At 55.3% G+C, this 56,009-nt stretch carries 56 protein-coding genes and 1 tRNA gene (1 of these 57 running past the window's edge); 32 read left to right on the plus strand and 25 right to left on the minus strand.

What is annotated here, in order from left to right; translation table 11 throughout:
* Positions 1-11: 11 nt before the first annotated feature.
* The 6 genes from gcvPB to scfB form a co-directional block, all read right to left on the minus strand.
* A complete protein-coding gene (gene gcvPB, locus ACLGL1_RS05840; RefSeq protein ID WP_411007807.1) occupies positions 12-1,463 on the minus strand; it encodes an aminomethyl-transferring glycine dehydrogenase subunit GcvPB in 1,452 nt (483 codons plus the stop codon).
* Positions 1,460-2,779: an aminomethyl-transferring glycine dehydrogenase subunit GcvPA gene (gene gcvPA, locus ACLGL1_RS05845; protein ID WP_411007808.1), complete on the minus strand. Its 1,320-nt coding sequence runs from the start codon at positions 2,777-2,779 to the stop codon at positions 1,460-1,462. Before gcvPA ends, gcvPB begins: the two co-directional genes overlap by 4 nt.
* A gap of 2 nt (positions 2,780-2,781) precedes the next feature.
* Positions 2,782-3,156: a glycine cleavage system protein GcvH gene (gene gcvH / locus ACLGL1_RS05850; protein ID WP_411007809.1), complete on the minus strand. Its 375-nt coding sequence runs from the start codon at positions 3,154-3,156 to the stop codon at positions 2,782-2,784.
* 23 nt (positions 3,157-3,179) lie between these two features.
* Complete coding sequence (gene gcvT / locus ACLGL1_RS05855) at positions 3,180-4,268, minus strand: glycine cleavage system aminomethyltransferase GcvT (RefSeq protein ID WP_411007810.1); 1,089 nt, start codon at positions 4,266-4,268, stop codon at positions 3,180-3,182.
* Between the two features lie 189 nt (positions 4,269-4,457).
* On the minus strand, positions 4,458-4,748 hold the full coding sequence (locus ACLGL1_RS05860) for a hypothetical protein (protein WP_411007811.1): 291 nt from the start codon (positions 4,746-4,748) through the stop codon (positions 4,458-4,460).
* 52 nt (positions 4,749-4,800) lie between these two features.
* Positions 4,801-6,207 carry a thioether cross-link-forming SCIFF peptide maturase gene (gene scfB, locus ACLGL1_RS05865; RefSeq protein ID WP_411007812.1) on the minus strand — a complete coding sequence of 469 codons (1,407 nt, stop codon included), beginning with the start codon at positions 6,205-6,207 and terminating at the stop codon, positions 4,801-4,803.
* Positions 6,208-6,477: 270 nt separating this feature from the next.
* Here scfB and ACLGL1_RS05870 point away from each other — a divergent pair, with 270 nt between their 5' ends.
* The 7 genes from ACLGL1_RS05870 to ACLGL1_RS05900 all read left to right on the plus strand — a co-directional run bounded on the left by ACLGL1_RS05870 (position 6,478) and on the right by ACLGL1_RS05900 (position 15,175).
* A complete protein-coding gene (locus tag ACLGL1_RS05870) occupies positions 6,478-7,956 on the plus strand; it encodes an SLC13 family permease (RefSeq protein WP_411007813.1) in 1,479 nt (492 codons plus the stop codon).
* Positions 7,957-8,071: 115 nt separating this feature from the next.
* Positions 8,072-9,493 (plus strand): aryl-sulfate sulfotransferase, encoded by a 1,422-nt coding sequence (locus ACLGL1_RS05875; protein ID WP_411007814.1) that lies wholly within the window; start codon positions 8,072-8,074, stop codon positions 9,491-9,493.
* A 192-nt stretch (positions 9,494-9,685) separates the two neighbouring features.
* Complete coding sequence (locus ACLGL1_RS05880) at positions 9,686-10,600, plus strand: LysR family transcriptional regulator (protein ID WP_411007815.1); 915 nt, start codon at positions 9,686-9,688, stop codon at positions 10,598-10,600.
* Positions 10,601-10,721: 121 nt separating this feature from the next.
* On the plus strand, positions 10,722-11,642 hold the full coding sequence (locus tag ACLGL1_RS05885; RefSeq protein WP_411007816.1) for a LysR family transcriptional regulator: 921 nt from the start codon (positions 10,722-10,724) through the stop codon (positions 11,640-11,642).
* A gap of 169 nt (positions 11,643-11,811) precedes the next feature.
* A complete protein-coding gene (locus tag ACLGL1_RS05890; RefSeq protein ID WP_411007817.1) occupies positions 11,812-13,230 on the plus strand; it encodes an SLC13 family permease in 1,419 nt (472 codons plus the stop codon).
* Between the two features lie 16 nt (positions 13,231-13,246).
* Positions 13,247-13,468 (plus strand): ferredoxin family protein, encoded by a 222-nt coding sequence (locus ACLGL1_RS05895; RefSeq protein WP_411007818.1) that lies wholly within the window; start codon positions 13,247-13,249, stop codon positions 13,466-13,468.
* A gap of 30 nt (positions 13,469-13,498) precedes the next feature.
* Positions 13,499-15,175, plus strand: coding sequence for an FAD-dependent oxidoreductase (locus ACLGL1_RS05900; protein WP_411007819.1), 1,677 nt, complete (start codon positions 13,499-13,501; stop codon positions 15,173-15,175).
* 113 nt (positions 15,176-15,288) lie between these two features.
* On the opposite strand, the gene ACLGL1_RS05905 is transcribed toward ACLGL1_RS05900, so the two are convergent.
* From ACLGL1_RS05905 to dnaX, 4 genes are all read right to left on the minus strand, one after another.
* Positions 15,289-15,372 (minus strand) — tRNA-Leu (locus tag ACLGL1_RS05905).
* Positions 15,373-15,454: 82 nt separating this feature from the next.
* Positions 15,455-16,054, minus strand: a complete 600-nt coding sequence (gene recR, locus ACLGL1_RS05910; protein WP_411007820.1) for a recombination mediator RecR — start codon at positions 16,052-16,054, stop codon at positions 15,455-15,457.
* Positions 16,054-16,365: a YbaB/EbfC family nucleoid-associated protein gene (locus ACLGL1_RS05915; RefSeq protein ID WP_408977669.1), complete on the minus strand. Its 312-nt coding sequence runs from the start codon at positions 16,363-16,365 to the stop codon at positions 16,054-16,056. The genes recR and ACLGL1_RS05915 overlap by 1 nt, the downstream gene beginning before the upstream one ends.
* Positions 16,366-16,393: 28 nt before the next feature.
* A complete protein-coding gene (dnaX, locus tag ACLGL1_RS05920) occupies positions 16,394-18,022 on the minus strand; it encodes a DNA polymerase III subunit gamma/tau (RefSeq protein WP_411007821.1) in 1,629 nt (542 codons plus the stop codon).
* Positions 18,023-18,442: 420 nt separating this feature from the next.
* Here dnaX and ACLGL1_RS05925 point away from each other — a divergent pair, with 420 nt between their 5' ends.
* The 5 genes from ACLGL1_RS05925 to serS all read left to right on the plus strand — a co-directional run bounded on the left by ACLGL1_RS05925 (position 18,443) and on the right by serS (position 25,268).
* Positions 18,443-19,690 (plus strand): pyridoxal phosphate-dependent aminotransferase, encoded by a 1,248-nt coding sequence (locus ACLGL1_RS05925; RefSeq protein WP_411007822.1) that lies wholly within the window; start codon positions 18,443-18,445, stop codon positions 19,688-19,690.
* Between the two features lie 33 nt (positions 19,691-19,723).
* Entirely contained in the window at positions 19,724-21,070 is a 1,347-nt protein-coding gene (brnQ, locus tag ACLGL1_RS05930) for a branched-chain amino acid transport system II carrier protein (RefSeq protein WP_411007823.1), read from the plus strand.
* A gap of 96 nt (positions 21,071-21,166) precedes the next feature.
* Positions 21,167-22,012: a prephenate dehydratase gene (locus ACLGL1_RS05935; RefSeq protein ID WP_411007824.1), complete on the plus strand. Its 846-nt coding sequence runs from the start codon at positions 21,167-21,169 to the stop codon at positions 22,010-22,012.
* A 413-nt stretch (positions 22,013-22,425) separates the two neighbouring features.
* On the plus strand, positions 22,426-23,970 hold the full coding sequence (locus tag ACLGL1_RS05940; protein WP_411007825.1) for an NAD(P)-dependent oxidoreductase: 1,545 nt from the start codon (positions 22,426-22,428) through the stop codon (positions 23,968-23,970).
* 29 nt (positions 23,971-23,999) lie between these two features.
* Entirely contained in the window at positions 24,000-25,268 is a 1,269-nt protein-coding gene (serS, locus tag ACLGL1_RS05945; protein ID WP_411007826.1) for a serine--tRNA ligase, read from the plus strand.
* A gap of 306 nt (positions 25,269-25,574) precedes the next feature.
* On the opposite strand, the gene ACLGL1_RS05950 is transcribed toward serS, so the two are convergent.
* Entirely contained in the window at positions 25,575-26,078 is a 504-nt protein-coding gene (locus ACLGL1_RS05950; RefSeq protein ID WP_411007827.1) for a DUF523 domain-containing protein, read from the minus strand.
* A complete protein-coding gene (locus ACLGL1_RS05955; protein WP_411007828.1) occupies positions 26,071-26,652 on the minus strand; it encodes a GDSL-type esterase/lipase family protein in 582 nt (193 codons plus the stop codon). The genes ACLGL1_RS05950 and ACLGL1_RS05955 overlap by 8 nt, the downstream gene beginning before the upstream one ends.
* Positions 26,653-26,902: 250 nt before the next feature.
* On the opposite strand from ACLGL1_RS05955, the gene ACLGL1_RS05960 reads away from it, so the two are divergent.
* The 3 genes from ACLGL1_RS05960 (at position 26,903) to ACLGL1_RS05970 (ending at position 28,816) form a co-directional block, all read left to right on the plus strand.
* The gene (locus tag ACLGL1_RS05960; RefSeq protein ID WP_411007829.1) at positions 26,903-27,781 is read left to right on the plus strand and encodes a patatin family protein; all 879 of its coding nucleotides are present in this window, start codon (positions 26,903-26,905) and stop codon (positions 27,779-27,781) included.
* The gene (locus ACLGL1_RS05965; protein WP_411007830.1) at positions 27,778-28,380 is read left to right on the plus strand and encodes a hypothetical protein; all 603 of its coding nucleotides are present in this window, start codon (positions 27,778-27,780) and stop codon (positions 28,378-28,380) included. Before ACLGL1_RS05960 ends, ACLGL1_RS05965 begins: the two co-directional genes overlap by 4 nt.
* Positions 28,381-28,462: 82 nt before the next feature.
* Positions 28,463-28,816 (plus strand): hypothetical protein, encoded by a 354-nt coding sequence (locus ACLGL1_RS05970; RefSeq protein WP_411007831.1) that lies wholly within the window; start codon positions 28,463-28,465, stop codon positions 28,814-28,816.
* 78 nt (positions 28,817-28,894) lie between these two features.
* Here ACLGL1_RS05970 and hcp read toward each other — a convergent pair whose 3' ends face one another.
* Positions 28,895-30,475, minus strand: a complete 1,581-nt coding sequence (gene hcp, locus ACLGL1_RS05975; protein ID WP_411007832.1) for a hydroxylamine reductase — start codon at positions 30,473-30,475, stop codon at positions 28,895-28,897.
* Between the two features lie 113 nt (positions 30,476-30,588).
* On the opposite strand from hcp, the gene ACLGL1_RS05980 reads away from it, so the two are divergent.
* The 3 genes from ACLGL1_RS05980 to ACLGL1_RS05990 are packed head-to-tail and all read left to right on the plus strand — an operon-like array spanning position 30,589 to position 32,318.
* Positions 30,589-31,290 carry a Crp/Fnr family transcriptional regulator gene (locus ACLGL1_RS05980; RefSeq protein ID WP_411007833.1) on the plus strand — a complete coding sequence of 234 codons (702 nt, stop codon included), beginning with the start codon at positions 30,589-30,591 and terminating at the stop codon, positions 31,288-31,290.
* On the plus strand, positions 31,290-31,874 hold the full coding sequence (locus ACLGL1_RS05985; protein ID WP_411007834.1) for a hypothetical protein: 585 nt from the start codon (positions 31,290-31,292) through the stop codon (positions 31,872-31,874). The genes ACLGL1_RS05980 and ACLGL1_RS05985 overlap by 1 nt, the downstream gene beginning before the upstream one ends.
* 12 nt (positions 31,875-31,886) lie before the next feature.
* Positions 31,887-32,318: a hypothetical protein gene (locus tag ACLGL1_RS05990; RefSeq protein WP_411007835.1), complete on the plus strand. Its 432-nt coding sequence runs from the start codon at positions 31,887-31,889 to the stop codon at positions 32,316-32,318.
* Between the two features lie 61 nt (positions 32,319-32,379).
* On the opposite strand, the gene ACLGL1_RS05995 is transcribed toward ACLGL1_RS05990, so the two are convergent.
* From ACLGL1_RS05995 to ACLGL1_RS06010, 4 genes are read right to left on the minus strand one after another with little or no spacing between them, the layout of a single operon-like run.
* Positions 32,380-32,982 carry a TIGR01440 family protein gene (locus ACLGL1_RS05995; RefSeq protein ID WP_411007836.1) on the minus strand — a complete coding sequence of 201 codons (603 nt, stop codon included), beginning with the start codon at positions 32,980-32,982 and terminating at the stop codon, positions 32,380-32,382.
* A complete protein-coding gene (gene rpiB / locus ACLGL1_RS06000) occupies positions 32,982-33,428 on the minus strand; it encodes a ribose 5-phosphate isomerase B (RefSeq protein WP_411007837.1) in 447 nt (148 codons plus the stop codon). The genes ACLGL1_RS05995 and rpiB overlap by 1 nt, the downstream gene beginning before the upstream one ends.
* Positions 33,425-33,874 carry a low molecular weight protein arginine phosphatase gene (locus ACLGL1_RS06005; RefSeq protein WP_411007838.1) on the minus strand — a complete coding sequence of 150 codons (450 nt, stop codon included), beginning with the start codon at positions 33,872-33,874 and terminating at the stop codon, positions 33,425-33,427. The genes rpiB and ACLGL1_RS06005 overlap by 4 nt, the downstream gene beginning before the upstream one ends.
* A complete protein-coding gene (locus ACLGL1_RS06010) occupies positions 33,871-34,878 on the minus strand; it encodes an L-threonylcarbamoyladenylate synthase (RefSeq protein ID WP_411007839.1) in 1,008 nt (335 codons plus the stop codon). Before ACLGL1_RS06010 ends, ACLGL1_RS06005 begins: the two co-directional genes overlap by 4 nt.
* Before the next feature lie 222 nt (positions 34,879-35,100).
* Between ACLGL1_RS06010 and ACLGL1_RS06015 the strand changes: the two genes are divergently transcribed.
* A complete protein-coding gene (locus tag ACLGL1_RS06015; RefSeq protein ID WP_411007840.1) occupies positions 35,101-35,652 on the plus strand; it encodes a DUF3793 family protein in 552 nt (183 codons plus the stop codon).
* 15 nt (positions 35,653-35,667) lie between these two features.
* Complete coding sequence (locus tag ACLGL1_RS06020; protein ID WP_411007841.1) at positions 35,668-36,102, plus strand: flavodoxin; 435 nt, start codon at positions 35,668-35,670, stop codon at positions 36,100-36,102.
* 126 nt (positions 36,103-36,228) lie between these two features.
* On the opposite strand, the gene ACLGL1_RS06025 is transcribed toward ACLGL1_RS06020, so the two are convergent.
* Positions 36,229-36,552 (minus strand): hypothetical protein, encoded by a 324-nt coding sequence (locus ACLGL1_RS06025; protein ID WP_411007842.1) that lies wholly within the window; start codon positions 36,550-36,552, stop codon positions 36,229-36,231.
* Positions 36,552-36,950 carry a hypothetical protein gene (locus ACLGL1_RS06030; RefSeq protein WP_411007843.1) on the minus strand — a complete coding sequence of 133 codons (399 nt, stop codon included), beginning with the start codon at positions 36,948-36,950 and terminating at the stop codon, positions 36,552-36,554. Before ACLGL1_RS06030 ends, ACLGL1_RS06025 begins: the two co-directional genes overlap by 1 nt.
* Positions 36,951-36,999: 49 nt before the next feature.
* Here ACLGL1_RS06030 and ACLGL1_RS06035 point away from each other — a divergent pair, with 49 nt between their 5' ends.
* The 4 genes from ACLGL1_RS06035 (at position 37,000) to ACLGL1_RS06050 (ending at position 40,019) form a co-directional block, all read left to right on the plus strand.
* Positions 37,000-37,371, plus strand: coding sequence for a GNAT family N-acetyltransferase (locus ACLGL1_RS06035; protein WP_411007872.1), 372 nt, complete (start codon positions 37,000-37,002; stop codon positions 37,369-37,371).
* Positions 37,372-37,487: 116 nt separating this feature from the next.
* Positions 37,488-38,141 carry a GTP pyrophosphokinase family protein gene (locus ACLGL1_RS06040; RefSeq protein WP_411007844.1) on the plus strand — a complete coding sequence of 218 codons (654 nt, stop codon included), beginning with the start codon at positions 37,488-37,490 and terminating at the stop codon, positions 38,139-38,141.
* A gap of 13 nt (positions 38,142-38,154) precedes the next feature.
* A complete protein-coding gene (locus ACLGL1_RS06045) occupies positions 38,155-38,790 on the plus strand; it encodes a response regulator transcription factor (protein WP_411007873.1) in 636 nt (211 codons plus the stop codon).
* Complete coding sequence (locus ACLGL1_RS06050) at positions 38,787-40,019, plus strand: sensor histidine kinase (RefSeq protein ID WP_411007845.1); 1,233 nt, start codon at positions 38,787-38,789, stop codon at positions 40,017-40,019. The genes ACLGL1_RS06045 and ACLGL1_RS06050 overlap by 4 nt, the downstream gene beginning before the upstream one ends.
* Before the next feature lie 64 nt (positions 40,020-40,083).
* Here the strand turns inward: ACLGL1_RS06050 and ACLGL1_RS06055 are convergent, their stop codons facing one another.
* Positions 40,084-40,791 (minus strand): hypothetical protein, encoded by a 708-nt coding sequence (locus ACLGL1_RS06055; RefSeq protein ID WP_411007846.1) that lies wholly within the window; start codon positions 40,789-40,791, stop codon positions 40,084-40,086.
* Positions 40,792-40,951: 160 nt separating this feature from the next.
* Here ACLGL1_RS06055 and ACLGL1_RS06060 point away from each other — a divergent pair, with 160 nt between their 5' ends.
* The gene (locus ACLGL1_RS06060; RefSeq protein ID WP_411007847.1) at positions 40,952-42,460 is read left to right on the plus strand and encodes a bactofilin family protein; all 1,509 of its coding nucleotides are present in this window, start codon (positions 40,952-40,954) and stop codon (positions 42,458-42,460) included.
* Positions 42,461-42,535: 75 nt separating this feature from the next.
* On the opposite strand, the gene ACLGL1_RS06065 is transcribed toward ACLGL1_RS06060, so the two are convergent.
* Genes ACLGL1_RS06065 through ACLGL1_RS06075 form a run of 3 tightly spaced genes read right to left on the minus strand, consistent with a single transcriptional unit; the run spans position 42,536 to position 46,516 of the window.
* Positions 42,536-43,972 carry a copper amine oxidase N-terminal domain-containing protein gene (locus ACLGL1_RS06065; RefSeq protein ID WP_411007848.1) on the minus strand — a complete coding sequence of 479 codons (1,437 nt, stop codon included), beginning with the start codon at positions 43,970-43,972 and terminating at the stop codon, positions 42,536-42,538.
* Positions 43,973-44,014: 42 nt separating this feature from the next.
* Complete coding sequence (locus tag ACLGL1_RS06070; protein WP_411007849.1) at positions 44,015-45,211, minus strand: NADP-dependent isocitrate dehydrogenase; 1,197 nt, start codon at positions 45,209-45,211, stop codon at positions 44,015-44,017.
* A gap of 39 nt (positions 45,212-45,250) precedes the next feature.
* Positions 45,251-46,516: a D-alanyl-D-alanine carboxypeptidase family protein gene (locus tag ACLGL1_RS06075; protein ID WP_411007850.1), complete on the minus strand. Its 1,266-nt coding sequence runs from the start codon at positions 46,514-46,516 to the stop codon at positions 45,251-45,253.
* A 126-nt stretch (positions 46,517-46,642) separates the two neighbouring features.
* On the opposite strand from ACLGL1_RS06075, the gene ACLGL1_RS06080 reads away from it, so the two are divergent.
* Both ACLGL1_RS06080 and ACLGL1_RS06085 read left to right on the plus strand, forming a co-directional pair.
* Positions 46,643-46,837, plus strand: a complete 195-nt coding sequence (locus ACLGL1_RS06080; protein WP_411007851.1) for a ferredoxin — start codon at positions 46,643-46,645, stop codon at positions 46,835-46,837.
* Between the two features lie 68 nt (positions 46,838-46,905).
* The gene (locus ACLGL1_RS06085; RefSeq protein WP_411007852.1) at positions 46,906-48,201 is read left to right on the plus strand and encodes a stalk domain-containing protein; all 1,296 of its coding nucleotides are present in this window, start codon (positions 46,906-46,908) and stop codon (positions 48,199-48,201) included.
* 105 nt (positions 48,202-48,306) lie between these two features.
* Here ACLGL1_RS06085 and ACLGL1_RS06090 read toward each other — a convergent pair whose 3' ends face one another.
* Entirely contained in the window at positions 48,307-49,179 is an 873-nt protein-coding gene (locus ACLGL1_RS06090) for a radical SAM protein (RefSeq protein WP_411007853.1), read from the minus strand.
* A gap of 93 nt (positions 49,180-49,272) precedes the next feature.
* Positions 49,273-50,157, minus strand: a complete 885-nt coding sequence (locus ACLGL1_RS06095) for a LysR family transcriptional regulator (RefSeq protein WP_411007854.1) — start codon at positions 50,155-50,157, stop codon at positions 49,273-49,275.
* A gap of 191 nt (positions 50,158-50,348) precedes the next feature.
* Here ACLGL1_RS06095 and ACLGL1_RS06100 point away from each other — a divergent pair, with 191 nt between their 5' ends.
* From ACLGL1_RS06100 to ACLGL1_RS06120, 5 genes are all read left to right on the plus strand, one after another.
* The gene (locus ACLGL1_RS06100) at positions 50,349-51,779 is read left to right on the plus strand and encodes an SLC13 family permease (protein WP_411007855.1); all 1,431 of its coding nucleotides are present in this window, start codon (positions 50,349-50,351) and stop codon (positions 51,777-51,779) included.
* 41 nt (positions 51,780-51,820) lie between these two features.
* Positions 51,821-52,261, plus strand: coding sequence for a hypothetical protein (locus tag ACLGL1_RS06105; protein WP_411007856.1), 441 nt, complete (start codon positions 51,821-51,823; stop codon positions 52,259-52,261).
* Complete coding sequence (locus ACLGL1_RS06110; protein ID WP_411007857.1) at positions 52,251-53,021, plus strand: ABC transporter ATP-binding protein; 771 nt, start codon at positions 52,251-52,253, stop codon at positions 53,019-53,021. Before ACLGL1_RS06105 ends, ACLGL1_RS06110 begins: the two co-directional genes overlap by 11 nt.
* A 41-nt stretch (positions 53,022-53,062) precedes the next feature.
* Entirely contained in the window at positions 53,063-54,001 is a 939-nt protein-coding gene (locus ACLGL1_RS06115) for a hypothetical protein (RefSeq protein ID WP_411007858.1), read from the plus strand.
* Between the two features lie 111 nt (positions 54,002-54,112).
* Positions 54,113-56,009, plus strand: the 5' portion of a protein-coding gene (locus ACLGL1_RS06120; RefSeq protein WP_411007859.1) for an alkaline phosphatase family protein. It continues 146 nt past the right edge of the window; only the first 1,897 of its 2,043 coding nucleotides appear in the window; it begins with the start codon at positions 54,113-54,115; its stop codon lies off the right edge, out of view.

Raw genomic sequence — 56,009 nt, forward strand, 5'->3', positions numbered from 1 at the left:
TTTATATGCCTTTATTCAGCGTCCGCCTGGGCATCAAAGTCATAGCGGACAATCGGTTTCCGGGCGGCGGCGACGTCATCTACCCGTTTGACAGGGGTATTGGTCGGCATGGCATGGAGGGCTTCCGGATTTTTATGGGCTTCATCAATGAGCTTGCGGAAGATTTCGGCCGCGGCGTCGATGGTGGCCTTACTTTCCGTTTCGGTCGGTTCAAACATCAGGGCTTCCGGAACGTTTAAGGGGAAGTAGATGGTTGGCGGGTGGATACCGGCTTCCAGCATCCCCTTGGCCAGGTCCAGGGCGCGGACGCCAGTGGCGGCCTTTAAGGGGGCCATGCCGGCGACGTATTCGTGCATGCAGACCCGGTCAAAGGCAGCCGGGTAGCTGTCTTTTAAGAGGACCCGGAGGTAGTTGGCGTTTAAGACGGCCTGTTCACTGGCGGCCTTAAGGCCGTTACCGCCCAGGGAGAGGACGTAGGCCAGGGCCCGTAGAACGACAGCTGTATGCCCGTGGAATTGTTTCACCCGACCGACGCTGTCCGGACGGTCATTATCCCAGTAGTAGGTCCCATTTTTTTCCGCCAGGACCGGGGCCGGCAGGTAGGCGGCCAGAAAGTCTTTACAGCCAACGGCCCCGCTGCCCGGGCCACCGCCACCGTGGGGGGTGGAGAAGGTCTTGTGCAGGTTTAAGTGGACACAGTCAAAGCCCATGTCCCCGGGACGGACGGTTCCCATGACGGCGTTTAAGTTGGCCCCGTCATAGTAGACCAGGCCGCCGGCTTGGTGGACGGCATCGGTAATCTCCAGGACATCTCTTTCGAAGAAGCCCAGGGTGGAGGGATTGGTCAGCATAAGGCCGGCAGTATCCGGACCCAGGACCTTTTTCAGGTCGTCCAGGTCGACGTCCCCATCGGCATTGGTGCCAACAGAAACGACTTCAAAGCCGGTCATTACGGCGCTGGCCGGGTTGGTGCCGTGGGCACTTTCCGGGACGATGATTTTTTTGCGGGCGGTGTCTCCGCGTTTTTCATGGTATTTTTTGATCAGTAAAAGACCGGTATATTCCCCTTGGGCGCCGGCAGCCGGCTGGAAGGTCATCCGGTCCATGCCGGTGACTTCACACAGGTAGTGTTCAGCCAGGGCCAGGGCGGCCAGGGTCCCCTGGGCATCGGTATCCGGTACCAGGGGGTGGAGGTTTGCAAAGCCCGGCAGGGCGACAACGGCCTCGTGGAGCTTGGGGTTATACTTCATGGTGCAGGAACCCAGGGGGTAAAAGCCTCTGTTGACCCCAAAGGCCTGGTCTTCCAGCTGGCTGTAGTGACGGGAAAGCTCCCCTTCAGCCAGTTCAGGCAGGTGGAGGGCCTCTTGACGGCCCGGGGTATCCATAGCGACTTCGGGTACATCGCAGGGGGCTAGGACCTCTTGGCCTGTGCCGGGAATGGAACGTTCAAAGATGAGCTTCATTGGGCCACCTCCTTCAAGCAGTCAAGCACCTGGTCCAGGGTCTCCTTAGAGACCTGTTCAGTGGCACACCAGAGCATCCGGTTATCACCCAGGGGCAGGCCGCTCAGGATGTGTTTTTCCCGCAGGGCGGCTTCGACCTGCCGGGCAGGCACCGGGGTGGTGGTGACGAATTCGTGGAAGAAGGCGCCATCATGGACCCGGTCGTAGCCGATTTTGGCCAGGCCGTCGGCCAGGTAATGGGCCTTGGCCCGGGACTGCATGGCGACTTCCCGGAGGCCTTGAGGGCCCATCATCCCCATGTAAATGGCTGAGGTCAGGGCGCACAGGGCCTGGTTGGAGCAAATATTGGAGCTGGCCTTATCCCGCCGGATGTGCTGTTCCCGGGCTTGGAGGGTCAGAACATAGGCCCGGTTGCCATCTTCATCGGTGGTTTGGCCGACAATCCGGCCGGGCAGGCGGCGCATGAGTTTTTTCGTGGTGGCCATAAAGCCTACAGAGGGACCGCCATAGTTCATGGGCAGGCCCAGGGGCTGGCCGTCACCGACGACGATATCTGCACCGAAGGCGACCGGGCTTTCATAGATGGCCAAGGCCAGGGGATTGGCCCCAAAGATTAGCTTGGCCCCGGCCTGGTGGACCAGGTCGGCGATTTCTTGCATATTTTCAATGAGCCCGTAGTAGTTGGGGCTTTCAATATAAAGGGCACAGACCTCAGGATCTTCCAGGGCTTCTTTTAAAGCCGCCAGGTCCAGCCGGCCGTCAGCTTCGGCCACCCGTTCAAAGGGGGCTTCTGCACCGCTGGCATAGGTATTCATAACTTCCTGGGTCATGGGGTTGGCGGTAGCGGCACAGAGGACCTTGGTCTTCTTCCGCTCCCGGCTCATGGCCATGGCTTCGCCGGCTGCCGTTGCCCCATCATAAACAGAGGCATTGGATACGTCCATGGTGGTCAGTTCGGTAATCATGGTTTGGAATTCAAAGATCCCCTGCAGGACCCCTTGGGAGATTTCCGCCTGGTAGGGGGTATAGCAGGTCACAAAGTTTTCCTTGGCAGCAATTTGGCTGACAGCTGCCGGAATGTAGTGGTTGTAGCTGCCGGCCCCCCGGAGGACCACATCATAGCTGTAGTTCTGCCGGGAGAAGGCGGCGAGTTTCTGGCGAACCGCTTGTTCAGCCATCCCGTCAGGCAGGTTCAAGCCCTCTTTCAGGCGCACCGCATCGGGGATGTCTGCATACAGGTCGGCCATGGTTTCCAGGCCAACTGTCCGGAGCATGGCCTGGCGGTCGGTCTCATTTACAGGAATGTAGCCACCCATGCTTATTCACCACCGGCTTCGATGAATGCGTTGTATTCAGCCTCCGTCAAGAGTTCTTCGCCGCCTTCAACTTCGGATACCTTGACCAGCCAGGCTTCGTGGCAGTCTTCATTGATTTTTTCCGGAGCATCGAGTAGTTCTTCATTGACTTCTGCAATGGTGCCAGATACCGGCAGGTATAAGTCGGAAACCGCCTTGACGCTTTCAACATCGGCGAAGACCTCCCCTTCGTCAAAGACATCTCCGACTTCAGGTAGGTTGACAAAGACAATATCCCCCAGTTCGCTTTGGGCATAGTCGGTAATCCCAATGGTTACGGTATCATCATCATTATATAAAACCCACTCGTGACTCTTTGCGTATTTCATATCTGCCATTTTTTCATTCTCCTTTTATCTGCTTATTTTCTTTTATAAAACGGTAGGGCAACCACTTCGGCGGCTACAGGTTTATCTCTCACAATAACGTCCAGCTGGGTGCCTTCCTTGGCCAGAGCCGGCGGGACATAGCCCATGGCATAAGCGGCCTTAAGGTAGGGCAGGCGGGTGCCGGAAGTCACTTGGCCGACTTCTTCCCCATCATGGGCAATGGCAGCCCCTTCGCGGGCAATCCCCCGACCGGTGATCTTGAGGCCCACCCGGACCGGGTGGTCTTCCGGCACAGCCAGGAGAGCTTCTTTCCCGACAAAGTCGTCCTTGTCCAGTTTGACGGCAAAGGACAGGCCAGCCGTAAGGGGATCAATCTTTTCATTCATTTCGTTCCCATAGAGGGGCAGGGCTGCTTCTAAGCGCAGGGTATCCCGGGCACCTAAGCCGCAAGGTAAGATCCCGTCCTCCTTGCCGGCTTCTAAGAGGGCATCCCAAACGGTGGCGATTTGATCGGCCGGACCGTAGATTTCAAAGCCATCTTCACCGGTATAGCCTGTTCTGGAAACAATGCAGGGGATTCCGGCCACTTGGACACCGTCAACAAAAGTATAGTACTTTTCAGGGAGGCTGTCAGCTACTTTTGCCAGGACCTTTTCCGCCAAGGGCCCCTGCAGGGCAACCTGACCCCATTCATCAGAAGCATCGGTCAGGGTGGCCCCTTCTTCCATGAGGGGCAGGAGGTGATCATAGATTTTAGCCCGGTTGGCCGCATTAACCACCAGCAGGTAGCGGTCTTCAGCCAGCCGGTAAACGAGCAGGTCATCTAAAATGCCACCGGATTCGTTCATAATCACCGTATACCGGCAGCGACCGTCCACCATGGAATCAAACTGGTTACTGCATAGGCGGTTCAGGTGGGCCAGGGCCTTAGGACCTTCAATAAAAATCTCCCCCATATGGCTGACATCAAAGAGACCGACAGCCTCACGGACGACCATATGCTCTGCCGTAATCCCGGCCGGGTATTGGACCGGCATTTCATAACCGGCAAAGGGTACCATCTTGGCCTCTAGGGCGATATGCTTCTCATAAAGCGGAGTGTGTAACAAATTATCTGTCATAGGACAGCCTCCTTTCAAGAAAAAGGGCGTTGGTTCAACTCATTATACAGGCAGATAGCCAGTCTTTCAACAGCTCATTGCAACAGTTTTCAGAATGTTGCGCCTGTCATCCATAAACTTTTCTTTTGCCTATTATATGTCACACAAAAAGCGCTCCTGCCGGCCAGGAGCGCTTGATATGAGCTTATTTTAGAACATAGAGGTCGGGGCGTCATCATCGTCTTCTGCAGATACGCAGGATTGGACGTGGTCAGGATAACCCCAGGTCCCTTCGACTTCTACAACGTTCTTCACTTCACAGTCTGCGGCGCCGGGTACCCGGAATTTCTTGATGTCCAGTTTCGGAATCGGGCTTTCGTCCGGTTTCGGTAACTGGGGCACGTATTCATAGGGGTAGCGGTAGCCACGGTAGTAGGTGTAGGTGGCGTCCGGACCGAAGGGGGAGATCCATTCCCAGACCACTTCTTTTTCCGGGGTCACTTCGAAGAGTCGACCGCCGGTCCTTTTTCTTATTAGAGATTCTTTGGCAGCTTTATTCTGCTGCCTCTTCCTCAGCTAAGAGCCGCTTGGCTTCCAGGTAGAGGGCGGATTCGATCCGTTTCCGCTGGAGGTCACAGCCGAAGCTGTAGGGGTTATGGAGCCCCCCGCCATAGCGGAGGTTATTGGCATGGCAGCCGCCGGAGCAGTTAAACCGGGCCCAGCAGGCCATGCAGATGGGTTTGGTGAGCACCGTGGCCGACTGGAAGTCGGCAGCGATTTCCGGATGAGTAATCCCCTCGCGGACGGTCCCCATCTTGTAGGTTTCATCGCCGACAAACTGGTGGCAGGGATAGAGGTCCCCTTCCGGACTGACGGCCAGGTAATCATGACCACTACCGCAGCCAACCAGGCGTTTGGGCAGGCAGGGGCCCCCGTCAAAGTCCACATTAAAGTGGTAAAAGTCATAGCCCTTGCCCGCTTCCCGGGCCTTGAGATAGTGGCGGGTCAGCTTGTCATAACTGGCCATCAGGGCCGGCTTATCCTCTTCCCTGAGGGCATAGGGGGCCTCAGCCGGGGCCACCACCGGCTCCATCGAAAGCCGGTCAAAGCCCAGGTCATCGGCCATATGGATGACATCATCGGCAAAATCGGTATTGAAGTGGGTGTAGGTCCCCCGCATATAGTACCACTGGTCCGGAGAAGCCTTTTCAATAAAGGCCTGGTAGCGAGGCACCACCCGGTCATAGGAAGGGCCGCCGCCGACAAAGGGACGCATGTGGTCATGAACGGCCTTCCGTCCATCCAGGGACAGGACCAGGTCAATATCATTGGCCTTGACCCAGTCGACAACGTCATCCGTCATGAGAACCCCATTGGTGGTCAGAGTTAGTTTAAGGACCTTACCGTGCTTCTTCGCCAGGTCCCGGCCATACTGAGCCGCCGCCTTGCAGACCTCGAAGTTCAAAAGGGGCTCGCCGCCAAAAAAGTCCACCTCTACATGGGTCCGGTGGCCGGAAGCCTCCATTAAAAAGTCCATGGCCGCCTTGGCCGTTTCCAGGCTCATCAGCCCCCGGGGGCCGCCATAGGCCCCGGTATCTGCAAAACAATACCGGCAGCGCAAGTTGCAGTCATGGGCCATATGCAGGCACATGGCCTTGACGATGGGCTCTGTATGGGGCTGGTAGTCCGAAAAATCCGCTGGAGTAAAAAGCAGGCCCTCATCAATCAGGTCCTGGATGCCCTCAGCAATCTCCCGGGCATCTACCCGGCCCAATTTCTCTTCCGCCAGGGCCAGCCCTTCATCCCAGCCATGGGCCTTCACCAAGTCTAAAAAAGCAAGGGTATCCTCATCGGCAATGTGGACCGACCCGCTGTTCACATCTAAAATAATCGACAAATCATCAAAAGTGAAATAATGCACCGTATTAAAGTCTAAGGCCTTCTCACTCTTTGTCGTCATATGACATTCCTCCATTCAAGGGCCAGTATAGCACACTCTAGACCGGAGGTGAAAGACCGCCGGCGCAAGTGGATTGCGTCAATGCCCAAACCACCTAGCCCTATAAACAATACTTATACCCCCTATTACAGAAGAGTATTATCCATCATTTGTTTTCATATATATAATAAGATATATAGCCGTATTTATTATCTTCTGAAAATGGGCCGCACACTTGGTCCAAAAGTTTTAAGGATTGCTACGGGTTCTTCGCTTAAAGAAGGAGGTCTTATGATGTCTGCTCAAGTCGATAAGAGCGCTGAAATGAAACGGTATATTCATTCAGTCATCGGTATTGCAATTATGATTGTTTTTCAGTTTATTGCGCCCATTGGGGCCATTACCCCCGTTGGTATGAAGGTGGTTGGCGCCTTTTTAGGCATGGTCTACCTATGGTCTATGGTTGACACCCTCTGGCCTTCGGTCTTAGGTCTATTGGTTATTGGTTTTTCCGGCTTTGCCGGCGAGGGCCCTCCGGGGATGATTGCCACCATGCTCAATGCCTTCGGGAATTTTACAGTTATCCTGACCCTCTTTGCCATGATCCTCTTTGGGGCCCTCTACCATGTGGGTTGTACCAATTATATTGCCCACTGGTTCCTCACCCGGAAGATTATTACCGGCCGGCCCTATGTCTTCATCGCTTCCTTTTATGCTGCTTGCTTTTTATTAGCAGCCCTCCTGTCTCCGATTATTTCCCTGCTGGTCTTATGGCCCATCGCTCTCTCTATTATGGAGGAGTTCCATGTCACCAAGAGTGATAAAATCTGGCCCTACTTCTTTGTCGGGATGTTCTTTGTGTCCACCATCGGCCAACCCCTCTTCCCCTTTAAGGGGGCCCAACTGATTGTCGTTGCTGCCTTTGAACAGATGAGCAACACAAGTGTGCCCTACCTCCCCTATATGCTTTTAAACCTGTGCATTTGTGTTCTTTTAATGGCCACCTATATCCTGTTCTTAAAATTCATCATCCGGCCCGATGTCAGCAAAATCAAGGATATTGACGCAGACCGCTATGCCACTGAAAACCAGCTGCCGCCTATCAACCTGCGGCAAAAGGCCTACCTGATTATGCTCCCCATTTACATTATTTTACTCCTGATGCCAAACTTCCTACCTGCTAACTTCCCCCTGGTATCCTCTCTAAAAATCTTGGGGCCCATGGGGCTGACCATGTTTATTGCTGTTTTATTCAGCATTCTGAGATATGAAGGGAAGCCTTTCCTGGAGTTTAAAGAAGTGGCCTACCGGCAGTTCAACTGGGGCATCTACTTTATGATTGCTGCCGCCGTTTACGGGGCCAATGCCCTGTCCGATGACGCCACCGGCGTCAAGGCCTTCCTCCTGGATACCCTCAACCCCCTCCTAGGCGGTCGGTCCGAATTCACCTTTATGATAATCATGTTCACCGTAGCCCTCATCATCACCAACTTTGCCAATAATGCCGCTATGGCGGTGGTCTTAATGCCGGTCATCATTGCCTTTAGTGAGCAGATGGGCATTAACCCCATGCCCGTAGCCATGGGCGTCGGTATGATGGTCTTCGTGGCCATGCTGACCCCTGCCGCCTCTCCCCACGCCGGAATGATGCACGGCTATAAGAGCATTTACAGCACCGGCGATATTATGCGGCTGGGCTTCCCCCTCTGTATTTTAGCCCTGGCCTACTACTGCCTGATTGGCTACCCCCTGGCTAAATTCCTCTTCTAACTAGGCACATAAGTCCCAGCTATGCCCCCAATTGATTAACGATATTACCCATCGCTATTCAACTCTAGTATACTGAATTTGACAGATCAATCGTGCTAAGCGAAAGGAGATTCACATGGGAACACCTACAGTCCACCCTACCGGTACTACTATTTATAATCCGGAAAAATGCTTTAACGGCTACACCATTTTCCCGGCCCGGGAACAGGGGGCCATGCTCATCGATATGAACGGCCGCGTGGTCAACTTCTGGAAAGACCTCCAGGGCTTTCCGAATAAGCTCCTCCCCGGCGGCGAAGTGGTCGGCAGCCGTGGCGAACGGAACAGCGAGTACGGCTGGCAGGACCAGATTGACCTGATCCAGGTTGACTGGGACGGCAATGTCGTCTGGGAATTTAACCAGCTGGAATACATCGAAGACCCGGGCTATGAGCCGCAATGGATGGCCCGCCAGCACCACGACTACCAGTTTGAAGGTAATACCGTCGGCTACTATGTCCCCGGCATGGAAGCCAAGACCCGTGGCGGCAACAAGCTCCTCCTCTGCCACCACACCGTTACCAACCCGGCCATTTCCGCCCTGCCCCTCTGCGATGACACCATCATCGAAATCAACGATGCCGGTGAAATCCTCTGGCGCTGGAACTGCAACGAGCACTTCCGGGAAATGGGCTTTTCTGAAGAAGCCAAAAACTGCATTGCCCGCAACCCGAACATGAATAAGTCCGGCGGTGACTGGATGCACACCAACTCCATGAGCGTCCTAGGCCCCAACCGCCACTATGACAATGGTGACGACCGCTTCCACCCGGACAACATCATCATCGATGGCCGGCAAACCAACATTATCTGCATTATTTCTAAAGAAACCGGTAAGATTGTCTGGAAATTAGGCCCAGACTACACCACCCCGGAAGCCCGCTTTATCGGCCAGATTGTCGGCCAGCACCACGCCCACATGATCCCTCAGGGCATGCCCGGCGAAGGCAACATCCTCATTTACGATAACGGTGGTATGGGCGGCTACGGCGCCCCGAACCCGGGTTCCAAAACCGGCCTGAACAACTCCCTCCGCGACTACAGCCGGGTCATTGAATTTGACCCCGTTACCATGAAAATGGTTTGGGAGTGCAAGCCCTCCGATATGGGCCATGCCATGCCCTATCATTCCGACCACTTCTACAGCATGTTCATTTCCTCGGCTCAACGCCTGCCCAACGGCAACACCCTCATCACTGAAGGGTCCGGCGGCCGCTTAATGGAAGTGACCCGGGACCACGAACTGGTCTGGGAATACATCTCCCCCTACTGGGGCAAGTACATGCCCATCAATATGATTTACCGGGCTTACCGCTACCCCTATGACTACGTTCCCCAAGTCGAAAAACCGGAAGAAGTCGCCATCGAACGGATTGACAACACCACCTTCCGGATGCCCGGCGCCGCCGGCAAAGACCCGGAACGGACCGTCTCTGTAGAAGGGACCATCGGCTTCGCTGCTGTTGACGGCTTCTGCCTGCAAACAGAAGAAGAGTAAGCTCATCCCGCATCCCAAGGGGCTCTACCCCCTTGGGATGCTTTTTTATTGGGCCTTATGATTTGCAACCTTTTGCCTTAAAAGGTATACTGTAGGCAACTAAAGGGGACCCCTGGGGCCTCCCACCATCAGGGCCGCCAATAGGGCTTACAACCGGGCCCTCTGCATTGCTTCCAGCAAGGAGAAAGAGACATGCGCATAGAACAGTTAGAGCAGATTATCACCATTAATCGCTGTGCATCCATATCCAAAGCCGCCAAAGAAATGCTCATTTCCCAGCCGGCCCTATCCACATCCCTCCGTCAGTTAGAAGAAGAGCTCGGCACCACCCTCTTTATCCGTGACCATAACGGCGTCTTTCCCACCGGCGACGGCACCTGCGTCATTGACCTGGCCAACCAGGTCATGGAACTGATTGATGACATCCGCTACTTCAGCTGCCGGGAGCACGACCTCCAGGGTACCGTCCGCCTGATCCGGACCCCGGCCTACAGCGTCTTGGACTACCACATCCTCTCCCAGTTGCGCCACCAGTACCCCAACCTCCAGGTGGAAATTATCGAACAACCCATTGACGATGTCATCTCCAGCATCTATGAGGGCACCGCCAACATCGGCCTCATCACCTGGGGCATCTCCTCCGAGCAGACCCAATCCCACCTAGCCAAGCTAGACCTCATCCACGAAGAACTGGGCCCCCGCAAGCTCATGGCCTTTGTCGACCGCAATAACGCCCTGGCCAACCAGGCCGCCGTCCACCTGGATGACCTCCAGGACGCCCAGTTCCTGTCCTACTCCTCCGGCTACTGGAGCCGGATCAGCAACGACCTCAACCTCAACAAAGACGCCATCATCGTCAAGGATAAGGAGGACCTCAAGCGGGGCATCTACAAGGGCCACGCCATCGCCCTCTTACCGGATATCTTCGCTGAAGAAGACATCTACTGCGAGCAAAAACTCATCCGCTGCGTCGCCGTCAACGACGAGCACGGCAGCTTCGAAGGCTACGACTGCGTCCTCTACCCCCGGAAACGGAACCTAACCCTGGCCGAAAAATACCTCCTCCGAGTCATCCGCCACCTGCTGGTCCGAGACGCCATAGAGTAAAAAATAAAGCTATACAATACCCCAAGCCTGGATTTAAAAATCCAACTTTTGGGGTTTGTTTATTAGCAGCTATTCCCTCTATAAAAGACTTTAGCTATAGTAGCTTATACAAGGAGAAGCCATGAAAATAGAACACCTAGCGTATTTTGTTCATTTATCTAAAACTGGCTCCTTTACCAAATCGAGTGAGCACTTCTATATGACACGGCAAAACTTCAGTAAAATCATACGCCAGCTACAATGCGAAGTAGGCGCAACCCTCTACATCGCTAATAGAAGCGGTGTAACTTTTACTGAAGAAGGAAAAATATTTTTAAATTTCGCTCGCCAAACGGTCCGCACCTATGATAAAACAATGGAAACAATCAAAAAACAATCCCTTAATAAGCAAATCACCGGAGAAGTACATGTCTATGCAGGAATTATTATTATGGCTATGTTTTCTTCTTCCGGTATTTTCGCCAAGTTTCTAGCGCGATATCCAAACATTTCGCTACATATGCATGAAGGAGACAGTTTATCAGCTTTACCTATGATACAGGACGACAAAAGAATTGTTGCTATTCTTCCCATTGCTGAAGATCCTAAGTTAAACTATCTTTATCATCCACTTTTAGATACCTTTAAAGTCATCCCTCTCTTTAAAGGTGAGTACGCCTGTTTAGTGAACAGACACCACCAATTTGCTCAACAAGAGCATATTTCAGTACAAAGCTTTTTAAAAACATCTCATGCCAATCTTTTTAAGAATTCCGTTTTAAGTGAAATGCTGAGTCAATACGGCTCATATCAGCCGCGTTATTCCTCAAACAACCTGGATATCTATACCAATTTAATTGCTAATGATAATATTGCCGGCATCGCTGCACTTGAATCAGAGAGTATCCTGGACTTCTATGCCCAAAAGAAACTTTATTTAGTCCCTTTCACTGAGCGATTGGCCTATACCACAAGCTTAGTTATACATAGCGCCCTTAAACCAACAGATCCAGCTTATCTGTTTTCACAGTTTATGTTTGATTCAGTCAAAAATAAAACGTAAATATACCCACACCATAACTAAGGCCCATTTTGTCAACCTTTTAGTTGACGAAATGGGCCTTAGTCCTCTAAAGACATACTATTAAAAATTAATTATATATTCTATTATTAAAACTAAGGGAAGGCGCCACCCCTACTTCTAAAAAACTATAAGAAAGGGTTTGCTGGTAATGAATACGAACTCTTCTCAAGCTCCGGAGGTTTGCCTACCAGAGCAAATCAACCCAAAGACTAAGTGGCTAATTATTATCGTTTCAATTCTATTTTATTTTGCTTTCACCCAATTGCTCACCTTTGACACACTCTCTTTAGAAGGACAAAAAGCTATCGCTTTAGCCATCATCGTTGTTTGTTTTCTTTTGTTCGAAGTACTACCTATGCCTGTTACAGCTATTATGGCTGTACTCATGGTCCCTGTGTTAGGAATTGCAGATCAAAAAGCTGCATTTTCTAATTTTACTATTGGGGCAATGTTCTTCGTTTTTGGCGTTTTTATCCTCGCTGTGGGCTTTTCTGAAACTGGTATTGGCTATCGCATCTCAACCTGGGTCAGCACGCATGCTGGTACCAATACCAAGCGTGTTATCCTCGTCTACATGCTTGTTGTCGGCGCTGTCTCTAGCTTGTTGGCCGACATTCCGACAGCAGTTATTTTTGGGGTTCTAGCTCATGAACTTTTACTTCTAAATAACTGTTCACCTTTATGCAGCAATTTTGGCCGCTCATTGATGATTGCTATTCCTGTAGCTGCAACTATTGGCGGTATTGGTACCCCAGCTGGCGGAGCCCTAAATATAATGACGATTTCTATTTTAGAAAACCTAACTGGAGTGCGCATTACGTTTTTACAATGGAGCGCTATTGGGTTGCCTTTCGCCTTTGTCTTGCTCGTTCTTGTTTGGGCATTACTCATTAGAATATTTCCACCAGAAATAGCTACAATAGTTCCCATTGAAAAAGAATCAACCCCACTTACTGCAAAAGAGCGAAAATTCTTAATCGTTTTTTTGGCAATGATCCTACTTTGGATTACTGAATCTGTGCACCATATTCCGCTTTGGACCGTTGCAGTCGGTGGCTCTGCCCTTTTATTTTTACCGGGGATTGACGTCCTCAGTTGGGGTAAAGTCCGAAATTCTGCAGAAATGAATCATGAAGTGCCAATATTAATTGGCGGAACCAATGTGGTTGCTGTTGTTTTGAGTCAAACAGAAGCCGCATCTTGGATTGCTAATGGTATATTTGGAAATTTTGGTAGTAGTCTTCTCCCCATTTTAATTTTAGTTGCTCTGCTCTCAGTGTATGGTCATTATCTCATTCCCTCGTCCACTGCACTTATTGCAGTACTTGTGCCAATTGTCGCAGCTTTTGCCATGACTGCCAACTACAGCCCAGTTATACTAGGTTTTTTAACTTGTCTTGGGGCTCATCTAACCATGCTTCTCCCTCAATCTGATCCGGTCAGTTTAGCTACATTTAATCATGGCTGGTGGGAAATGAAAGATATGATTAAAGTTGGTTGGATTTCTAGTATTGTATGGATTCCTATAAGTGTTCTTACCGCTGCTTTAATGCTCCTATTTTGGTAAAGAAAGGATGTTACAAATGCCTCCTATTATCAACAAAGAAAAATGCATCAAATGTCGTAAATGTCTGCAAATCTGTACTATGGATGTTTTCGGCGCTAGCGAATCAAAAGACGTGCCGGAAATTCAATATCCCGAAGAATGTTGGCATTGTCGGGCTTGCGTAATTGATTGTCCTGCTGATGCCATCCAACTTCGCTACCCGATTCAAATGAGTTTTTCCTTCAAAAAAGTGAACTAAAGCTCTTTATTCGTAGAGGAGGTATCGAGTATGCTTCAAATTAAAGAAGAGGTATTAAGTTGTGATGTATTGGTCGTCGGTGGAGGGATCGCTGGCTTAATGGCAGCAATTGCAGCGAGCGATAACGGCGCAAAAGTTATTTTATGTGATAAAGGAGACACGCTCCGCAGCGGATCCGGAGCAACGGGCAATGACCACTTTGCCTGCTACATCCGCAGCTATCATAACAATGATAAAGAAACATGGATGAAGGAATTCAAGCGCAGTATGGTTGGTGCCTACTCAGATACAAAATTGCAAAGTAAATTTGCAGATATGAGCGAAGCTGTCGTAGAAGATTGGTATAAGTGGGGAATCAACATGAAGCCCCATGATAAATACGAGTTTTTAGGACATGCCATGCCTGGACATATGCGTGTTTTCTTAAAATATGATGGTGAAAATCAAAAAGCTGTTCTGACCAAAGAAGCAAAGGCTCGCGGTGTACAAATCGAAAATCGCTCACCGGTAACAGAGTATTTAGTTGATAAAGATAATAAAATTGCTGGTGTTGTAGCCTTAGATATTAATGAGCCGGTCCCGGTCGTGAAAGTCTATAAAGCAAAAGCAGTTATCTCGACAACTGGTAACACGAGCCGGTTATATCCTACAGATACTGTATATAACCTTTTCAATACTGCCCATTGTCCATGTAACGCCGGTGGTGGCCGTGCAGCTGCATATCGTGTTGGCGCCAAGCTGGTTAATCTAGAAATTCCAAATACTCATGCTGGCCCAAAAAACTTTGAGCGCTGCGGTAAAGCTACCTGGATTGGCGTCTTAACAGATAGCGATCAAAAACCACTCGGCCCCTTTGTTCAAAAACCTGATCGAGAATTAGGGGATTTTACTGCTGATGTATGGCATGGTGTCTTTTCTGAACCTGTACAAACAGGTGCTGGTCCAGTCTTTATGAATTGTACGGAGACATCTGACGAAGACCTAGAATATATGCGTTGGGCCTTTAAGTGCGAAGGGGCTACTTCCATTGTTGATGCTTTAGACCAGCAAGAGTTACCTTTACGCGAAAATATGATCGAATTTACTCAGTATGAACCCATCCTTATCGGTAGGGGCATTCAGATAGACCTGAACGCAGCTACAAACGTGCCTGGTCTCTACGCAGCCGGTGATGAAATCGGAAACTTTAGAGCAGATATCGGTGGTGCCGCAGTTATAGGTCGAATCGCCGGAGAATCAGCAGCTAAGTATGCTGCTGATGCAAAGCCAAGTGACATCGATATGAGTAAGATTTCAGAGTTACAAGAGTTTTATAGCAGCTTTATGGAGCGCACGGAAGGCGCTAAATGGCAAGAACTCAATGCCGGAATTCAACAAACTATGGATCGGTACGCTGGAATTAAAAACCCCAGGTCTAAAACCATGCTCGAAGCTGGCTATAACTACTTAGAACATTTACGTACACGAGCAATTAAAGACATTAAATGCTCCACAGCCCACGAATTAATGCGTACATTAGAATCATTCGACCTACTCCAAATTGGACAACTAATCTGCCTAACTGCAGAAGAGAGAAAAGAATGCCGGGGCATGCATAAACGAGCCGAATATACCTACACGAATCCACTCCTAGATAATAAATTTCTCAATATTTATAAGGCACCTGGTCAAGAAGAGCCTGTTTTAGAATGGCGAGATGAGTATTAGAAAGTAGATCTATATAAAAATGGGCTAAAGGAAATCCCCGTCCTTTAGCCCATTTCACATTCCTTAACTTATGCGAAACAAAAAAAGCCTTCCTAAAGAGGAAAGCTTTCTTTTGCGGATGGTGGGAGTCGAACCCACACGCCATCGCTGGCATACGCCCCTGAAACGCACGCGTCTGCCTATTCCGCCACATCCGCTAGTTGCAGGATTTATAATACCGCACTGTGAAAATTTTGTCAAGGTTTTCCCTAGAATTGGCGGAAAAAGACCTGCAGGTCCTTAGACGTCTACCCGGCCCGACAAGGCCCGGGCCAGGGTCATGTCATCGGCAAACTTAATGTCCCCACCAATGGGCAGGCCCCGGGCGATCCGGGTCAGGCGGACGCCGAGGGGGCGGAGTTCATCAATGAGAAAGAGGGCGGTGGTTTCCCCTTCGACAGAGGGGTTGGTGGCTAGGATGACTTCTTGAACCTGCTCATCCTGGACCCGGGCCTTTAATTCATCCACCCGGAGGTCTTCCGGGCCAATGCCGTCCATGGGCGACAGGCGGCCGCCCAGGACATGGTAGCGGCCCTTAAAGGCGCCGGTCCGTTCAATGGCGGCAATATCCCGCACTTCTTCGACCACGCAAAGCTCGCCGGTGGCCCGGTCCGGGTTGGCGCAAATCCGACAGAGGTCGCTGTCGGTCAGGTTGCCACAGCGGGGGCAGTGGCCGATGGTCCGCTTGGCCACCCGGATGGACCGGGCCAGGGTTTCGGCTTCGGCGGCCGGAGCATCCAGGATATGAAAGGCCAGGCGGGTGGCGCTTTTCCGGCCGATGCCGGGCAGGCGGGCTAGGGCGTCAATGAGCTCCTGCAGGGCATCGTTCATCTTACTCATTAAAAGAGGCCACCGGGGACTTTCATGCCTTTGGTCAGGGCGCCCATTTTTTCTTCAGACAGGGCGGCTGCGGTCCGGATGGCGTCGTTGACGGCAGCGGCGATGAGGTCTTGGAGCATTTCAATGTCTTCCGGGTCAACGACTTCCGGGTCCAGCTCGACGGAAAGGACTTCATTATTGCCGTTAACGGTCACTGAGCAGGCCCCGCCGCCGGAGGTGCCGGTCACCGGCGTTTCGGCCAGTTCTTCCTGGAGCTTTTTCATCTGCTTCTGCATCTTCTGCATTTCTTTCATCATTTTTTGCATGGACATGGTTCTTTCTCCTTTTTGTCGGGGCTATTTACTTATCTACCAGTTTAATATCTTCATCGCTTAAATTAAAGAGGCGTTTGGACTGTTCCACTAGTTCTTCGGTCCGGTCCTGGCCCTGGCTTAAGACCAGGTTGACCTGGGCGGTCCGGCCGGTGGTCTGATAAAAGAGTTCGGCCAGCATGGACCGCTGCTGGGGGCTGTTCATCTGCTTATAATGAAAGCTGTTTTCTTCGGGAAAGCGGAGGGTCAGGATGCCATCGGTAAGGCTTTCGGCGATGGCCGGCTTCATAAAGGCGTGGAGCCGGACGCTGTGCCCCTTTAGGGCTTCCATGGTTTGGGCCCAGAGGGCGGCCAGTTCACCGGCATTGGCAGCGGTATCGGCCGGCTGGGCCGGTGGACGGGCCGGGGCCTGGGCCGACTGGCCCGGGTCTGCCGGGGGGATGGGCGTCGCCGGCGGGGTATCAATCCGGTCCCGGGGCGCCGGTTGGACCTGCGGCTTAGAGGCCTGGCGGGCCGGCTTGGGCTGGGCCACGGACCTGGCTTGGTCCGGAGGCGCCGCCAGGGCGGCCGGGTCTTCTACCAGGAGGGCCAGGTCAATGAAGGTGGTCTCCAGGAGGAGTTCGGCATCTCCGGCAAAGCGGAGCTGGGCTTCCGCTTCAGATAGGCAGCGGATGAGCCGCTCAAAGGTCGGGATAGAGAGAGCTTCGGCCAAGGGCTTGGCGCCCTCAGGGTTTAAGATGCTCCCCTGGTCCAGGGCCTGGGGGGCGACCTTTAACATGAAGAGCCGGCGGAGCCAGTCGGCAAAGTCTTTCAAGAGGCGGCCGGCTTCACTCCCCTCCTTGAGGGCCTGGCGGAGGGTCTCTAAGAGACTGGCGTAATCAATATTTTTAAGGGCCTCGGTCAAGTCCCGCAAGACCCGTTCGGACAGGCCGCCGGTCAGGTCATCTACCGCTTGAAGGGTGATGGTATCCGGGGCATAGGCATGGGCCTGGTCTAGGAGGCCAATGGCATCCCGGAGGCCGCCGGCCGATTGCCGGGCAATCTTCAGGAGGGCCTGGGGTTCATAGCCCATGCCTTCCAGGTCGGCCAACTTCTGCAGGTGGTCGGCGACCACCTGGGTGGAAATCCGCCGGAAGTCGAAGCGCTGGGTCCGGGATAAAACCGTCTGGGGAATCTTTTGCGGGTCGGTCGTTGCCAGGATAAAGAGGACATGGGCCGGCGGTTCTTCCAGGGTTTTTAAGAGGGCGTTAAAGGCCTCGCCGGTCAGCATGTGGACTTCGTCAATGATGTAGACCTTCCGCCGGCCCACAGCCGGCACAAAGCGGACCTGGTCCTTTAAGTCGCGAATTTCATCAATGCCCCGGTTGCTGGCGGCGTCAATGTCTACCACATCAATAAAGCGGTCTTCGGCAATGGCCAGGCAATTGTCGCAATGGCCGCAAGGGGACCCTTCATTAGGGGCCAGGCAGTTGACGGCCTTGGCCAGGATTTTGGCGGTAGAGGTCTTACCGGTCCCCCGGGGACCACAAAAAAGGTAGGCATGGGCCAGGCGCTCGTATTTCAATGCATTTTGCAGGGTGGTCACCACGACCTCCTGACCGATGACATCGGCAAAGGTCCGGGGCCGAAAGACCCGGTACAAGGCTTTGTGTGCCATCTCGTTCATCTCCTTTAATATGCCCAATCCAATGCCTTGATAATAGCTTATTCCCTTAGGCATCGTCAAGTTTTATGCCAGCAAAGAGGCCCCTCCAGCTGGGCTTATTTGGCCGGATGGGGCTGAAAATCTCGATTACTGGTAAATCTTGAAATATTTTTGAATTTTTTATTAAATTCAACGTCTTTTTAATTGACAATTGTCTGTTAAATGCTTAAACTAAACTCAATAGCTACTGTTATAAAACAAAACCTTCTATCCTACATCACACCTATATCACAAAGTTTATCTACTTTTTTGACAAGAAGATGCTTTTTAGGTGGACAAAGCCCCATCAAATAGGTACAATGGTCAGAAAACCACAACTTGCACTAATCTTTGCAAGCCTGGTTCTTTTTTGCATCAGAAAGGGAGATTTGTATGAGTATTTTAGCAAAACATGCCCAAGGGAAGGGTGGCCCGGATACCATTTTTGCTTACGCCGGCGCTGCAGCCAAGCGGGCAGAAGAGGTGGGCACTGAAAATATCGTCAATGCAACCATTGGCGCCTTTTTGACACCTGAAGGCCACCTGGCAACAATGAAAACCGTTGAGGCAGCTATGGAGGCGATACCTTTTGAGGTGGCTGCGAATTACGCCCCGATTAATGGCCTCCCGGCCTTTATTGAAGCCATGGCCGATTCTGTATTTCGCGATTACCGGCCCAACTGTTATATTGACGGGGTCGCTACCCCCGGTGGTACCGGTGCTGTCCATAACGCTACTTTTAATTATTTAGATGAAGGCGACACCTGCCTGACCACAGATTATTTTTGGGGCAATTATACCTCTTTATTGAGTGAGTTTGGACGCAAACTAGATACCTTTAATACTTTTACCCCTGAAGGCGACTTTGATGTCCAGGCCTGCCTGACCGCCTGCAAGGACCTCCTCGGCAAGCAGGACAACCTGGTCCTGCTCCTGAACACCCCGGCCCATAACCCGACCGGCTTTACCGTTACCAATGACGAGTGGCGCCAGCTCCTGGATGGCTTAACCGACCTGGCCAAGGCCCATCCGGACCAGGGCGTTATCGTCATTATCGACGTGGCCTATATTGACTATGCGCCCCAGGATGCTCGGTCCGTTTTCAAGTTATTTGAAAACCTGCCGGAAAATATCCTCGGCATTGTCTGCGCCTCTTTAAGTAAGGGCTACACCCTCTATGGCTACCGCTTAGGGGTTGAGCTCTGCATGGCCCAGACCGAGGCCGTTAAAGATGAATTCATGCTCGCTGCCGGCGCTTCCTGCCGGGCCACCTGGTCCAATTGTTCCCGGGTGGGGATGGAAATGGTCGCCCAATTGGCCGCTGATCCGGAAAAACTCAAGGCCTTCCGGGCTGAGCAGGATGATTTTGCCGCCCAATTGGCTGAACGGGCCGCCCTCTTTACTTCCGAGGCGGAAGAAGTGGGCCTGACCATTTGCCCCTACCACAGCGGTTTCTTTATCTATGTACCGACCAAAACGCATGAGGATGCAGAGGCTTTAACGCAAAAAGTTGCTGAAAAAGATATTTTCGTGGTGCCCCTGGGTGATGGCGTTCGGATTGCCATCTGTGCTATTTCCACTCCCCAGATTAAAGGCATGGCAAAAATATTCAAAGACGCTCAACAGGCTTTGAACATCTAAGCAAGCCTGGATTTGCTAACATAGGAGGTTACCATGAGCAGTCCATCCACCCAACCAAAAGCCACGATTGGCTATATTATCACTGTTGGTTTTGCTATTTTTGCCACCTACTTCGGTGCCGGTAACTTGATTTTCCCGCCAACCCTAGGCTTATCCGCCGGGACCCTCTGGCTCTTCGCCCTCCTGGGCTTCGCCATTACAGACGTTGGGCTCGGTGTTCTAGGGATTGTCGCCACCACCAATGTCGGCGGCGGCGTTGACGATGTCGCCCGTCCGGTGGCTAAATGGTTTTCTGTTGTTCTCGGTTCTTTAATCTGTCTCTTTATCGGGCCCCTATTCGCTGTTCCCCGGGTCGCTGCGACCACTTATGAAATGAGTATCCAGCCCTATGCGGACTTTATCCCTATTTGGGCCCTGTCCTTTGTCTTCTTCGCCATCACCATGGCCCTGACCATTAAGCAGTTGGCCGTTGTTGATATTATTGGTAAAATTTTGACCCCTGTTCTCCTAATTATGTTAGCCGTTATCTTTATCGGCGCCATCTTTAACCCCATCGGGTCCCCGGTGGTCACCGAAGCGGAGCACCAATTTGCCAACGGTTTCCTAGAAGGTTACCAAACCATGGACGGAATCGGGTCCCTGGTTATGGCCGGGATCTTCGTCTATGACGTCCGGGCCAGAGGCTTTAAATCCCGGAAGCAACAGCTGTCCGTTATCTTACCGGCCTGTATTGTTTCCGGTATCTGCCTCACCTTGATCTATGGCGGCCTGACCTATATCGGTGCAACCGCCAGTGGCCTGCCTGAATTCCAAGGCTTAGACCGGGTCCCCCTCTTAATTGGGACCGTCTTTGCCATCTTAGGTACCCCGGGTAAGGTGGCCCTGTCCATCGCTGTGGCCGCTGCCTGCCTGACGACCTCTATCGGGCTTACCTCCATGGTCGCCAACTTCTTCGCCCGGATTACCCATGACAAGCTCAAATACTCAACCAACGTTGTCATCATCTGTATCGTCAGCTTCCTGATGTCCTTAGGTGGCGTTGAAGCCATTATTGCTCTGGCTGTAAACTGCCTCCTGCTCATCTACCCCGTCGTTATGGTTCTGATTTTCTTAGCCGTATTTGACCGTTTTGTCCCTTACAAGTGGACCTACCGCGGCGCCATCATCGGTGCTTTAGCTGTCTCCATCCTGGATGTTTGGGGCAACTACAGCGAACCGGTTAAAGGCCTGGTCAACATGGTTCCCTTGGATACCATCGGTTTCGGCTGGATCATCCCTGCTATTATCGGTGGTGTCATCGGCGCGGTGGTACAAATGGCCCTCAAGGCCCCGAACCCGGAAAAACCCTACCGGCCGGAATTTGATGCAGATGACCTATAAGCAAGTCCACAAAGCGCCCGCTGGGGCGCTTTTTTCTTGCCTCTTTTCGGCAGGCGTGCTAGGATAGCCAAATAGACCTTGAAAGGAGTGTCTGCCATGTGTCCTGAAAAAACGGCCCGGCCGCCCAGGGTGACCGTCTACGGTCAAGCCGGCACCTATAGCCATGCGGCGGCCTGCCACCTGGCCCCAGACGGCCATTACCAGTTTATAGATGACTTTGAAGAGGCCCTCCGGTCCCTGGGGCCCGACCGGGCAGACCTGGCCGTCCTTCCCTTGGAGAATTCCTCGGCCGGTAGTGTCCTGCCGGTCCTGGACAACCTCATCAAGTACCGCCAGCTACAGATTGTCGCCGAGCTGACCCTCCCCATCCACCATGTCCTGGCTGCCCGGCCGGATACTCAATTCGAGGAAGTCACCACCGTCCATTCCCATGACCAGGCCCTGCGGCAAACCCGAACCTTTTGGCGGACCCAGGGCTGGCAGCCGGTCCCGGCCAGGTCCACAGCCGGCGCCGCCAGCCAGATTGCCCAAGACCGGCCCCCCGGCTCCGCTGCCATTTGCAGTGCCCTGGCGGCCGACTTAAACGGCCTAACCATCCTGGCCCGGGATATCCAGGATGTGGCTGAAAACAGTACCCGCTTTATCCTAGTCGCCGCCCCGCCCTTTAGCTACCGGCCCCAGGACCCGGCCGCCAAGGGGGCTTATACCTTCACCGTCAGCCATGAAAGCGGGGCCCTCCTGGCCGTCCTCCAAGCCCTTGCCGATGCCGGCCTCAACCTGGTCAAGCTGGAAAGCCGGCCCGTCCCCCAGCACCCCTTCAAATACCGGTTTTTTGTCGATATCGACTTACAGGCCGGAGACCTGGACCAGGCCCTCACCGCCTGCCAACCCCTCTGCCGGGACTTTCACTGCCTCGGCCGCTACCCGGTTATGGAACCCTAGCACTGCGGGAGGATCCCCCTCCCCAAACTGACAGGCCCGGAAGATAGGCATGCGAAATGCCGATAAAGCGATTTTTTTCTCTGTAAAACACTTTTGCCAATATCGCCCCTTAGCTATATTGACAATTATTTGCCCATTAGCTAGAATAAATATAACTACACGCAATGATGAGACTACGACTGTCCTTCCTTTTTTAGAGAGCCGGTGGCTTGGTGAAAACCGGTAGGGAAGCCAGTCCTTCCACCTCTGAGCGCAGGCTGAAAGGCCTCGGCTGGCGGCCGTTATCCGCCTATAAGAGGCAGCCTAGCTGCAATTCGGGTGGCACCGCGGATTATTTCGTCCCTTTATCTGGAGGGGCGTTTTTTTATTGCCGTCGGTGGGCTACCAAGTCATTGCTTGAAAGGAGAAGGGCTTTGTATATTGCCACAAATATTCCCCTATTGGATTCGACCCTGGCCTTGATTAAGAATGAGCAAGTGAACCTGGGCCAGATTGACCAGGACCTCTCCTGGTCAGAGGCCTCTACCAAGGCGGACGGTCTCTTGCTCAGTGCCGGCAGTGAATTGCCGGATATGGTCTATGAAGCCCACGGACAGCTGGCAGCCATTGGCCTGCTGAACCGGGATGAACGGCTCCTGGATGTCCCCCGGGCGACAGGGGCGGGTATTTTACTTTTAGAACCCCTGCGGGGGGAGTCGGCCAGCCAGGCGGACTTTATCCTGATGAAAATCCTCACCGAGGCTCGGACCGGCAAGTATGACCCGGTGGAGCTGGCCGGCAAGCGGCTGGGCATTTTAGGCTTTGGGCCTACAGCCAAGGAGGTCGCCCGCCGGGCCAAGGCCTTCGGCCTCCAGGTGGTCTTAAGCAGCGAGGAGTGCAGCCGGGTCCAGGCAGAGCTCTACGATGCTGAAATCCTCCCCACCATTGACCTCCTGGTCAGTGTGGATATTTTAGTGAATTTACAAACCCAGGCCGCTGCCGGCGAGGGCCGGTTTGGCAAGGACGATATCCAGCTCCTCCGAGAGGGAGCCATCTTTATCCACCTGGGCGACCCCCAGGTCTTACGGATGAATGAGGTGGTCCGGGCCCTGGACTGGGGCTACCTGGATCGGTTTATCATTGACCTGCCACCGGGCTATGACAGCCTCCACGAGGTCCTCAGCCGCTATATCGGCGAGGCCTGCACTATTGCCGCTGCCGGCAATACCCTGGAGGCCCGGCGGAGCATAGAAAAGGAAATGGCCCGGGACCTGATCCAGGCCCTCCGGGGCCAGGCGGTAGATTCGGCCATTAATATTCCCCGCCTCCGCCTGGCTGAAAGGCGGGCCCAGGCCCCCTGGCTCCGCCTGGCCACCCTCCTGGGGCAAATGCTCGGGGCCCGGCTGGACCGGCCCCCCAAGCAGGTGACCCTCTACGGTGGCAGTGAAGCCCCGGACCTCAACGAAGAGGCCCTGTGGGCGGCCTTCCTGGAGGGGCTGGCCCATGGCCTGGGCGAGGCCCGGGTCAACCGGGTATCGGCCCGCCACTGGGCAGATGAGGCCGGGATAGACCGCCATTGGCAGGCCGCTAGCCAGCGGCCGGATGGCCTGTCCGCAGCGGCCAGCACCATCCGCGGCAGCCTGGAGGTAGGCGGGAGCATCCGCCACCAGACCATCCAGCTGACCCGGCTGGACCAGTTTCGCTTTACTGCCGAGCCGACGGCCCACCTCCTCCTCGTCCCCCACGCCAACCGGCCGGGGATGGTCGGCCAGGTCGGGACCCTCCTGGGGGCCCGCCAGGTCAATATCCGGGGCATGGTCCTGGGGCAAAAAGAGGAGGCCCGGGATATCGCCCTCATGTGGATCATGCTGGACAAGGCCCCCAATGAGGACCTCTTAGCTGAAATCACCGCCTTAAACGGCATGATCCAGCCGGAATATATATTTTTACCAAGTGAATTACTCAGCCCTATGGATTAGCCAACCTGTCAAAGAGAAAGGAGATTCTCATGTTAGACTTAAAACTCATGCGTCAAAATCCGGAAGCCGTCGTTGAAGGGGTCCGCCGCCGGGGGGACGACCTGGATATGACCCCCTTCCTGGAAGCGGACCGCCGCTACCGGGACCTGACCGTTGAGATGGAAAGCCTCCAGCAACAACGCAATGCCAAGAGTAAGGCCATTGGCGAGACCAAGCGGAAGGGCGAAGATGCCCAGGCCCTTATGGACGAGGTCAATACCGTTAAAGAAAAGATGGCCGCCATCGAAGATGAGCACCGGCGGATTGCCGAAGAATTGGATGCCTTCCGGGCCGGGGTCCCCAATATCCCGGCAGCAGACATTCCCGACGGGGGCGAGGATGACTTCCGGGTCGAACGGACTGTCGGCAGCCCGCGGGACTTCGCCTTCACCCCCAAGGCCCACTGGGAACTGGGCGAGGACCTGGATATCCTGGACTTTGAACGGGGGGCCAAGGTCACCGGCAGCCGGTTCACCTTCTACAAAAAAGGCGCCGCCCGGCTGGAACGAGCTGTCATCGCCTTCTTCCTGGACTTCCACACCGAAAAGCACGGCTACACCGAGCTTATCCCCCCCTACATGACCAACAGCCGGTCTGACTTCGGCACCGGCCAGCTGCCGAAATTCGCTGAAGATATGTTCCACATTGAAAATACCGACTACTACCTGATCCCCACCGCTGAAGTGCCGGTGACCAACTTCCACCGGGACGAAATTTTAACCGCCGCCGACCTGCCGGTGAAATACTGTGCCTTCAGCCCCTGCTTCCGGTCTGAAGCCGGGTCTGCCGGTCGGGATACTCGGGGAATTATCCGCCAGCACCAGTTCCACAAGGTGGAAATGGTCAAGCTGGCCCATCCGGACCACAGCTGGGAAGAACTGGAAAGCCTGACCCAGGACGCTGAAGACCTCCTCCAGGCCCTCAAGCTCCCCTACCGGGTCATCACCCTGGCCGCCGGCGACATCGGCTTCTCCAGTGCCAAGACCTATGACCTAGAAGTCTGGCTCCCCTCTTATGACAACTACCGGGAAATCTCTTCCTGCTCCAACTTCCTGGACTTCCAGTCCCGCCGGGCCAACCTCCGCTTCAGAGATGAAGACGGCAAGGTCCGCTTTGTCCACACCCTGAACGGGTCTGGCCTGGCTGTAGGCCGAACGGTGGCTGCCATTATGGAAAACTACCAAAAAGAAGACGGGACCATTGAAGTGCCGGAAGTCCTCATCCCCTACATGGGCGGCCGGACGGTCATTGAAAAGTAAACGTAGCTAGGCACGGGAAAGGGAGGATTTCTCCCTTTCCCCATTAATGAAGACATCAAAAGGGGGCTGTGTCAGAATGAGTAACATCATTCGGCACAACCCCATAAAAGGTCATTTTTACCTGTCATTTTTCTCGCTCTAGGCTAAGATTAAAATACTTGTTGTAGGACATGTATATATTATACCAACAATGGCCAAGGCCCGTCCCAAAAATGAGACGGGCCTTGTGCTTTTTTAGGGGTCTATTTTGCAACAGCCCCTTTTCTGTCTTCCACTCTTTACCTATCTTACCGACCTTTTCCGGCCTTAGCCGGGGAGGTCCTTTTCCGTAAAGACCCGGATGCCCTTGGCCTCCAGGCATTCGCTGGTGACCCCGTCGCCGGGGACCAGGCGCCGGGAAAAGGTCCCGTCATAGACCTGGCCCCTGCCGCAGGAGGGGCTCTTGGCCTTTAAGATGGCCAGGCGGATGCCCCGGTCCCGGACCAGGGCCAGGGCCTTGGCAGCTCCCAGCCGGTAGGCGGCGGTCACATCTTCCCCGGCGGCTGTCCGCACCGCCTGGCCCTGGCGTTCAGCCGGAGGCCGGGGAATGGGCAGGCCCCCGGCCACTTCCGGGCAGATGGGGCAGAGGGTAAAACGGTCTGCCAGGGCCCGGACCGCCGGCAGGCCATTGTCCCGGCCATCATAGCGGCAGGCCTCCCCCAGGAGGCAGGCACTGACCAGGATGGGGGTTCCGGCCGGCAGGGCAGCAAGGATCCGGGCCAGGGCCCCTTGCCGGTCTTGGTCACTTGAATAATCCTGCGGCTTAACCATGGGCGACCAGCTCCAGGACCCGGGCCGCCAGCTGGTGGTGGCCGCCGGCAGACAGGTGGATGCCGTCAAAGGGCTCTATCCAGGCATCTTCCCCTTCCAGCCAGGTAAGATTGGCCGGCAGGGGCCGGCTCTGCAAGTCCCTGGCCAGGGCCCGGCAGGCCTGGACCATCCAGGCCGGGCCAAAGGCCAGGTCCCCTTCCAGGGGGTCAAGGGCCCGGGGCAGGATACCGATCACCTGGCAGGTCTCGGCCAGGGGGGCCAGGGTCTGGTAGAGGGCATCCGCCAGGACAGCAACGCCCAGGCCGGCCAGGAGGTCGTTGGTGCCCAGCTGCAGGATGAGGGTTGCCGGTATATCCAGGGCCAGGCTCCGGCGGAGGACCCCCTGGCCATCTGCCAGGCCTCCGGCCCCACAGAGGGTCCCTGAAAAGAAACGGCCATTTTGTCCCTCTATCCGCACCTGCCTGGGGGCCAGGGCCCGGCGGACCCGGTCCGGCCAACGGTCGGCCGCCAGATAACGGCCGCCGCCGGGTTGGTAGCCAAAGGTGTTAGAATCGCCGATAATCAATATGCTCATGGACTTCCTCTCTCCCTCCTGAAAGACGAACGGAATAGGGCTTGACTTTAAATAAGGGATAGTGTATCCTAAGGGTGAATTATTTATACTTTCTAACAAAAAATTTTATATACCCTGGTGATTCGCACCCCCTCATTTGCCCCCCTCTTCCTGACCTGTTCGCTCCCCCGCGACAGGTCTTTTTTCTTGGCCGCCGGTGTGCAAAGGGCCTGTATTGATGGTATGATTATACCATAGAAGGAGGGTACTTATGATGCTATTTGACGACGTCGCCCTGGTCCTGGAAGGTGGCGGCATGCGGGCCGCCTACAGTGCCGGTATGGTCAGTGCCTTAATGGAGGCCGGCCTGCACTTTCCCTTTATTGCAGCCGTTTCCGCCGGAGGCACCATTGCTTCCTGCCTCTTATCGGACGACCGCCCCCGGCTCCAGGCCTCCTTTGTCACCATGGCCCAGGACCCGGACTTTGGCGGCCCGGGTCATTTTCTCCGGGGCAAGGGGTATTTCAATGCCCACTACATTTATGAAGATGCCTGCCGGTCCGACGGGACCATCCCCTTTGACTGGCCGGCCTTCCTGGCCAATGATACCGACTTCGCCATCGGGGCCTTTACCCGGGATACCGGCGAGGCCCGCTGGTGGACCCGGGCGGATGTCCATTCCCCTGAAGATATGGGCCGGATTGTCCGGGCTTCCAGCTCCCTCCCCATCATGATGCCGGCCACCTGGATTGAAGGCACCTGCTATATGGACGGCGGTTTAAGCGAGAGTATCCCCCTGAGCCCGGCCCTGGTCCGAGGCTACAAGCGTTTCCTCATTATCCGCACCCAGGAGGCGGCTTACCGGAAAAAAGAAGGGGGCCCGGCCCTCTTAAGCCGGGCACTGGGCCTGGTCTACCCCCATCTGGGGACTGCCATGCGGACCCGGCCTGCCCGGTATAACCGGGAGCTGGCCTACTGCCAGGCACTGGTCGACCGGGGGGCTGCCTATATGATGCACCCGGCCATCATGCCGGTTGACCGGGGAGAATTGGATCCCGCCGCCATTGGCCAGGCCTTTGACCTGGGCCTGGCCCAGGGCCGGCGGGACCTGCCCCAGGTCCTGGCCTTTTTAAAGGGTGACCGGCCATGACCGGGGTCAGTGAAAGCCTCTATGCCATCTTAACTAGCGAAGGCCGGCCCGGCCTCATGGCCCCCCAGCAGACGGCCGGGGCAGTCCTCCTGGCTGCCGAGGTCTGGGACCTCCTGACCGCAGGGGTGGCCTGGGGGGTCTCCGGCCAGCGCTTTTACGCCGCCAAACCCCTGCCGGAGGCCCTGGCCCATACGGCGGCCAGCTATACCGCCATCTGCCAGGGCCAGCACCGGCCCGGCCCCCTCTTCCGGCAGATGGGCCGGGTGGAGGTCCAGGCCTTGCGCCAAAAGGCCTATGCCGACCTCCCCCTCCCCTTTGCCGATGAGGCCGATGACTTTGGCGATATGCCTCCTTCAGCTGTTGCTTATATCCGGCATATAACCCTGAAGGGGACGCCCAACCCGGCCGATGACGCCCTCCTCCTGGCCCTGGCCCGGGCCAGCTGGCTCAAGGGCTTTTACATCCGCGGAAAGATGGACCAGGTGGTCCTTTCCAAACGGCTCAAGGCCATCCGGCTAAACCCACCCCTGGCCGGAGGCTGGTCCTTTCCGGACCTCTTACGGCCCTTCCTGGTCTTATCCGAATGGGCCCGGCTGTAAAAAATCCGGGCCCTTGTTTGAAAAACCGATTCAAGGGGTATTCATAGGTTACACATTCTGTACATAATTAAGGAGGCGTCGTATGATCTTCAATGTAAACGGTGACAGCAGGGAGTTAATCGCCCGTGCCTTCAAGCCGGATACCCGGCTTGAAGATATGCCCGAAAACACCGCAGACTTATTAGAAGAATACCTGGAGGGCCATAAAAAGGACCTCCTGCACCACCACTACAAGGTCACCCCGGAAGAATTTGCCGAGATGGAAAAGGTGGTCCAGTTAAATAATAAGAACCAAGAGCTCCATAGCCAGCTCACCGCTGATGAGCAAAAACGGTATGAGGATTGGGAGATGACCCGGTGCATGCGGGATGCCCTCCACATGGCTGAAAAAGAAAATGAATTCCTGACCGGCCTCCTGGCTGAGCGTCAGGGCTAAAAAGCGACCAGCAGGGTCGCTTTTTGCTTCAAGTAAAAATCCCGGTGCCCAGGGCACCGGGATTTTTAACATACAGGTTTATGCGCCTAAAATAGCAGCCAGGTCTTCTTCAGCTTGGCCAGTGGGGTGGAGGTCAAAGGTCTCAACCAGGGTTTGCAGGACCCTGTCTGAGAAGAAGGCCGGCAGGCTGGGCCCAACATAGATGTTTTTAATGCCCAGGGCCAGGAGGGTCAAGAGGATGCAGACCGCCTTCTGTTCATACCAGGACAGGACCAGGGTCAGGGGGAGGTCATTGACGCCGCAGTCAAAGGCTTCAGCCAGGGCCACTGCCACCTGGATGGCGCTGTAGGCATCGTTGCATTGGCCCATGTCCATGAGCCGGGGCAGGCCGCCCAGGGTACCCAGGTCCAGGTCGTTAAAGCGGAATTTCCCGCAGGCCAGGGTAAGGACCAGGCTATCGGCCGGGGTGGCCTTGACGAAGTCGGTATAGTAGCTCCGGCCCGGCTTAGCGCCATCACAGCCGCCCACCAGGAAGATATGGCCTAAGTCACCGGCTTTGACCGCTTCCACAAGGGTGCCGGCATGGGCCAGGACTGCGTCCCGGGCAAAGCCGGTGGTCATGGTGTGGCCCCCGTTGGCCCCGGTCTTCTCCTGGAGCCGGTCATAGCCCCCCAGGGCCTTGGCCTTGGCGATGACCTGGGAAAAGTCCTTGTGGCCTTCCGCATCGGCCTCAATATGGGGCAGGTCCGGCCAGGCCACTAGGCCGGTGGTAAAGAGGGCCTCCTTGTAGGAAGGGCGGGGCGGCATGAGGCAGTTGGTGGTATAAAGAAGGGCCCCGGGAATGTTGTCAAATTCAGCCTGCTGGTTGTTCCAGGCGGTGCCGAAGTGACCTTTCAGCTGGTCATACTTGGCCAGTTCCGGATAGCCGTGGGCTGGGAGCATTTCCCCGTGGGTGTAGACCGCCACCCCGGTGCCTTCGGTTTGCTCCAGGAGCATTTTTAAGTCTAAGAGGTCGTGACCGGTGACCACAATAAAGGGGCCCGACCCAATATGGGTGGAGACCGTCGTCGGGGTCGGCCGGCCATAGCTTTCTGTATTGGCCTGGTCTAAGAGGCCCATGGTTTTTAAGTTCAGATGACCAAAGTCCATGAGGAGACTGAGCCAGTCAGCAAGGGGATGGTCTTCAACCAGAGCGGCTAAAAATGCTGCACAGCCCTGGTAGATGGCCGGGTCTTCATAGCCCAGGACCCGGGCGTGGTCGGCATAGGCCGCCATCCCCTTGAGGCCAAAGAGAAGGGTGGACCGGAGGCTGACGATATCCTGGTCCCCGTGGAAGAGGGCCTGGGGCGACAGGTCATCCACTGCGCCGGCGCCCAGGGCATCCCCGGCCTGCCGGTAAAGGGCGTTGTAGCGGTGGATGTCCGCCTCATCGAAGTTGACATTGGTGACCGTTAAGAAGAGTCCTTCAATTAAGAGCCGGCCGGTTTCTTTGCTGACCGGTCCCTGGCGCAGAGCGGCCCGGGCCAGGCGGATGAGGGCCACGACGGTTTCATCCTGGGCCAGGGCTACGGCCGGGCTTTTACCGCAAACCCCGGCCTGGCTGCAACCGGTCCCGCCGGCGGTCTGTTCACATTGAAAACAAAACATTTTTTCCTCCATAAGTATCCTCCTTGATCATGTCGTTAAATAGCTCCAGCTTTTGACATGATTATACCGGTCTGCTAGACTGGTTTATGTAACAATTGTTACCCATCTTTCTTTTAGGAGGAAAAATGTTTATCGGTGACCACCATCTCCAAGCCTACCCCCTCTTTAAAAATTGCAGCGATGATGAGGTCCTCCGCTTTATGACCTGTGTCATGCCCCTCGAACGGCAGTGGGCCAAGGGCCAGGTCCTCCAGGACCAGGACAGCCCCCTGACGGAACTCTACCTGGTCCTGGAAGGGCGGCTGGCCTTGACCCGGATGGGCGCCGGGGGCCAGGAGGTCCGGGCCGGCGAATTGGTCCCGGGCCAGACCTATGGCCAGGCCACGGCCTTCTCGACCGGCCAGGCCGAGGGCCAGCGGGACCCCTTTGCCATCGTGGCCCTGGAGCCCAGCCGGACCCTGACCTTCCCGGCCGGGGCCTTTTACCGCCAGTGTGCCCAGGTCTGCACCGCCCACCAAAAAATCATCCGCAACATGCTCAGTGACTTGGCTGGCCAGGCCCAGCAGTTAAGCCGCCGGATCCGGATCTTATCGGCGACCACCCTCCGGGGGAAAATCGCCCTCCTCCTCTTGGATGAGGCCGGGGGCCGGCCGGCGGGCCAACCCTTCACCCTCTCTTACAGCCGGGAAGAAATGGCCAGCTTTTTAGCGGTGGCCCGGCCCTCCCTGTCCCGGGCCTTGGCCGCCATGAAACAGGAGGGACTCATTGATTATGACCGCCGGGTCTTCCGGATTCTAGACCCGGTCCGTTTGGAGGCGAGTGAATAATGTCTGATTTGCAGGTATCTCCGGCTGATTATGCGGCCACTTGGGGGCTGCCGGTCTTAACCGGCCAGGCCAGGGCCCAGCCCTACCGCTTAAAGGAATGGACCGGGGCGACCAATGTCTGCACCCCGGTGGCCTTAGCCCGGCTCTTGCGGCCAACGGCCTCGCCGGCAGAGGGCCGGGCCCTGATGGAGACCCTCCTCCCAACGGCCAGGCGCTGGGGCTGGCACCCGAAAATCGGGACCTTTTTCTTCACCGTTGGGGCCATGGCCCGGGCCTTTGGCCGCCGGCTAGGAAGCCCGGTCCGGCCCAAGACCCGGCTGGCCTTTGGGCCCCTTGGCCGGCGAGGGGCCCAAGCCTTGATCCGCCGGCAGCTGGACACCGCGTCCGGCGTCATGCTGAGTACCCTCTGGGGCCCCTGGCCCCGGCACAGCATGGTCATTACCGGCTACCAGGTCTACCGGGGCGGGGCCGTCCTGGTCCATATCCAGGACGGCTGGCGCCACCGGGGCCAGTGGGTAGACTTCCAGAGCCTCTGCCAGCAGACCCCGGTAACCCTGACCAGCCTCTGCCCCATTCAAGACTAAAGGAGGACTGCCATGTTACCCCTCTGGCCCTTGGCCATTATTGTTATTGCCAATATCGTTTATAACCTGGCCACCAAGGAAATCCCGACCCAGGCGCCGCCCTTTTTAGCCCTGTCTCTGGCCTATGCCCTGGCCTTTGCCCTGAGCCTGGGCCTCCACTTCCTGACCCGGTCCGGGGAAGTGAGCCTGGCCGGAGACCTGAGCCGGCTGAACGGGGCCAGCCTGGCTCTGGGCCTGGCCATAGTAGCCCTGGAAGGGGGCTATATCATGCTCTACCGGGCCGGTTGGCCGGTGAGCTTGGGGTCCCTGACGGCCAATATCCTCCTGGCCCTGGCCCTCCTGATCATCGGCTTTGCCCTATACAAGGAGCCGGTCAACCTCCGGACCCTGACCGGGGTGGTCCTCTGCCTAGTGGGCCTGGTCCTTATCACCACCAAGGGTTAAGCCCCTTGAATAAAAAATAAGAGCTGGATACCCAAACGGGTGTCCAGCTCTTTTGTCTATCTTATGCTTTTTTTCCATCGCCTTGGTAGGCGTCGGCTGCTTCCAGGGTATACCGGGCCCGTTCGCCGCCAATGAGTTTGGGCCGGCTAAAGGCACAGGCCACCTGGGCATCGCCAATGGTATGGTGGGCCAGCCGCATGGGGACGGCCACCGGTCGCATATGCATGCCGATCATGGTCAGGCCGATGTCAATCCCGTAGCCGGCCCGGTGGGCCAGGTCTTCGACAACCAGGGGGTCCCGCATCCGGCGGTAGGCACAGGTGGCCATAGACCCCCCGGCCCGGTAGTGGGGGATGACGCTGACCTCGGTCAGGTTTTCAATAATGGCCGTTTCCCGGGAGACCACCAGGGCCCGGTTCAGGTGTTCACAGCACTGGAAGGCCAGGCGGAGGTGGTAGTCCTTGGCAAAGGCCTCTAGGACCGGGTAGAGGACATCGGCCACCGCCGGGCTGCCGGCCTTGCCGATCCGCCGGCCTTGGACTTCACTGGTGGAGCAGCCAACCACAAAAATATCGCCACTCCGGGGGGCTGACCGGTCGACCATATCCTTTAAGACAGCCTTTAAGTCTGCGGCCAGGGCCGCCTCAGTCCATTGGTCTTCCATTACAGCTCGCCCCTTTCAATAGCAGCGATCTCATCCACCCGCCGCTCATGCCGGCCGCCTTCAAAGGTCGCTGATAAAAACCGGTCGACAATTTCCAGGGCCAGGCCCTGGCCAATGACCCGTTGGCCCAGGGTCAGGATATTGGCATTGTTATGCTCCCGGGCGGCATGGGCTGAAAAGGTATCGTGGCAGAGGGCTGCCCGGACGCCGGGCACCTTATTGGCGGCAATGCCAATGCCAATCCCGGTACCGCAGATGAGGATCCCCAGAGGCAACTTGCCTGCGGCCACATCCTTGGCCAAGGGTAGGGCAATTAAGGGATAATCACAGGAAGCAGAGCTATCTGTCCCGTAGTCAACCACTTCATGGCCCTGGGCCTGCAGGTGGTTGACGATGGCTGTTTTCAGGTCTAAACCACCATGGTCGCTACCGATTGCTATTTTCATGATGCATCCTCCTTAGCTATCTCTTCCAGTAAGGCCGCTACAGCCCGGTCTATATCTTGGTAGGCTTCTTCATAGTCATCTGCATCGCCGCCAAAGGGGTCGCGGATATCCCCGGCGGCCAGGGGCCTGATCTTGTCACCGGCTTCAGGAAAGGCGGCCTTCAGTTGGGCGGCCTGGGCGCCGGTCATGGTGACAATGAGGTCGGCTGCAGCCACGTGGTCCGGGGTCAGTTGTCTGGCCCGGTGGTCGCTGCCGCTGAGGCCATGCCGGCCCAAGGCGTCGGCGGCGCCGGCGGAGATGGGGGCTCCCGGCTGGGCAAAAAGGCCACAGGAAACCAGGGCCAGGTCCCGGTAACGGTCCGGGTCTCGGGCCATCTTATCCATGGCCACAGCAGCTGCCATGGGGCTCCGGCAGGTATTGCCGGTACAGACAAAGACAAGGTTCATGCGTCCTCCTCCTTTAGCGGTTGACTGAGTTTATTGATTCGGTTGGCCACAGCCAGGCCCATGCCGGCTTCATCGTAGCTGGCAATGAGCATGATGTCGCAGCCGGCGGCTTCCAGCCGGCGCAAGCCGTCGAAGAGCCGGGCCGCGGCCAGTTCCGGGTGGGTCTTGGCCCCCAGGTTCCAAACCAGGACCGAGGGGTCAAAGGGGGCCAGGGCATTGAGGCTTTCATCATCCAGGAGTAGGCCGACTTTTTCCCCGGCATGCTGGGCTAAAAAGGCCCGGGCGGTGTCCAGGCCTGCATTGGGCAGGCGGAGAACCGGGACATTCGGGGCATAGTGCCGGTACTTCATCCCGGGGGCCTTGGGCCGGTTGGTCCGGACCGGGTCCGCCACCGGCCCGATGACGGCTTCCAGGGCCTCCCTGGTAATGCCGCCGGGCCGCAAGAGGGAGGGCGGATTGACGGTCACATCGACAATGGTCGACTCCACGCCAACGGCCGTCTGGCCACCATCGATGACCCCGGCCAATGCATCGCCAAAGTCTGCCTGGACGTGCCAGGCCAGGGTGGGCGAAGGTCGGCCGCTCTTATTGGCGGAAGGGGCCGCCAGGGGCCGGCCGGTGGCCCGGATGAGGGCCTGGGCCACCGGGTGGTCCGGCCAGCGAACGGCCACCGTATCCAGGCCGGCGGTGACCACATCCGGTACCGTCTCCCGCCGCCTTAAAATAAGGGTTAGGGGACCGGGCCAAAAGCGGTCAGCCAGTTTTTGCCCGGCCGGTGGCAGGGGCTCTACAATATCCTCCAGCATGGCCCGGTCGGCAATATGTAAAATCAGGGGGTTGTCCTGGGGCCGGCCCTTGGCCTTAAAAATATTTGCACAGGCTACGGCATTTAAGCCATCTGCCCCGAGCCCATAAACGGTTTCCGTAGGAAAGGCCACCAGGCCGCCAGCCCGCAAGGCTGCCGCTGCCGCCTGGAGGTCCTCATCCTTTGCTCCTTGCCACATAAGGCCATCTCCTTTGATTGAAGTATACCCCTAGTATAAGCCATGGACCCGGTCGCTTCAAGGCTTAGCCCCCTTGCAGGGACTTTGCCGGCGGCCGCTTACCCCGACTTTCAAATCCTTATTCAATAAATCCGGTCCTTTCTGACTTTTGCTGTTGACAGCTGGGCCGTGATTTGATAAATTACATATATAGTTAGCTATACCTAACAGATTGGAGGCATTATGCTTGAGCAAAGACTTATTTATTTTTGTGCGCCAACCCTGGCCGGTTTAAAAACGGCCGGTCTCTTTAATGCCAATGGTATTGCTGACCGGGACCTCCAGGCAGAAGTCACCCGCCTGGCGCCGGCCCTGTCCTACTGCGGCCTGGCCCTAAGATTATTTTATAAGGAAGGCCGGGCCCCCCTCGTCTACCTCTACCGGCAGAGTGACCTGGCCAGGGACCTGGCTGATCCGGATATCCGGGCCTTTTTACAGACTTATGATTACTGCTTAGATACGGTTGACACGGCGCTGGACGATTTAGAAAAACGCATCAAGACCTGTCCGGCCTTTCCCCATGAAGTGGGCGTGTTTTTATCCTACCCGCTGGAAGACGTGAAGTGCTTCATTGCTTACGGCGGTAATAAATGCCAACTGTGTGGTCATTGGTGTGCCTACTCCCAAACCGAGGCGGCACAGCTGTGTTTTAACCGGTATGACCAATGTAGCCATAGCTATCGCAATTTATATCGCTGCGGCCACCGCTTAGCGGACCTGGCTGTAGCCCGCTAGAAAGGAAAGTGGAAAATGAGTAAAATCACGATTTGTTATTGGAGTGGCACCGGGAATACGGAAAATATTGCCAACCTGGTGGCTGAAGGTGCCAAAGAAGCCGGCGCAGAAGTAACCATGGTCCAACCCTGGGACACCAGCGCTGACGACCTAGCTGCCTGCGATAAAATTGCTTTCGGCTGCCCGGCCATGGGGGATGAACAACTGGAAACTGAAGACTTCCAACCCCTTTGGGACGATGTGAAAGACAAGCTCAAGGGCAAGAAAATTGTCCTCTTCGGTTCTTACAACTGGAACAGCGGCGAATGGATGGACAGCTGGGCCCAGGAAGCGGCCCAAACCGGAGCCACCCTGGTGGCCGACGGCCTGGCCATCCTGGACTCTCCAGAACCGGGTTCTGACGAAGAAGACGACGCCAAGGCCCTGGGTGCCGCCCTGGCCAAGGCCTAATTGACCAAGCCTTCTCTCCGCCCTTCCGCCCTGCCCGCACAGGTCGGGAGGGCGTTTTTTTATGCCCGCCGGCCGGACCAAGCAAAAAAACCGGCCTGGCAGGCCGGTTTATGGTATGAGGTCAACCTAGTTAAAAAAACGGTTGAAAGAGGATAGGACTCTTTTGCAGAGGCCCTTACATTCAACAGATTTAACAGCATCTTTACCGGCATCGACAGCGGTTTCCGCAGTCCGGCCTAACTGTTCGAGCATCCCGTCCGGACGAAGCTGGGCAACGGCCCTTTTGGCCTGCTGGACATTCCGACGACGGTTGGGCAGGATGGCCATGAGCAGGAGCAGGGCAAAGGCCCCCAGGCCAATGGCCATCCCTAGGGCCACCTTGCCATCAAGTCGTTCCTGTTCTTCTTCCATGATGGTGTTGCTGGATGGATCTACGACGTATTGTTTCATTATTGGTCTCCTTTTTTCTCTAACAGGTCACGGTCACGCAGGACCAGAAGAATCTTGCCATTATTAAGGTAGGTCTTAAAGCCATTGGCGATATCCTTGAGGTCTGCTTCTTCCGGGGGCAGGTCACCGACAGCCAGGGTTGGTAGGCTGGCCCGCTGGCGCTGCCAGAGTTTGAGGTTCAAGTCATCATAGGCCGGGGCCGGGGCAGCCGGCGCAGGAGCCTCTTCCCCTTCAGCCACTTCTACCGGGGCCGGCTCGACCAATTTGCCGTCTAAGAGCTCAGCCTGCCGGCGGGAAACCATTAAAACCGCCCGATCTCTTTCTTCCACCGGTAGGGTATCCAAACCGTGGGCCAGGCCTTCCGGCGTATCAAAATTTCCGTAAACAGTTGTATACATCCCTTCCACTCCTCTTCTGTGATATGTCTATTTTAATATTGCGACGATTATATGTCAATCTTTCCCGCCTTTTCCGGGTAAAGGGCCGGGCACTGGGTATGTAGAAGCTAAGAGCCAAGGAAGAAAGGAGCTAGCTATGTCTGAAACCATTCATTTTGACCACAACCGCTTTTACATCGGTGACCGGGCCGACCAGGCCCAAGCCTACCTGGATATTGAACCGGCCGGGGACCGGCTGGTCCGGGCCACCCATACGGTGGTCGACGAAAGTATGCGGGGTCAAGGGGTCGCCGGCAAGCTGCTGGAGGCCCTGGTCAGCCATGCCCGGGCAGAAGGCTGGCAAATCATCCCGGCCTGCAGCTATGTCCAGCGGGCCTTTGATAAGGACCCGGACAGCTACCGGGATGTCCATTATAAGTGAACAAAAGGCCGCCTCGAGCGGCTTTTTTCTTGCCCTTTCATGCCGCCCGGCTTGAAAGCCGCTCTTAAAAGTGCGACAATACATATAAGCTGACTCAGAACAGAAAGGACATCCCTATGGCTGCACAGGAATTTAACATCAAAACGGCCTCCCGCCTCTACTATGGCGGCTATTACGACCGGCTGGTCGAGGCCAAAGAAAGCCTAGAGCTCTTATTCGGCGAAATGGAGTACGACCTGCTGAATAAGAAGGGGCGGAACCCCATTGAATATATTAAAGCCCGGATCAAAACCCCGGCCTCTATGGAAGAAAAATTAGCCCGGTTGAACAAGGGCGGCTTACGCCTCGGCGCCCAGGACCTCTTTGACGGCTGCGGGACCCGGCTGGTCTGCACCTTTATCGATGATTGCTATACCATCAAGGACTGGCTGGCCACCCGACCGGACCTGCTTTTTGTCGCAGAAAAAGACTATATCCGCCATCCCAAGGCCTCCGGCTACCGGTCCTACCACCTGCAGGTCCGGGTTCGGACCGATGTGGGCCAGTGGGTCAATGCCGAAATCCAAATCCGAACCATTGCCATGGACTGCTGGGCCACCCTGGAACACCACCTGCGGTATAAAAAGCACCTCTTGAATGAATCCATGATGGCCTCCGAACTGCAGCGGTGCGCCGATGAATTGGCCTCAACGGATATAAACCTGATGATCATCCGAGACCGGATTGTCTACGATAAGGAGGAAGCAAGCGATGAGAATACTCCTAGCTGACGATGAACGGGAATTGACCCGGGCCCTGGCCGTTATCCTGGCCCATGAAGGCTATGAGGTGGAAGTGGCCGATGATGGCCGGGAGGCCCTGGCCTATGCCCAGGCAGAGGCCTTTGATGCCTATATCTTTGACATTATGATGCCGGTCATGGACGGGATTACCCTCCTGGAAACCCTCCGAGCCGCCGGCGACCATACGCCGGCTATTTTCTTAACGGCCAAGAGCTCCACCGATGACACTATCAAGGGCCTGGATGCCGGCGCCAACGACTACCTCATCAAACCCTTTGCCATGGGCGAGCTCCTGGCCCGGGTCCGGGCCCTCCTCCGCCATAACGATGGCAATAGCCAGGAGAAAAAGAAGGTCAGCTGGCTCAATGTCTCCCTGGACTGCCAGCGGAATATGCTCCAGGGTTCCACCATGCGGCTGGCCCTGGCCCCGGATGAGGCCAAACTGATGAAGGCCCTGATGGAAAGGGCCGGCAAGCCCACCGCCCATGGGGACCTCCACCGGGACTGCCTCCCCCAGGTCAATGCCGATACCCTGAATCTCTACCTGGACTATATCCAGCAAAAGCTGGACTTTGTCGGTGCTGACGGTCACCTGGTCCGGGATAACGGCATGGTCTACCTAAAGGCTGACCGATGATCCGCAAGTTACGCTGGCGGTTTATCCTGTCCACCATGCTCAGCCTACTCCTGGTCATGGTGGTCCTCCTGACCGCTGTCAACGGCCTGGCCTACTGGCAAAATACCAATAAAGTGGACGGGCTCATTGACCTCATCGCCAGCCATGAAGGCCAGCTCCCCAAAAATATCGACGCCGCTACCGACAAGGTCCGAGAAGAGCTCAAGCTCAGTGAGGAAACCCCCTATGAGACCCGGTATTTTACCGTCTACCTGGATGAAGGGGACCGGGTCCTGGGGGTCAACCTGAGCCATATTGCCGGCACCAGCGGAGACCGGGCCAAGGTCCTGGCCTATACCGCCCTGGCCAAAGACCGGTCCCGGGGCTCCCTGGACCACTACCGCTACCGGATGATGCCCAAGGACGGCGGCAAGCTCCTCATCTTTTTAGATATGCAAAATGAGCATAACCTCCGGCAGGAATTTATCCGCAACAGCCTCCTGGTGGCCATTATTGCCTTTTTTGCCACCTTTATCCTGGTCATCCTCTTTTCCAAAAGAGCGGTCCAACCCCTGATTGATAACCACCTGCTCCAGCGCCGTTTTATCAGCGATGCCGGCCACGAGCTAAAGACCCCCCTCTCGGTCATTTCCGCCAATGTAGACATCATTGAGCTGACCGAGGGCAAGAGTGAATGGACCGAGAGCATCCACCGGCAGGTGGACCGGATGAACAGCCTGGTCTCCGAGCTCTTAAAACTGGCCACCATGGAAGAACGAACCGCCCTCCGCCGGGACTTTATCGACCAGGACCTCTCTGCCATCACCGAAGAAATTGCCGCCTCCTTCCAGCCGGTGGCCACCCATGACCAGAAAAAACTGGCCCTGGATATCCAGCCCGGCATCCAGCTCTTGGGCGATGGCCAAAGCCTGGCCAACCTGGTCTCCGTCCTGGTGGACAATGCCCTCAAGTATTCTCCCCAGGAGACAACGGTTACCATTGAACTGAAAAATACCGGCCGCCAGGGCAAGCGGCTCTCGGTCAGTAATACCTGCAAGGACTGCCCGGATGTCAATGAACTGAACCGCTTATTTGAACGCTTTTACCGGGCGGACCCCTCCCGGTCCAGGCAGAGCGGGGGCTTTGGTATTGGTCTATCCATGGCCAAGGCCATCGTCCAGGCCCACCGGGGCCAGCTGACGGCCCACTTAAAAGACCAGGTCATTACCTTTACAGTGACCCTGCCCTAGCAGGCAAGAAGCCCTAGCCAAGCGGCCTGGCCGCCGGTTAGGGCTTCTTTTATGCCTTTATTATTCACTGGGGTGGGCGCCGGTCCCGGCCCTCCTGGTCAGACTGCTGCCGGTCAGATGACCGAAGGCGGTCCAGCTGGGGCAGGGTATCCGAAAAGGACCGGGGCCGGTCGATGCCGGCATAGCGGCCTCCCTTAGCCTGCCGGGCCTGGTCTGCCAGGCTGGGCCCCTCTTCCTTGGCCTGCCGGCCGGAAGGGCGGGCCTGGGCGGACTGGGTCCGAGGCCGCTCACTGACCGGCCGCCGGCCTGTTTGGGCATGGACCTGGTCCCGCGGCCGGGACCGGTTGGCCGAGGCGGACCGGACGCCGGCAGACCGGGCTTCCGGTCTGGCCCCGGCCCGGTCTGAACCGGGGTTCATGCTTTCACGAGCCAGGTTCCGGCGGACCCGCCGGCGACTTTCGGCCCGGTTCCGCTCTTTCCGGGCCCGCTCGGTGCGGATATCCACCAGGAGGAGCCACATGAAGACAGCAGGCAGGGCATAGAGGACAAAGAGGGCCACTGAGGCCAGGAAGGAGAGGATGCTGAAATTCACCGTCGCCGAGGCCTGGAAGTAGGGAATGGCGCAAACCACCGCCGCAATGGAAAAAGCCAGCGGGAACAAGAGGCCCAAAAGAGGGCTGCGCTGGCGGGCTAAGATATTTTGGCAATAGCCCCCCACAAGAATCATCAAAGCAATAATAGCAAAGGTCAAAAATGACTTTAACCAGAACAAAAAAATCCCCCCTTATAATGAAACTTTTTCTGTAGTATATCATACTTCGGATAGGCATGAAAGTTCTGTAAAATTCCCTCTTTCCCCTTGCAGCCGCTGTCCCTTGCAGGTAAACTAAGGGTAGCAATTATCATATATTATGACAGAAGGAGCCTTGCTTATGACCCATATGCTAAAGAATACGTCTCGCCACTGTATCACAATCCTCTTGTGCCTGGTCCTCCTGGCCCTGCCCCTATCGGCCTGGGCTGCAGAAGTGCCGGACAGCGCCAGCCAGCCGGAGGCCACCAGCTCTCTCCCGGCGGAGCCGGCCGGCAAGGCCATCAACAAAACCCTCTTTTTAGCTGAAAATACCCTGTCCGTCAGTGATGTGGTCAAGGGCAATGCCTTCCTGGCCGGAGAAACGGTTACCTTTTCCGGCGATGTCAGCGGCAGTGTCTTTGCCGCCGGTAACCGGGTCATCATTGACGGGGTCGTCAAGGGTAATGTCTTTGCTGCCGGCCGCAGCATCCACCTGGGCCCCAATGCGGACGTCCGGGGGGATATCTTCATCTCCGGGCAAAGCATTTCCGGGTCGGAAACAGCTAAGGCCGCCCAGGATGTCCGCCTGGCTGCCTCAGATATCAGCTGGGCCAGCCCGGTCGGTCGTGCGTTTTATGCCGGCGGCCAGACCATCAACTTAAATGCAGCCGTCAAGGGCGATGCCGAAGCCCAAGGGGACCAGGTCAAGCTGGACGCCGGGGCCGCCATTGATGGCAACTTCACCTATGCCGGCACCCTGACCAAGGACCCCGGCGCCAAGGTCAAGGGGGATACCATCCAATTGCGGACCCCCCAGAAGGACGATAACAAGGGGCTTTCCCTCTTCTTTGCAGGCCTGGAGCTCTGCCTGGCAGCCTTTGGTTTCTGGCTCCTAATCCGCCTGGCTGCCCGGTCTGCCTGGCCCCGGGTCCTGGCCCCCTTCTTCCGGCGGCCGGGAAAGAGCCTGGTCCTGGGCTTTGTCCTCTTAATTGCCATCCCCCTCTTAGCCCTCTTCTTCTTACTGACCATCAAGGGGATCCCCCTGACCTTTGCCCTGGGGTCCATGTATAGTGTGGCTTACGCCCTCCCACCCCTGGTCCTAGGCCTGATCATTGCCGGCCTCTTAAGCCAGGGCAAGGGCTGCCAGTACACTGCCCGGCCCCTGGTCATGGCCCTGGTCATTATTGCCCTGGCCGTCGGTCAGACCCTGGTGGCCAGCCTGCCCGGCATTGGCGGCCTGATCATTGGCTTGGTCAGCCTGGCCAGCCTCTGGCTCTTCTGGGCGGTCATCGCCGGCTGCTTTATCGCCGCCAATGATGCCGATGACGCCGCTGAAGACCAGGCTGACCTGGAGGCCCTCCAGGCGGAAGAAGCGGCCGAAGCCCAAGCCGCTGCCAAGGAAGAGGCCACTCGGGTCAGCCCGGTAGCAGTTCCGGCCCAAGACCCGGCCCTGACCGCTGACGAAACCCGGCAGGGGCCGGCCCTTTCCTCTGAAATCCAGGATGACCAGGACAAGGATGCCACCTTGGTCCACCCCCGGGTCAGCGATGACATGGTGGTCCGCCGGTCAGCCAACCCGGCCCAGGCCATGGATCCTAAAAACCCCCTGGCCGGTGATCATCCGCCGAATGACCGGGAAAACGAATAGAAAAAGGAACCGCATAGAAAAAGCAGGTCTGCCCCTATCGGGCGGACCTGCTTTTTGATGATCTGGGAATAGGCCTTACTTGCTAAAGGCAACCCCCTGGGTGGTGCCATTGGCCTGGTAGAGGGGCTTGACTTTAAAGCCCAGGGCCTCGGCCACAAAGCGGACCGGGACCATGGTCCGGCCGGCTTGGTTGACATAGGGGGCCACGTCCATGTACTTTTGCTCGCCATTGACGGTGTAGGCCTTTTGCCCGATGGTCATAACCAGCTTTTGCCCGGCCAGGCTGGTGGTAACCGTCCGACTGGCATGGCTATAGTCCACCTTGGCCCCAAAGGCCTGGGCCACTGCCCGGTAGGGGACATAGGTCCGGTTGTTGACCACCACCGGCACCGTATCCATGGTCTGGATCTGGTCACCATCAATGACCAGGTTATTAGACCCGATGGTCAGGCTCACCGCCCGTTCTTTTTCTGCTCCCGGGGCAGCGGTAAAGCTAAAGTCGGCGCTGCCGCTGACCAGCCGGTGGCCGGCATTATCGGATAAGACCAGCCGCCATTTGACCTCTGCCGGGGCCTCGCTTTTCAGGACCAGCTTGCCTTCGCCACCCCGGCTCACCTGCTTGATATCCACGGCATAGCCCAGGGCCTTGGCCCCGTCCAGGAATTCCACCCGGACCACCGTGGGCTGCCAGTCCAGGTTGAGGGCCTTGCCGTCCTGGGTCAGGACAAAGGTCACTTCATTGTCCTTGCCGGCCGGCCCCTCGGTTTGCTTGGCCTGGAGGACGGTTCCATCGGTTTTATTGGACCGGGTAACTGCAAAACTGGCCGTCGCTGAAAGGCCCTGGCTGGTCGCCGTCACAATAATATTAGACCCCAGGGGGGCATTGCCGGCGACGACAAAGCTCCCATCTTCTTTAAGGCTGTCTTCTACAACAGCACCGCTAACGGTATAGGTCACATCGGTAACGGCCTGGCGGTGACCGGCCCCATCGACCAGGGCCAGGGCCGGGGCTTGGACGGTATCCCCAGGGGCCACCTTGCTATTGGCATACTTGACCTCCAAGCGGCTATCGGCTAAACCGCCGGTCACCTTGATTTCCTTACTGAGGCTGGCCTGGTTGCCCGGCGCCCCCTGGTAGCGGACCAGATACTTGGCCGCCTGGACAGAGGGGGTCACCGGCAGGGTCAGGGCCTGGTAGCCGGCCTGGTTGGCCAGGTCAAGGGTCTGGCTTTCCCGGTCCAGCCGCTTGCCCTGGCCGTCAAAGGCTTCGACCAGTAATTGGTCGCCGGCGGCCGGGCTGTAGTTGCGGTCAAAGCGGACCTGGATTTGCCCGGCCTCCTTGGCCTTGAGGCTATCCGGCATCACCACCATCTCTTCCGGGGCCCATGGCCCGTAGTTGACGGCCGGGGCCAGGGGCCTAGCCTGGACCGGGCCGGTGGTCAGGGGCAGGGACCCACAAACCAACCCGGCGCACAAGAGGCCGGCCAACCATTTATTTCGCTTACTGGGCATAGTATCCTCCTTAATGACTAATTGATCAGGGACTGCCGGCCCTTAAAGGCGGCCGGCAATGGCATCCAGGAAGGCTTCGCTGGACAGTTTTTCCTTCTTTTCCAGGTTAGACAGGAGGACCAGGTCCCCGGTCATTTCCCCGGCTTCAATGGTATCTAGGGTCGCTTTTTCCAGCCGGTCTGCAAAGGCTTGCAGGTCCCGGTTGCCATCTAATTCGCCGCGCTTACGCAGGGCACCGGACCAGGCAAAGATGGTGGCCACGCTGTTGGTGGAAGTCTCTTCCCCCTTGAGGTGCTTGTAGTAGTGGCGCTGGACGGTGCCGTGGGCGGCTTCGTATTCATAATAGCCCTGGGGGGAGACCAGGACAGAGGTCATCATGGCCAGGCTCCCAAAGGCTGAGGCCACCAGGTCGCTCATGACGTCCCCATCGTAGTTCTTGCAGGCCCAGATAAAGCCCCCTTCAGACCGGACCACCCGGGCCACGGCGTCATCGATGAGGGTGTAAAAATATTCAATACCGGCCGCTTCAAAATCGCCCTTAAATTCTTTTTCATAAACAGCCGCAAAAATATCCTTAAAGCGGTGGTCGTAGACCTTAGAAATGGTATCCTTGGTGGAGAACCAGAGGTCCTGCTTGGTGTCCAGGGCATAGGTCATGCAGGCCCGGGCAAAACTTTCAATGGAGGCATCCAGGTTGTGCATGCCCTGGCTGATCCCCGGCCCTTCAAAGCGGAAGACCTCCTTTTCCTCGGTCCGGCCATCATCGTATTGGACGACCAGCTTAGCGGTTGCCGGCCCGTCAACGGCCAGCTCGACATTCCGGTAGAGGTCCCCATAGGCATGGCGGGCAACGGTAATGGGCGAGGTCCAATTGCTGACATAGGGGGCAATCCCCTTCACTAGAATCGGGGCCCGGAAAACCGTCCCATCCAGGGCCGCCCGAATGGTCCCGTTGGGGCTCTTCCACATTTCTTTCAGGTCATACTCGTCCATCCGGGCGGCATTGGGGGTGATGGTGGCACACTTGACCCCGACCCCGTACTTTTTAATGGCCGCGGCGGCCTCGTGGGTCACTTGGTCGTCGGTCTCATTCCGGTGGGCCAGGCCCAGGTCATAGTAGTCGGTTTTCAGGTCCACATGGGGGGCGATGAGCTTTTCCTTGATCCAGGCCCAAAGGATCCGGGTCATTTCATCCCCGTCCATTTCAACCAGGGGGGTCGTCATTTGAATTTTTGCCATGGAGGTCCTCTCTTTCCTTGCTTGTATCAATGGTTTCTATTAGCCGACCCGGCCTGGGGCCGGGTCCTTGTCTGTAGGGTTGCTGGCCTGTCCGGTCCCTTCAGAGCCGGCTGCTGCTAGGCCTGCCGGCTCCCGCTCAGCCGGGTTCTTGCCAGGTTCATCCGCCTGGCTGGGCCCCTGGGCCTGGTCCGGGATTTGCTCTCCCTTGACCGCTCCGCCTTCATCCGCCGGGGTGCTGATGAGTACCGTCGGGGGATCCGCCTGCCAGTCCACAGTAAAGCCCAGGGGCTTGGCCAGGTCCCGGAGCTTGATATAACTGAAATCATCAATAACGGCCCGGTCCAGCTGATAGGCCTCCCCATCCACCCGGACCGTGATGCCAGCCATGAAGGCGCTCCGATAGGGGAGGGAGGGGCCGGGGGCCTGGCCCGCCTGGCCCCCAGCATAGGGGGTCCGCTTGAGGATGATTTCATTGTGGTCGGCATCGTAATCCACCGAAAAGGCCGCCCCGGTTCCGGCTAAAACCCGAGCCAGGTCCCGGAGCTTGTAGTAGTGGTTGTCTTTAATCAGATACCCTCTCAGGGGGACCGGCAAGCGGTTGACGTGGACATTGCCCAGCTGCTGTCTGGCCAGGGCGTAGCCGGCACTGGGGTCAGTGCCCAGCCAGGCCTCCAGGGTCGGGACCCCGGCGGCCTTCATCCGGCCGGCTGCTTCTTTACCAATGTAGCGGAAGTGCCAGGGCTCATACTGGTAGCCGGTGACGGCCTCCTGGCCCCTGGGAAAACGTAAAATAAAGCCAAAGCGGTGGGCATTATTGGCCAGCCATTGGCCGGCCTCGGTATTTTCAAAGGCCACTTCCAGGGTAATGCCGGGATAGCGCCGGTCACCGATATCCGCCGCCAGGCCGCTTTGGTGCTCGCTCATACCGGGCTTGGCGCTAAAGGTATCGGCATAGTCGCCGACATTGGCCCGGTAGCCCTTATAGAGCCAGTCCTGGTAGGCATAGGACCGGTAACCGGAAAGGACAAAGAGCTGCAGGCCCGCCTCAATCCGACCGGCCTCCTGCATGTCCTGGAAGGCGGCCTGGGCTTCAGGTAGGAGCTGCTTATTATCCGGGGCGCCGGGGATGGGGTCATAGTCCGCCCCGATGGGGTAGTCCCTATTAATGAGTAAAATACCATCGACAACCAGGGCATTGGCCGAAAGTGCTGCCCCTGCTGCCGGCGCCGGCCCCCCAGAAATCAATCCCCCTGCCAGAACAAGCCCCATGCCTAGGCTAAGGACCCTTAACGCTGCACCTTTCATAACCGTCCTCCTTCATAAACCTGCTTATCTATTGATATTATACCGTTTTCCAGAGAAGTGTCCAATAGAGACCTGTATATACCGCCAGACTTCTGGGTAAAAATGGATAGAGGAAGGAGGGTGCTTATGTATATCAGTATGGCCGGCGGCTGCATCGGCTGTGGCGCCTGTGAGGCCCTGGCCCCGGATCTCTTCAGCTTAGACCGGGCCCAAATGGCTCAGCTGAAAGAAGCCGAACCGACAGATGAAGCCCTGCAAGCCCAAGCCCGCCAGGCGGCCAAGCTTTGTCCCAAGCAAATCATCTTTATCGAAGAGGATTAGATTGTAACCGCCTTGTTATAAACCGCTTTGACCCATTTGATACAATAAGGGGAAAGGAAGGTGATTTAATGCGTTACCGCATCCTGCTTACCCTTATCCTCCTGGTTGGCTTTTGCTACCCAGCCCAGGCGGCAACCGCCGCAGAGGTCTCCAATGCAGCCTCTTTTATCTATACCGATGCCGCCAGCCGGTCCCTTATTCCCTATGAACCGACAGAAGTAACCATCGGCCTCTTAGGCGATAGCGGCCGCCCTTTAGCAGCACCGCCTAAAGGGAAAATATATTTTTGGGCCACCGATGCCCAGGGCCAGACCAACCAGCCCCTGGAGGCCATGGACCTCGTCCCCCGGTCTATAAAAAAAGGCCTCTATGTCCACGGGAACACAGGGGTCCCTGGGGTCTTTATTGCAGACGGCCGGGCCTTTCAGCAGCAGCAAAGCTTTAAGGTCCGCTTTAGCCGGGCTGGGACCTACCTCTTAAAGGGGGTTTACCTCCCTGAAGGCATGCCCTTTAACCCAGACCAGCTGGAAAGCTACAGCCGGCTGAGCTTTTCCGCCACAGGGCCCAAGGCCCGGACCTTAACCGTCGGGACAGCCACCGTCGGCGATGTCACCTTTATGCGGATTAGCCCCTCTATTAATGGGGTAGAGCTGCCCGGTCTGACCGTCCAGCCCCCCCGGGGCCACCAGGAAAAAGAGGTCCATATCCCCATCTCCGCCGACGGCGCCACACCAACGACCCTCTCCCTGACCCTCTACCGGTCTAATGGGGAAGGAATCGGTGCCGGCGTCCCCGTCTACGTGACCACTAGCGCCCCAGGCGTCCAGGTCACACCCGCCAGTGGCTTTACCGATGCCCAGGGCGTGGCCACCGTCCAGGTCACCGGGCTCACCAAGGACCAAGGGCATATCGGCATCCGCTTAAACCCCAATGATGACCCCATCCTGATTCCTGTGGCCGCCTACAGCTACCATCCCCAGACCGTCCGCCTGGGCATTGGCAATATGGTCATGGATGTAGACGGCCGCAGCGTCTACCTGGATTCCCCCCCTGTCGTCAAAGACGGGCGGACCTACGTCCCCTACCGGGCCATTGGCGAAATCCTCGGCGCTGAAATCAGCTATAACCCAACCATTCAAACCATCACCGCTAATTTTAACAATAAAATCATCACCATGACCCTGGGCTATGACCACTATGCCGTCAATAACCAGGTCACCCAAATGGACGCCCGTCCCTTTATCAGCGAGAACAACCGGACCATGGTCCCCATCCGCTTCATGGCAGATGCCACCGGCTATAAGGTCCGGCCGGTCTATGATAATCGCGGCCTTACCAGCTCCATTATCTTCACCAAGGGTTGAGCCGGCCGGAAAAGTGCCGCCTCGCCAAGCACATAAAAGGTGGCGGTCCCTGCATAGACGCAGGTGACCGCCACCTTTTTTATATATTTGTCTAAGCCTACAGGGCTACAAGCGCCTGTAATGGGTCCCATAGAGCCGGTCCGGGTGGGCTAAAAGAAAGTCCAGCTCTTCCAGCAAGTCGGCCTTGGCCTCATTGAGCCGACCGGATAAAACAAAGTAATTCGAGGGGTGGGTAGAGGAAAAATAGCTGCCCGGGCTATCCAGGGCCCCCATCAGCGTCCGCATTTCAGCCACCGCCTCCTCCGGCGACAGGGGCTGGAAAGCCCCCGCCCGGACCTGGTCAGCCAGAGGCGTATCCGGCTCTACCATCAGGGTTAAAAGCCCAATATACTGGGCCCGGATCCGGTTTAAGGCCTTGGCCGTCTCCAGGGCATGCCGGTCGCTCCCGGCCTTCCCGGCCAGGCCGACAATGGCCATGACCGAAACCGCCATACCTGCCGCCTGGGCCCGGTCACAGGCCCTGATAATATCCGCCACCGTCTCCCCTTTTTCGATGCCTTCCAGGACCTGGTCATCGCCTGACTCCAGGCCGATGTAAAGCAGGGCCAGGCCCAGGTCCCGCAAGTGGGCCAATTCTTCATCACTCTTACTTAAGACCCCCTCCGACCGGGCATAGACACTCACCCGAGGCCCATGGGGCCAAAGAGTCCGGATGGTCGTTAAAATCCGTACCAGCCAGTCATAGGATAAGACCATGGCATCCCCATCCGCCAGAAAGATCCGCCTGATATCTGGATAAGCCTCAGCCCCCTCCCGGAGGTCTGCCTCAACCGCCGCCCAAGGCCGGACCCGGAAGGCCTTACTTCTATACATAGAGCAAAAAGTACAAGTATTATGGGAACAGCCCAGAGTCACCTGAAAAATCAAACTCCGCGCCTCACTCGGCGGCCGATATAAGGGACGATCATACTGAAACATCATTCTACCTCCTCCAATCGCATTAGGCTAATAATCATGGCCATTGCAGCCCTCCACCTGGTCCCTTCGAAACAGCCAGGCCTCTCTCTAGCTTTAAGCAGGTTTATTTTCGTTAAACATGGACCGCAGGGTGTCCTCTAGAAGGGCAACCAGAACCTCCTCCCCCTTCTTTTCAGGCTGCTTAAAGATAAAGTTTAAATTGACCTTTGGCGCCTTGGGGTCATAAATGAACTCCATGTCTTTCATATTCTTTATGCCTGACCGGTCTATAATATTGAGGGGCAGGGTCGCAAAGCTATTGGGATTAAACTGCAAATTTTTTAAGATTAAGTCTATATTTGAAGAAAAAAAGGAGGCCTTGCCTACATCCTCATTCAAATATTTGCCAAAATACTCTGTGCTGCCAATGATTTGCTCCAGCTGATCCTGGTCCTGACCAAGGCTCTTATGCGCACAAGTCACCATTAAGGTGCTTTGAATGGTAACTGAATTGAGCTTGGCCCGGTCCAGCTCCCGCCCATCCAAACAATAGGCCAGGCCATAGGTCTGGCTTTTGCCCTTGACCCGTCTACTGATTTCCTCCAGATAGCCTTCGATAAATATAAAAGTAAACCCCGGTAATTCATCCGCCAGGGTTCTCTTCAGCTCCGAGTAGTAGGACTGCAGTAACAGGGGGGATACCGCTAAAGTGATTTCTTTATTCAAAGCTTCCAGGGCCTGGTCCATGTTCCGTTTTTCCAACACATACCGGTCATAGGTCTCCAGGATTTTCTCCGCATAGAGCTTGAAATACGCCCCCTCCCGGGTTAAATGGACGCCAGCTGATGTCCGCTCAAGTAATTGCACCCCCAAAAAGGTCTCCAGTTTTTTAATCTGTTTACTCACATTGGGCTGGGTTGTGTAGAGGGCCTCTGCCGCCCGGTTCAACGAGTTATAGCGCGTTGCATAAATAAAAGACCTTATCCATTCTAACCTCATTTTAGATAAACTCCTATCTCTATTGCCTCTACCACTTCAATCGCTCCTGCTTATTCCATTATGGAATATCCTCTAGAAAAATCAAGTCTTTTGTTATTAGACAAGATCAGAGCTATCACTTATTCTAATAATAACGAGAAGTTCGGAGGTTTTTTTACGTATCCTATTTATTTAGAGGAGGAGAGATTGCTATGTCAACGGATACAACCAATGTAGCTCACAAGAGACTACATTATATCATTACCACGGTACTGGTTTTTGGATTTGGATTTTTACCCCCTTTTTCGTCAATGACCCCCTATGGGATGGGCGTTCTCGGCACCTTCATCGGGGCTGTTTACGGCTGGACCACCATCGGTATGGTTTACCCCAGCTTCGTCGCAATTATCGGTCTAGGTATGTACGCCGGCATGCCAAAGGTCTTAGCCAGTGGCTTCGGTTCACCCATCATCGTCGCCTTATTTGCCCTGCTTCCTTTAATTACAATATTAGACGAGCTTAAATTAACCCAATATTGCGTGAATTCCATCTTTTTTAACCGGCTTTCTAAAGGCAAACCCTGGCTCACTTTGTTTCTGTTTTTCTTGAGTGCCTTCTTGACAGCCTTTATCAACCCCATCGTTTCTGCTGTTATTTATTGTTCCTTTATAGCCACTATTTGTAGAAATGCAAATATCGAGCCTTACACTAAGCTGCCTGCAGCCTTATTGCTCGGTAGCGCCTACGCCATCATGAACGGTCAAATCATGTTCCCCTTTTTAGGAACAGGGCTGACCTTCACCGCTGCCTACGCCGGGATGTTTAAGCAGGAAGTGCCCGTCTTAAAATACCTGATTTTTGTTATTCCTGTCGGCATTATCATGATTGTTATCTATATGTTAATTATGAAATTCATCCTTCGCGTTGATGTTTCTGCTTTAAATGAGTACAGGATTGACCCGAATACCAGCACCAAATTAACGCGAGATCAAAAAATCGCCCTTGCATTCTTTGGCATTTTCTGCACCGCTATGCTCCTATCTTCAGCCTTACCAAAAGACTTCATCATTTCCCAATGGCTCAACCAACTGACCATTTTCGGCATTTCTGCTTCCGTTATTTGTGCGATGATGTTACTACGTAATGAGCAAGGTCAACAGTTCTTTAATTATCAAAATATTGCCCGAAAGTTCCCCTGGGAAGTTTTTTTCCTCACTACTTTTATCATTACGATTTCCTCTTACCTCACCGCCCCGGAAACGGGCCTTGGAAAAACACTGGCATCCATGTTGGTCCCCTTGACACAATTACCCCCCATCCTCTTTATCATTGTAACCATGTTGTTGGCAACGATTATTACCAACTTTGCGAACAACATGATCCTAACTATCATCATTATGCCCGTTCTAGTCCAGTTCAGCGGTACCGTTGGCCTAAGTGAAATTGGCATGGTTTTATTACTCTTCCTGACAACACAATTAGCCCTAGCTACGGCAGGCGGGTCTCCCATTACCGGGATTGCCTATTCTATGGATAATTTAGTCCGGGCAAAAGATATGATGTCCATGGCCCTCAAAGTCATCCCCCTTCTCTTTATTTGCCTGATGGTCATCGGCATGTTCTTCTTGCAGATTATTTTCTAAGGCCTGACCTGCTAAGATCCCAATAAAGGAAAGGATTCGACATGCTAAAACAAGATGCTGAGCGCATCCAGTCGCTAAAAGATCGCTGCAACCACTGTGTTTGCCAGTATTGCGGAAGCCCCCTGCTTTTAAAGAAAATCAGCTTCATCAGTAGCCCGGATGCCCGAGTGGAAATATTTTGCAGCAACTGCGATAAAATCGAATATGGTGTTGAAAGTGAAATTTATAAGATCGCCAAACTCTACGTTGAAGAGACCGGTTTTAACCATTATAAAGAATTCGACATCAGCTTGCAGAGTAAGAGGATGAACATTGCCAAGGTTGCTCAGATCATCACCTGGACAACAAAGTCTCTGGGTTTCTTATCCAACAAGGGTTTTACCGTCACCCCAGCAGCACTCGAAAATATTGTAGGGTCCTGCAAAAAATTTACAGATGCTGACTTTCAGGCAAAACCGGAACCGAGGGACAATGATGAATAAGCCCTCCTATGTACTTGAATTAACCAATGTGAATAAGAGCTTCAATGGTAAGCCCATACTCAATAAAATCAACTGGAAGGTAGGCCCGGGAGAACGCTGGGTGGTCTTTGGCCTAAACGGTAGCGGGAAGACAACCCTGCTCACCCTGATCAGCGGATTCCAAGCAATTTCTTCCGGAGACCTGCGGCTCTTCGGTCAACCCTATAGCCAAGAAAACATCACAGACTTGCGCAGAAAAGTTGCCCTGGTCAGTCACAGCTTCTTCGGAAAAATCTATACCAAGGAAACCCTCCGCGACATCCTCCTCTCCAGGTTGGGAAACGGTCTGCAAGGCCATCTGGAAGCCTCCATCTATGACGAAGGCCAGGCCTTAAAGCAGCTGGACCGCCTCGGCCTGGGAGACTACCTGGATTACCCCTTTAACTTTTTATCTAAGGGAGAGCAACAAAAAACCCTCTTTGCCCGGGCCCTGCTCTGCTCTTCAAAACTTTTATGCCTGGATGAAATCACTTCCGGAATGGACGTCCTCATACGGAAAAAAGTCCTCGCCCTCTTGCGGGAATACAAGGATACCGTCATTTACGTGACCCACCATCCTGAAGAAATCAGCGACTTCTTTACCCACATCCTGCTCTTAAAAAGAGGGCGGGTTTACCGGCAAGGCCCTATAAAGGAAGTCCTCACAAGCGAAAATTTAAGCCACTTTTTAAATGAACCTGTTGTATTGAAGAGAGACCCCTATGGCTGTCATATCCTGTAACCACCCAGTCTTCAGGGTCCATGCTAAAAGAAGGTATGTTTATGTCAAAAGCTAAGGCCTACAGTGACATGCGAGATGTCTCCGTCGCTGACGATATTATGCAGATGGCTGACATGGGCTTTTTTGACCTATTGCTTACAGCCTATGGCACAGCTTATTGGGAACAAGGCCAGGTGACTTATCTCATCAGCCCTACAAAGGATAGCCTCTATACCCACATCATATCCTTACGCGAAGAAGGGTATACACCGACGAAAATCATTTCCCGGCAGACCTTTATTCCAAACTTAGCCGGTACGGAAGAGGTTGAGCAAGCCCGCCTGGAATACGAAACCGGCTATAGCCTGTCCGACCTGGTTGTGGCTGATGACTTGGAGGCAATGGCTCAACTAGCCGCTGTAGACAACAGCACCCTTGCTGAGCCCTTGTTTTCTGACTGGCAGGAGCGCCTCATCGGCTACTTTTACTATCCTGGCCTACAGATATTTTCAGCCAGCTTAACAGATGCCTATATCGCTAAGAAAATATCACCACAATTCTACCAGCAAGTCAAGGATTGGGTAACCGGGCAGCTCCACCAGGTGGCGAACGAAATTGTTCTCCCTGGGCCTGGCCATAAAACCTTTTGGGGCTTTGCCCACTGGCTACCGGAAAGCCCGACCATCAAATATTCTATAGACGGCAACTACGCCGCCACGATTGCCAAGTGGGAAAAGTTACGGTCAGAGGGCAGGATTACCAGCCCCTTATACCAACAGACCCTAGCCCTAAAAGAAAAACACACCCCCTTAGCCTTACGTGAACCCTTTTTAAAGGCGATGAAGGGCCAGTTTGATGCAGATTTCATTGAGAAAATTACTGCCCTTCACCAGTTACCTGCCGCCATCAAAAAAGCGGATTATGAAGACCTCGTCAGACATTTGAAAAGCGACTATAGCCAAGAATCTTTTTTATTATATGAAAAATGGTGGGGTCTTTAATGACCCTAAGCAACATTCTTTTCATGACCTATTATCCGTTTTTAATTTTATTAAAAACAGCATAATAAAAAGCGTTAGCTAAATGTATTGGAGTTTGAAAGGAGAATAAGGATGTTAAGAGAGAAAGGTTTATCCAAGAAAGTATTCGTTATCGGTCTTGATGCCATGGACCCCAGACTGACCAGAAAGTATGTCGATATGGGCCTCATGCCCAACGTCAAGGAACTGATTGAGCGGGGTTCAGCCAGAAAAGACCTGGTCCTGCTGGGCTGCATGCCGACGGTTACACCGCCCCAATGGACAACCCTGGCAACTGGCGCCCCCCCTGAAAAACACGAAATTACCGCTTTCATGAGCCAGGGTAAGGACCTAGATTTATGTAACCTGAACTTCGACTCCCGTCTTTGCAAGGCTGAACAGTTATGGAATGTCACCGCTGAAGCCGGCTACAAGACCCTGGTTTGGCATTGGCCGGGCAGTGCATGGCCACCGTCCTCCGATAGTCCCAACCTCCACGTTGTTGACGGTACCAGCCCGGGCTCTGTCAATATGAGTACCGCTCAATTTGAAGAAGAAATGTTAGTCATCGCCGATGTGAAAAACCAATACACCGGCTTTAAACCCCATGCCACCTCCACTGCAGAAGTGCCCTGCGTTGTTACCGGCTTAGATGAAGAGCCCGATGACAGCGAACGGGGCGGGATTGATGACCTCTATACCAAGAGCACCGATGGCTTCCCGGTCTACGTCATTGACCCCCTCGTTGACGGTCAAGGCGGTTACATTGATATCCCCATCAGCGCCTCCATGTCCACCCTAACGGATGTTGACCAAAGCAAATGGGCCGCTGCACCCGAAAATGCCAAAGAATTCACCGTCCTCTTAGGGGGCGGCTTAATCCGCAGACCGGCCCTACTTCTGATGAACGACGAAGGTAAATATGACCGCGTTGCCATTTATAAGAACAAGAAGAGCGAAGAACCCCTCGTAGAAGCTAAACTCGACGAATATGTCCGGGATTATGTTGACGAAGGGATCAAAAATGACGAACGGGTCCGTTGCAACAGAGACTTCCGTGTCCTGGAAATCAAAGAAGACGGTACCTTTGTAAAAATCTGGATGTCCGCAGCCATGCAGATTGAAATGAACATGATGTGGTCTCCGCAAAGTCTCCACCAGGAAATTCTCGATAACATCGGCTTCCCGCCCCCGACCTCAACCCTAGGCGGTAGCCCGGAACTGATTACCAAGTGTATGCACGCTTGCTGGGAACATACCCTTGACTGGCAGAGTGGGGCACTAAACTACCTCATTGAAAACCACGACTATGATGTCATCTTCTCCCACTTCCATTCTCCTGACTTACAGAAGCATATGTTCATCAGAGATATGGTTCACGGTCGGCCCAGCAAAAACATGCCACCTGAAGTCTACCCGGCCTTTATGGAAGACGTCTACACCCAAATCGACCGTTACGTGGCCAAGTTTATACACTTACTCGATGAAGGTTGGACCCTCATCATCACCTCTGACCACGCCCAAGTTTGCCCCACCTATGGGATTCGCGGCTTAGGCGATAGTGGCTTAAACGTCCAGTTAATGGAACAACTAGGCTATACCACCCTGAAAAAAGACAGCGAAGGCAATCCCTTACGGGAAGTCGACTGGGATAAAACCCTGGCTGTTGCAAACCGGGAAATGCACATCTATATCAACCTCAAGGGGCGGACCGACCACGGTATCGTCGATCCGGAGGACCAGTACGAATTAGAGGAAAGAATTATTTCCGACCTCTACAGCCATAGAGACCCGGTCTCCGGCCACAGAATCATCGCCTTTGCCTTAAGACGTAAAGATGCCCATATGCTCGGCCTAGGTATCCCCTATCCGCAGGGCGGCGACATTATCTATTGCATGGCTGAAGGCTATGAACACGACCACTGCGACAGCATGGCCACCTCCTTAGGTGAATGTGATACCTCTGCCGGCCCTATCTTCATCGCTGCCG

It is taken from the genome of Peptococcus simiae, assembly GCF_046569735.1.
In the GTDB taxonomy this organism is placed as follows: domain Bacteria; phylum Bacillota; class Peptococcia; order Peptococcales; family Peptococcaceae; genus Peptococcus; species Peptococcus simiae_A.

Coding starts and splice junctions, on each gene's coding strand:
- ACLGL1_RS06020 (WP_411007841.1), top strand. CDS start 35,668: ATGAGTAAAATCACGATTTGTTATTGGAGTGGCACCGGGAATACGGAA.
- ACLGL1_RS06115 (WP_411007858.1), top strand. CDS start 53,063: ATGTCAAAAGCTAAGGCCTACAGTGACATGCGAGATGTCTCCGTCGCT.
- dnaX (WP_411007821.1), bottom strand. CDS start 18,022: ATGGCACACAAAGCCTTGTACCGGGTCTTTCGGCCCCGGACCTTTGCC.
- ACLGL1_RS06060 (WP_411007847.1), top strand. CDS start 40,952: ATGACCCATATGCTAAAGAATACGTCTCGCCACTGTATCACAATCCTC.
- ACLGL1_RS05885 (WP_411007816.1), top strand. CDS start 10,722: ATGAAAATAGAACACCTAGCGTATTTTGTTCATTTATCTAAAACTGGC.
- ACLGL1_RS05880 (WP_411007815.1), top strand. CDS start 9,686: ATGCGCATAGAACAGTTAGAGCAGATTATCACCATTAATCGCTGTGCA.
- ACLGL1_RS05875 (WP_411007814.1), top strand. CDS start 8,072: ATGGGAACACCTACAGTCCACCCTACCGGTACTACTATTTATAATCCG.
- gcvPB (WP_411007807.1), bottom strand. CDS start 1,463: ATGAAGCTCATCTTTGAACGTTCCATTCCCGGCACAGGCCAAGAGGTC.
- ACLGL1_RS05895 (WP_411007818.1), top strand. CDS start 13,247: ATGCCTCCTATTATCAACAAAGAAAAATGCATCAAATGTCGTAAATGT.
- rpiB (WP_411007837.1), bottom strand. CDS start 33,428: ATGAAAATAGCAATCGGTAGCGACCATGGTGGTTTAGACCTGAAAACA.
- ACLGL1_RS06090 (WP_411007853.1), bottom strand. CDS start 49,179: ATGTTTCAGTATGATCGTCCCTTATATCGGCCGCCGAGTGAGGCGCGG.
- ACLGL1_RS06005 (WP_411007838.1), bottom strand. CDS start 33,874: ATGAACCTTGTCTTTGTCTGTACCGGCAATACCTGCCGGAGCCCCATG.
- hcp (WP_411007832.1), bottom strand. CDS start 30,475: ATGGAGGAAAAAATGTTTTGTTTTCAATGTGAACAGACCGCCGGCGGG.
- scfB (WP_411007812.1), bottom strand. CDS start 6,207: ATGACGACAAAGAGTGAGAAGGCCTTAGACTTTAATACGGTGCATTAT.
- ACLGL1_RS06070 (WP_411007849.1), bottom strand. CDS start 45,211: ATGGCAAAAATTCAAATGACGACCCCCCTGGTTGAAATGGACGGGGAT.
- ACLGL1_RS05970 (WP_411007831.1), top strand. CDS start 28,463: ATGATCTTCAATGTAAACGGTGACAGCAGGGAGTTAATCGCCCGTGCC.
- gcvPA (WP_411007808.1), bottom strand. CDS start 2,779: ATGGGTGGCTACATTCCTGTAAATGAGACCGACCGCCAGGCCATGCTC.
- serS (WP_411007826.1), top strand. CDS start 24,000: ATGTTAGACTTAAAACTCATGCGTCAAAATCCGGAAGCCGTCGTTGAA.
- ACLGL1_RS05870 (WP_411007813.1), top strand. CDS start 6,478: ATGATGTCTGCTCAAGTCGATAAGAGCGCTGAAATGAAACGGTATATT.
- ACLGL1_RS05900 (WP_411007819.1), top strand. CDS start 13,499: ATGCTTCAAATTAAAGAAGAGGTATTAAGTTGTGATGTATTGGTCGTC.
- ACLGL1_RS06010 (WP_411007839.1), bottom strand. CDS start 34,878: ATGTGGCAAGGAGCAAAGGATGAGGACCTCCAGGCGGCAGCGGCAGCC.
- ACLGL1_RS05935 (WP_411007824.1), top strand. CDS start 21,167: ATGTGTCCTGAAAAAACGGCCCGGCCGCCCAGGGTGACCGTCTACGGT.
- ACLGL1_RS06025 (WP_411007842.1), bottom strand. CDS start 36,552: ATGAAACAATACGTCGTAGATCCATCCAGCAACACCATCATGGAAGAA.
- ACLGL1_RS06015 (WP_411007840.1), top strand. CDS start 35,101: ATGCTTGAGCAAAGACTTATTTATTTTTGTGCGCCAACCCTGGCCGGT.
- ACLGL1_RS06110 (WP_411007857.1), top strand. CDS start 52,251: ATGATGAATAAGCCCTCCTATGTACTTGAATTAACCAATGTGAATAAG.
- ACLGL1_RS06100 (WP_411007855.1), top strand. CDS start 50,349: ATGTCAACGGATACAACCAATGTAGCTCACAAGAGACTACATTATATC.
- gcvT (WP_411007810.1), bottom strand. CDS start 4,268: ATGACAGATAATTTGTTACACACTCCGCTTTATGAGAAGCATATCGCC.
- ACLGL1_RS05990 (WP_411007835.1), top strand. CDS start 31,887: ATGTTACCCCTCTGGCCCTTGGCCATTATTGTTATTGCCAATATCGTT.
- ACLGL1_RS06095 (WP_411007854.1), bottom strand. CDS start 50,157: ATGAGGTTAGAATGGATAAGGTCTTTTATTTATGCAACGCGCTATAAC.
- ACLGL1_RS06085 (WP_411007852.1), top strand. CDS start 46,906: ATGCGTTACCGCATCCTGCTTACCCTTATCCTCCTGGTTGGCTTTTGC.
- recR (WP_411007820.1), bottom strand. CDS start 16,054: ATGAGTAAGATGAACGATGCCCTGCAGGAGCTCATTGACGCCCTAGCC.
- ACLGL1_RS05925 (WP_411007822.1), top strand. CDS start 18,443: ATGAGTATTTTAGCAAAACATGCCCAAGGGAAGGGTGGCCCGGATACC.
- ACLGL1_RS05915 (WP_408977669.1), bottom strand. CDS start 16,365: ATGTCCATGCAAAAAATGATGAAAGAAATGCAGAAGATGCAGAAGCAG.
- ACLGL1_RS05960 (WP_411007829.1), top strand. CDS start 26,903: ATGATGCTATTTGACGACGTCGCCCTGGTCCTGGAAGGTGGCGGCATG.
- ACLGL1_RS05995 (WP_411007836.1), bottom strand. CDS start 32,982: ATGGAAGACCAATGGACTGAGGCGGCCCTGGCCGCAGACTTAAAGGCT.
- ACLGL1_RS05950 (WP_411007827.1), bottom strand. CDS start 26,078: ATGGTTAAGCCGCAGGATTATTCAAGTGACCAAGACCGGCAAGGGGCC.
- ACLGL1_RS06050 (WP_411007845.1), top strand. CDS start 38,787: ATGATCCGCAAGTTACGCTGGCGGTTTATCCTGTCCACCATGCTCAGC.
- ACLGL1_RS06080 (WP_411007851.1), top strand. CDS start 46,643: ATGTATATCAGTATGGCCGGCGGCTGCATCGGCTGTGGCGCCTGTGAG.
- ACLGL1_RS06030 (WP_411007843.1), bottom strand. CDS start 36,950: ATGTATACAACTGTTTACGGAAATTTTGATACGCCGGAAGGCCTGGCC.
- ACLGL1_RS05890 (WP_411007817.1), top strand. CDS start 11,812: ATGAATACGAACTCTTCTCAAGCTCCGGAGGTTTGCCTACCAGAGCAA.
- ACLGL1_RS06075 (WP_411007850.1), bottom strand. CDS start 46,516: ATGAAAGGTGCAGCGTTAAGGGTCCTTAGCCTAGGCATGGGGCTTGTT.
- brnQ (WP_411007823.1), top strand. CDS start 19,724: ATGAGCAGTCCATCCACCCAACCAAAAGCCACGATTGGCTATATTATC.
- ACLGL1_RS05985 (WP_411007834.1), top strand. CDS start 31,290: ATGTCTGATTTGCAGGTATCTCCGGCTGATTATGCGGCCACTTGGGGG.
- gcvH (WP_411007809.1), bottom strand. CDS start 3,156: ATGGCAGATATGAAATACGCAAAGAGTCACGAGTGGGTTTTATATAAT.
- ACLGL1_RS05955 (WP_411007828.1), bottom strand. CDS start 26,652: ATGAGCATATTGATTATCGGCGATTCTAACACCTTTGGCTACCAACCC.
- ACLGL1_RS06105 (WP_411007856.1), top strand. CDS start 51,821: ATGCTAAAACAAGATGCTGAGCGCATCCAGTCGCTAAAAGATCGCTGC.
- ACLGL1_RS06040 (WP_411007844.1), top strand. CDS start 37,488: ATGGCTGCACAGGAATTTAACATCAAAACGGCCTCCCGCCTCTACTAT.
- ACLGL1_RS05980 (WP_411007833.1), top strand. CDS start 30,589: ATGTTTATCGGTGACCACCATCTCCAAGCCTACCCCCTCTTTAAAAAT.
- ACLGL1_RS06065 (WP_411007848.1), bottom strand. CDS start 43,972: ATGCCCAGTAAGCGAAATAAATGGTTGGCCGGCCTCTTGTGCGCCGGG.
- ACLGL1_RS05965 (WP_411007830.1), top strand. CDS start 27,778: ATGACCGGGGTCAGTGAAAGCCTCTATGCCATCTTAACTAGCGAAGGC.